This is a genomic window from Streptomyces sp. P17 (assembly GCF_032436805.1).
Classification (GTDB): Bacteria; Actinomycetota; Actinomycetes; order Streptomycetales; family Streptomycetaceae; genus Streptomyces.
The window spans coordinates 1-46,087 of sequence record NZ_JAVRBF010000062.1; the positions used below are offsets into that span (position 1 = coordinate 1).

Genomic DNA, 46,087 nt, shown 5'->3' on the forward strand with positions numbered 1-46,087 from the left:
ATGCCGGGGATCCGAGATCGCGGGTGAGATCGAGGCCGAGCAGCCGGTCGGCGTAGGCATAGGTCTCGAAGCGGGCGCCGTCCGGCAGGTCCGGGTCGGTCTCGACCCGGGCCAGCAGACGCAGTACGCCGGGCACGTCCAGGTCGTCCTCCCAGGCACCGCGCAGTTCCGTGCGCACATCGTCGGGGATGGGCCGCGAGGGGTGCCGCGCCCAGGCGGCGACCGCCTGCCGCCAGCGTACGAGGGTGTCGTGGGCCTCGGTCAGGGCGGCCGTGTCGAGCCGTGCCGGCCGGTCCCGCCGCGGGGTGAGCAGGGCGAGGCGCAGGGCGACGGGGTCGGCGCCCGCGAGCGGCGCGGGCGACACGAGGTGCACGGGCGCGACGGCGACGCGGACGCCGTCCGGTGCCGGACCGTCCTCCGGTACGACATGGATGACCTGCTTCTCACCGAGCCCATGGCCGACCTCACGGCTGTCCTCCAGGGGCCGGATGCCGAGGGCCGCGGCACCGACCCGCAGCTCGGGCTGTTCCCGGTCGCCGTGGAGCACGGCCCAGACCGGGGTGCCGCCGAGTTCGAGCGCGCGCACGAGGAGGTCGGCGACGAGAAGCACGCGCAGAGCGCCGGTGTCGAAGCCCGGCGCATGGGCCTCGACGCGGGTCAGACCACGCCGGGCGGACACGGCGTCGACGGGAACGCCCGTTCGGGCGTCGATGATGCGCAGCACTCCCCGAGCCTAGGCTGGTGCGCGCCCGGGCGCAGCATACGGCGCGGTTTCCGGACAGGGTGTGCCCCTCGTGGGGAATCTCCACGCCCCCTTGGCCGTTGTCCCGGCAACAGGAACGGCATGAGGTCGAGGAGGCCCCCGTTGTACGGCGACGAAGCGACGATCCGCAAGATCCTCACCGAGCTCGGCGACACCTGGGCCGTGGTCGGCCTGTCGTCGAACCGGCGGCGCGCGGCGTACGGCGTCGCGCAGGTGCTCCAGCGCTACGGCAAGCGCGTGGTGCCCGTCCACCCCAAGGCGGAGACGGTGCACGGCGAGCAGGGCTACGCCTCCCTCGCGGACATCCCCTTCGACGTGGACGTCGTCGATGTCTTCGTCAACAGCGAGCTGGCGGGACCGGTGGCCGACGAGGCGGTCGCCAAGGGTGCCGAGGCGGTGTGGTTCCAGCTCGACGTGATCGACGAGGCCGCCTACGACCGGACCCGGGCCGCGGGGCTGGACATGGTCATGGACCGCTGCCCGGCCATCGAGATCCCCCTGCTGCGGTGACGCCCAAGCAGATGGCGTAGACAGGGTCCGCACCCGACGCTCGTCCGTCCGCAAGGAGGAATCGATGCCCGAGCCCCTGTCACCCGCCCGCTGCTGCATGCCGTCGTCCGGGTCCGGCTCGCCACAGCCCGCGATACCGGCCGCCACCCGCACCGCCGCCACGGACGGCACGGTCCTGCTCCCCGGCGGCGAGTTCCTGATGGGCGCCGAGGACTCCGAGGGCTTCCCGGACGACGCCGAGGGACCGGTCCGGCCGGTCCGGCTGAAGCCCTTCCGCATGGACGCCCGCGCGGTGACCAACGACGACTTCGCGGCCTTCGTCGCCGACACCGGGCACATCACCGACGCCGAGCGCCTGGACTGGTCGTACGTCTTCGCCGGGTTTCTGCCCGCCGCCCTGCGCCGCGGCGCCCCGCGGCCCGAGCGGACGCCCTGGTGGTGCGCGGTCGAGGGCGCGGCCTGGGACCGGCCCGAGGGTCCGGGCAGCGATCTCGCCGGGCGCGGGAACCACCCCGTCGTCCATGTGTCCTGGTACGACGCCGCCGCCTACGCGGCCTGGGCGGGCAAGCGACTGCCCACCGAGGCCGAGTGGGAGTACGCGGCCCGCGGCGGCCTGGAGCAGCGGCGCTACCCGTGGGGCGACGAGCTGGACCCGGCCGGCGAGTACCGGTGCAACATCTGGCGCGGCACCTTCCCCACCAAGAACACCGCGGCCGACGGCTACCGCGGCACCGCGCCCGTGGACGCCTTCGAGCCCAACGGCTTCGGGCTCCACAACACCTCGGGCAACGTCTGGGAGTGGTGCGCCGACTGGTGGTCCACCGAGCATCGCGGCGCCGTCGACCCGGCAGGCCCGGCCGAGGGCACCGCCAAGGTGATCCGCGGCGGCTCCTACATGTGCCAGGCCTCCTACTGCAACCGCTACCGCGTGGCCGCCCGCAGCGCCAACACCCCGGACAGCTCAAGTGGCCACGCGGGGTTCCGCTGCGCGCTGGGCGCCACATAATGCTCGGGTGACCACCACCACCCCCAACTCCACTGGTCCAGAACGCTTTCCGGTCGTCATCGTCGGCGCCGGACCTGCCGGGCTCACCCTCGGCAACATCCTCAGGGCCGCCTCGGTCGACTGTCTGGTCCTGGAGATCGAGAACCGCGAGTTCATCGAGCAGCGGCCGAGGGCCGGCGTCCTGGAGGAGTGGGCCGTACGCGGGCTCGAACAGCGCGGTCTCGCGGGCAACTTGCTGGCGCGCGGCCAGGTGCACCACGAGTGCGAGTTCCGGTTCGCCGGGCAGCGCTACCGGTTCGAGTACGCGGAGCTGACGGGGCACCATCACTTCGTCTATCCGCAGCCGTTGCTGGTGACGGATCTGGTGCGGGAGTACGCGGACGTGCGGGGCGGCGCGATCCGCTTCGGCGTGCGGGACGTGGAGCTGCACGACCTGGACTCGGACCGGCCTTCGGTGTCGTACACGGACCCCGAGTCGGGTCAACGGCACACGGTTCACTGCGACTTCGTCGCGGGCTGTGACGGCGCCCGCGGGGTGTCACGCGCCGCGCTGCCGCCGGGCCGCGCCCATGTCTCACGCTACGACTACGGCATCGGCTGGCTGGCGCTGCTCGCGCAGGCGCCGCCGTCCAACGACTGCGTGGTCTTCGGTATGCATCCGCGCGGGTTCGCCGGGCACATGGCCCGCAGCCCCGAGGTGACCCGCTACTACCTGGAGTGCCCGCCGGGCGACGACCCGGAGAACTGGTCCCACGAACGCGTCTGGGCCGAGCTCCAGGAACGGCTCGGGGCGGCCGGCGCACCCCGGCTGACCGAGGGGCCGCTGATCGAGAAGCGCGTGCTGGACATGCACAGTTACGTCGTGGAACCCATGGCGTTCGGCCGGCTCTTCCTTGCCGGGGACGCGGCCCATCTCACCGCGCCGATCGCGGCCAAGGGCATGAACCTCGCCCTGCACGACGCCTTCCTGCTCGGCGACGCGTTCGTCGCCCAGCTCACCAAGGGCGACCGGAGCGGCCTCGACGGCTATTCGCAGTCGTGCCTCGGCCGGGTCTGGGACTACCAGGAGTTCTCGCAGTGGCTGTCGGAGGTGTACCACGGCACCTCCTCGGGCGACCCGCATCGCGCGGGCACCACCCTGGCCCGGCTGCGCCGCCTGTTCGGCTCCCCGTCCGCGGGACTCGCCTTCGCCGAGCAGTACTTGGGCAAGAACGCGGACTACTGAGTCAGTCGTGCGGGGGCCGGTCGCTGAGCCGGTGGTCGGCCACGTTCAGCGCCTCGTCCACCAGCCGCCGCAGATGGCCGTCGCGCAGGGAGTAGATCACCCGGCGGCCTTCTTTGCGCGTGTCCACCAGGCCGGCGAGCCGCAGCCGCGCCAGATGCTGGCTGACGGCGGGCCGGGCCGCCCCGCACACCTCCGTGAGTGTGGTGACGTCCGCCTCTTTCCCGGTCAGCGCGTGCAGCAGCGTCAGCCGGGTGCGGTCGCCGAGCAGGGCGAGGAGTTCGGCGGCGAGGGCGAACTGTTCCTCGCCGGGGGTGCGCGGATGCGCATCATGCGCAGGTGATAGGTGCATGCGTGCGCTCATACGCACATAATGGCGTCGTGGGCCCAGCAAGTCCACCGCCGCCACCGGAAGGGGGACCCGTGAGCCACCCGCACCACCACCGTCACCACCACCCGCTCCGCCACCGCATCGCCCACCTCCTCAAGCCCCACTCCCACGACACCGCCGACAAGCTCGACAACGCCCTGGAGTCCTCGGCCCGCGGAATGCGCGCGCTGTGGGTCTCGCTCGCGGTGCTGGGCGCGACGGCACTCGTCCAGGCGGTCGTGGTGGCGATCTCCGGATCGGTGGCCCTGCTCGGCGACACCGCGCACAACACCGCCGACGCGCTGACCGCCGTACCCCTCGGCATCGCCTTCGTACTCGGCCGCCGCGCGGCGACCCGGCGCTTCACCTACGGCTACGGCCGCGCCGAGGATCTGGCGGGCCTGGTGATCGTGCTGACCATCGCCGCGTCGGCGGCGTTCGCCGCGTGGACGGCGGTCGACCGGCTGCTCGACCCGCGCGACGTCGATCACCTGCCCGCGGTGGCCGCGGCCGGACTGGTGGGCTTCGCGGGGAACGAGTGGGTGGCGCGGTACCGGATCCGGGTCGGCCGCGCCATCGGCTCGGCGGCGCTGATGGCGGACGGTCTGCACGCCCGTACCGACGGATTCACCTCGCTGGCCGTGCTGCTGGGCGCGGGCGGGGCCGCGCTCGGCTGGCAACTGGCCGACCCTATCGTGGGGTTGGCGATCGCCGCGGCGATCGTGCTGGTGCTGCGGGACGCTGCGCGGCAGGTGTTCCGGCGGGTGCTGGACGCCGTGGACCCGGCCCTGGTGGACCGGGCCGAGCGGGCGCTGCGGGAGGTTCCGGGGGTGCGCGGGGTGGGCGAGCTGCGGCTGCGCTGGATCGGGCACCGGCTGCGGGCGGAGGTGGTGGTCGTGGTGGACGGCGAGGCGACGGTGCGGCAGGCCCACGCCATCGCGGTCGACGCCGAGCACGCCCTGCTGCACGCCGTGCCCCGCCTCACCGCGGCCCTGGTCCACGCGGACCCGGCGCCGGTACCCGGCGAGGCGGACCCGCATCTGCCCCTGGCCCACCACACGGCGGCCTGAGCTCAGGCGAGCCCGAGCCCTTCCAGTACGACGGCGCCCGGCAGCTCGGCGAAGGCCTTGCCCGGCACCAGCAGCTTGCCACGCCGGCGTCCGCTGCCGACGAGGACGTACGGCAGGTCGACCACGGCGGAGTCCACCAACACCGGCCAGTCGGCGGGCAGTCCGATCGGGGTGATGCCGCCGTACTCCATGCCGGTCTCGCCCGTCGCGGTGTCCATGGCGGCGAACGACGCCTTGCGGGCGCCGAGTTGACGGCGCACGGCGCCGTTGACGTCGACGCGGGTGGTGGAGAGCACGACACAGGCGGCGAGCGTGGTCTCGCCACCGCGCTTGCCCGCCACCACCACGCAGTTGGCGGACTGTTCGAGGAGCTCCTGGCCGTAGTGCTCGACGAACACGGCGGTGTCGGCCCACTGCGGGTCGGTGTCGACGTAGACGATCTGGTCGGCGGGTACGTTGCCGCTCCACTGGCGTACGGCGTCGGCGACCGGGGCGGTCAGCTCGTCGAGGGCGTCGGGGGCGGGGAGGGCCCGGTCGAAGTGTCCGATGGGTGCGCGCATGGCCGCACGGTAGCAACCGCGCCGGCGCCGCTAGGGGGTGTTTTGAAAGTCCCGCACAGCACCCACGGCGCCCGGCACGCACCCTCGCCGCACCGGCCAAAGACCCAAGTACGTCCAGTACGAGGGCCTTCGTCCGGCACGCCGAGGGCACGCACCGAACACCGCGGGCACCGCACAGGACTTTCAAAACACCCCCTAGGGAACGGGCGGCACGGAGACCGCCATCACCATCCGCATCGGCACCTCGCCGGTATTGCCGTACGTGTGGGGGGTGTTGGCCTCGAAGGAGCCGCTCGCGCCCGCCGGGACGCGGTACTCCACCCCGTCGACGGTGAGCGTCAGCTCGCCCTCCAGGACATGGAGCAGTTCGGCCGTGCCCGTCGGATGCGGGTCGGACGAGCTGCTCTCGCCCGGCATCAGCCGCCACTCCCACAGCTCCAGCGGTCCTGGCGCCTCGGTACCTGCGAGGAGGAGGTTGTAGCTGCCGGAGTCGGTGTGCCACAGCCGTACGGCCTGGTCGGCGGGGACGATACGGACCTGCGGGCCCTGTTCGTATTCGAGCAGGGTGGTGATACTGATACCCAGCGCGTCGCCGATCTTGACGACTGTGCCGAGGCTGGGGTTGGTGCGGGCCTGCTCGATCTGGATGAGCATCCCGCGGCTGACATTGGCCCGAGTCGCGAGCACGTCCAGGGTGAAGCCGCGCACCGCACGCCAGTGCTTGACGTTGCGCGCCAGGGACTGGGTCAGCAGGTCGAGGTCCGACACATTCCGTCCAACGTCTTGGTCCAATATAACGAATAGCAAAGTTCAGTTCATTGCACTACGGTGAGGTGCACCTGATCGTGCACCGAACTGTACTGCGAGGCGACCCGTGACAGCACTCTTCGCCCTGGCCGCCAGCCTGCTCTGGGGCCTGGCCGACTTCGGCGGCGGGCTGCTGACCCGGCGCACCCCGGCGCTCACCGTGGTGGTGATCTCGCAGACCGTCGCCATGGCCGTACTGGGCGCCGTCGTGGTCGCGACCGGCGGCTGGCGTGAGGCCGGGCCGCAGCTCTGGTTCGCGGTCGCCGCGGGTCTGGTCGGGACGGTCACGATTCTCGCCTTCTACAAGGCCCTCGCCCTGGGCCCGATGGGCGTGGTGTCCCCGCTGTGCTCGCTGAGCGTCGCCGTCCCGGTGGGCGTGGGTCTCGCGCTGGGCGAGCGGCCCGGGGCGCTCCAGCTCGCCGGCATCGTGGTGGCGGTCGCCGGCGTGGTGCTTGCCGGCGGGCCGCAGCTCAAGGGCGCCCCCGTGCAGCGCCGGGCCATCGTGCTCACGCTGCTCGCGGCGCTCGGGTTCGGCACGGTGATGGCGCTGATCACCGAAGCGTCGACCACCGTGACGGGCCTCTTCCTCGCCCTGTTCGTGCAGCGCGTCACCAATGTCGTCGTGGGCGGCGCGGCCCTGTACGTGTCCGTACGGCGCGGCTCCCCCGCCCTCCCCGAGGGCGGCTTCCCCTGGCGTGCGCTGCCCGCGCTCGGCTTCGTCGGGCTCGCCGACGTCGCGGCGAACGGCACCTACTCGATCGCGGCCCAGAACGGCCCGGTCACCGTGGCCGCCGTCCTCGCCTCACTGTTCCCGGTGGTGACGGCGCTGGCCGCACGGGGCGTCCTCGACGAACGTCTGCGCGGGATCCAGGCGGCGGGCGCGGGCCTGGCGCTGGCCGGCACCCTGCTGCTGGCCACCGGCTGACTCAGGCCTCGGCCTCCAACTGGGCAAGCCGCGCCGCCGACTCCTCGTCCAGTTCCGCCAGCGCCGCCAACTGCTCCGGGGTCACCCCGTCCGGTATCGGCACCGGCGCGGGCGTCCTGAGCGGCGGCTGCCAGCCGTCGGCGGCCGTCCACCGCCGTACGACACGGGCGGGCGCCCCCGCCACGACGGCGTGGTCGGGAACCACGCCCCGGACCACGGCACCGGCCGCCACGACCACGTTCCGGCCGATCCTCGCGCCCGGCAGGATCACCGCACCGGTCCCCACCCAGCAGCCCGGGCCGATCGACACCGGCTCCATCCGCGGCCACTGCTTGCCGATGGGCTCGTGCGGATCGTCGTAGGAGTGGTTGGTGGAGGTGACGTAGACGTACGGGCCGAAGTAGCAGTCGCTGCCGATGGTGACCGTGGTGTCGGCGATGACATGGCTGCCGCGGCCGAGGACCACACCGTCGCCGATGCGCAGGATCGGTTCGGGGCCGAGGTCGAGGTCGGGCATGAGGCCGGCGGTGAGCGTGACCTGTTCGCCGACGATGCAGTGCGAGCCCAGATGGATCCAGGGCTCGCCGAAGACCGTGCCGAGCGGGAACGCCAGGCGGGTGGCCTCGCCGATCGCGCCGAAGTGGAAGCGGCCGGGGCTGTCCTTCGTCACCGAACCCGTGCGCTGCACCCAGGCCCAGCCCGCGTGCACGGCGCGCTGCGCCAGGCGGCGTCGCCAGGACGAGAACGTGTTCTTACTCTTCGGCACGCGTTCACCGTACTGAGCGTACGGCGCCCGTATCGCATGGAGGGCCTGTGATCTTCGCCCCAACAGGTGGCGTACGGTGCCGTGTATCACGTGATCGGGAGGCGAAGATGATCAAGGGCATCGGTGGCAGGGAGCCGAAGGTCGACGCGGACGTCTTTGTGGCGCCCACGGCTTCGGTGATCGGGGACGTGACCCTGGAGGCGGGGGCGAGTGTCTGGTACGGGGCTGTGCTGCGGGGGGACGTGGAGCGGATCTCGGTCGGGGCGCAGAGCAACGTCCAGGACAACTGCACGCTGCACGCCGATCCTGGGTTTCCGGTGACGGTGGGGGAACGTGTTTCCATCGGGCACAACGCCGTCGTCCATGGGGCGACCGTGGAGGACGACTGCCTCATCGGGATGGGGGCGACTGTGCTGAACGGTGCGGTGATCGGGGCCGGGTCGCTGGTCGCGGCGCAGGCGTTGGTGCCGCAGGGGATGCGGGTGCCGCCCGGGTCCTTGGTGGCCGGGGTGCCGGCGAAGGTCAAGCGGGAGCTCACGGAGGAGGAGAGGGCCGGCGTCTCTCTCAACGGGACCATGTACGCGCAGTTGGCCCAGGCGCACCGGGAAGAGGCCTGAGGGCTACTCCCCGGCGCTGACAAGCTCCGGTTCCGCTGCCTGAGCCTGCGCCTTCTTCGCCTTCTTCTTCAGGACCAGGAACGACGTCAGGCCGATCAGGACCGCCGCCACCAGGCCGAGCCACGAGAAGCGCTTCAGCCAGGCCTCGGCCACCACGCCCACGTAGTAGATGACCGCCGTCGTGCCGCCCGCCCAGAGGATGCCGCCGAGGACGTTTGCGGTGAGGAACTTCCAGTACGGCATGCGCAGGACGCCCGCGAGGGGGCCCGCGAAGATACGGAGGAGGGCGACGAAGCGGCCGAAGAAGACCGCCCACATGCCCCACTTCTGGAAGGAGCGCTCGGCGGTGGCGATGTGCGCCTCGCTGAAGTGCCTCGGGAATTTGGCGCCGAGCCAGGCCAGCAGGGGGCGGCCGCCCTTGCGGCCGATCGCGTAGCCGATGGAGTCGCCGATGATGGCGCCCGCGGTGGCGCAGGCGCCGAGGATCACGGGGTCGATCTCGCCGTGCTGCGAGGCGAGCAGCGCCGAGGAGACCAGGATGATCTCGCCGGGCAGCGGAATGCCCAGGCTCTCCAGGCCGATGACCAGGCCCACCAGCAGATAGATGGCGAGCGGGGGCACTGTTTCGAGCCATTCCTGGACGTCCAACGCCGCTTCCTCTCATGTACTGGCCAGTTCCCGGCGCGCGCTCGTCCGTGAGCGCGCGCCGGGGCAGCCTACCTGCTCACCGTGACGCCGCCGCGTCCCACAGGTCGCACTGGTGGTCCCCGTGCACGGAAGTGCTCGGAGCGTTACCGCCCGCGGAGGCCGTCCGCAGCGAGAGCACCCGCTCCGGGCCGCCTTCCGGCATGGCGGGCTGTCCGTCGGCGCGGGGCACTCCGGTGCGGACGAAGGAGCCCCAGTACTGGACCATCTGCCACGCCAGCGTCTGCTGCTCTGCGTTCAGCGGGGACTTCAGGCCGAAGTGCTTGAAGAGGTACTGCACCTCGTTCACGTGCGTCGCCCCGAAGTCGAAGTCGGTGCCGAGGTCGCGCAGCGAGGCGAAGGGCGGGGAGGTGCGGTCGGCGAACTCGTACGCGTACACCGGGCCGCGTCCGGCCAGCGTGCCGTCGAGCCGGAGCGCGGAACAGGCGAACAGCGTGTCGCCGAGGGCGGTGCCGAAGGCGATCGTCGGGGAGGGGTGGGCGGTGAGGGGGTAGCGGGCGAGCACCTCACCGCCGAAGGCCGCTCGCATCACCGACGGGTACCGCTCGGCCGTCAGCGGGCCGCCCGCCCCGTCGAACCGGCCGAAGGCGAACAGCCGCCCCTCGTCCAGATTGGCGCCGTTCATCACCGGCACCCCGGCCGCGGCACCGGACGCGAAGGCCTCGGCGGGCTGCACGGGCAGGAAGGCGCCGCCGGTCACCGGTCCCCAGTCGAAGCCGCCCTGGGCGGCCAGGATCTCGGCGGACGTCTTGTCGCGCAGACACGCCACCGTCGTACAGCCGAGCTTCTCGGCGAAGGCGGCCCCCTGCGCCACCGCCGTTCCGTGGGTCCGGGCCGCGCAGTCGCCGTAGGCGCCGCTCTGGATGACGCCCGCCCGGAACAGGCCCTTCGCGGTGGGTGAGGCGAGCTGGGTGCAGACCGAGCGGCCGCCCGCGGACTCTCCCGCGATGGTCACGCGGCCCGGATCGCCGCCGAAGCGGCCGATGTTGGCGCGCACCCAGCGCAGTGCGGCCTGCTGGTCGAGCATGCCGAAGTTCCCGGAGACGCCGTCGGCGGCCTCGCTGTCGAGTCCGGCGGTGGCGAGGAAGCCCATCGCTCCGAGGCGGTAGTTCACGGTCACGACAACGGTGCCGGTCTGCCGGGCGAAGGTGTCGGGGACGATGTCCTGTCCGGCCCCCGCGGTGAGCCCGCCGCCGTGGAACCAGACGAGAACGGCGCGCCGGTGGGAGCCCTCAGGTGCATACACGTTGAGGTCGAGGCAGTCCTCGGTGTGGCTGGGCTGCTCGTAACCTGGGTCCCAATTCGCCCCTTGCACACACTTGTTGCCGAAGTCCCGTGCGCCCCGCACCCCTTGCCAGGGGCGAACCGGCCGAGGCTCCTTCCAGCGGAGCTCGCCGACGGGCGCCTCGGCGTACGGGACGCCGAGGAACTGCCGCCCCTCGGCGGTCACTTCGCCGCGTACCAGGCCCGCCTCGGTCCGGACGACCGGCGCCTGGGCGGCCTGCGCCGGCACCGGTGCGAGTACCGCGGCGGCGAGAGCCACCAACGAGATCACGACCCGCCGTATCATCGCCACACCTCCACCTGCGTACGAAGCCGCAGATCCCCCGCGGACGCCCCCACCCACACGCTCCGCCGCCCGGTGCCCAGCACCCAGTCATGACGTTTCGCATCCCACGACGACAACGTCCGCGCCGCGACCCGCACGGTCACCCGGCGCCGCTCCCCCGCAGCCAGTGCGAGCCGTCGATAGCCGCCCAACACCCGTACCGCCTGGTCGAGTTCCAGGTCGGGCGAGCGGCCCACATACACCTGCGGCACCGCGATCCCGGCGCGCCGCCCGGTGTTGCGGACGGTGAAACGCACGTCGAGGCCGTTCCGGGTCCACCGCGCGGAGATGTCCTCGTAGGCGAAGGAGGTGTACGACAGTCCGTGCCCGAACGGGAACAGCGGGCGCCGGCCCCCGGCGTCGTACCAGCGGTATCCGGCGTGGATGCCCTCCGCGTAGACCTCGGTGCCGTCGACGCCCGGGTAGCGGCGCGGGTCCCCGGCGACGGGATGGTGGTCGTCGTCCACGGGGAAGGTCTGGGTGAGCCGGCCGCCGGGGTCGCAGTCGCCGAACAGGACGGCGGCGGTGGCGGCCGCGCCCTCCTGGCCCGGGTAGTACATCTGGAGCACGGCTCCCGTGCGCTCCAGCCAGGGCATCGAGGTCGAGGACGAGGTGTTGAGCACGACGGTCGTGCGCGGGTTCACCGCCGTCACGGCCTCGATGAGCGCCGCCTGGTGACCGGGGAGGCCGATCGTGGTGCGGTCCTGTCCTTCGGTGGCGTCCTCGTAGGCGAACAGGACGACCTGGCGGGCGGCGCGCGCGGCCCGTACCGCCTCGGCGACGTCCTGCGCCCGGGTCGCGCTGGTGATACGGCGCAGCCGGAACCGCTGTCCGGTCTCCCCGCCCTCCGCTGTGATCCGCAGCTGGTGCGCGCCCTTGGCCGGCTTGAGCGTCTTGCGGCGCACGGACATCCCGTCGGCGGCGGTGGTGACGTAACCGCCCATGAAGTACTCGCCCCAGCCCGGCACGAGCGGGAAGAGCTCCTCGCCGTCGAGGACCACCTTCGGCCGGATCGTCGGCGGGCCGGAGTAGTGGATGACGAAGGTCCACTCGTCATCCTCGTCGACGGTGAGCGTGCCGTCGTACGACCAGGTCCGCCCGGCCTCGACCCGCAGGTCCTCGCTGTCCAAGCCGGGGCTGAGCGCCGAGGCGGGGAGGGCCTTGCCGAAGATGTCCTCGCCCAGGGCGTAGGTGACGTCGCCGCCGCGTGCGCGGAGGGCGTCGAGGGGGCTGTCGGCGTGGTCGGGCACGACATGGGCGCTGCCGCCGCCGCTGACGAAGGGCAGGGCGCCGGGCTGGCCGATCACGGCGATGCTGCCGCCGGTCAGGGGGAGGGTGCCGCGTCTGTTGCGCAGCAGGGTGGCGCCCGCCTTGGCGACCTCCAGGGCTACGGCCGCTCCCGCCCGGCTGTCGCGTTCGGGCCTCGGCGGCGCGCTGCCGTCGAGGTGGCCGAAGCGGTCCATCACGGACAGGATCCGGCGTACGGCCCGGTCGACGTACCGCTCGGACACGCTGCCGTCGCGCACGGCCCGCTTCAGCGCCGCGCCGAAGTGGGTGCCGTCCGGCATCTCCAGGTCCAGGCCGGCCGTAAGCGCCTCCCGGGTGCTGTGGGCGGCGAACCAGTCGGTCATCACCAGTCCCTCGAAGCCCCACTGGTCGCGCAGGATGTCGGTGAGCAGGGTCTTGTTCTCGCAGGCGTAGGTGCCGTTGACCTTGTTGTAGGCGCCCATGACCGCACCGGTACCGACGCCGACGGCGGCCTCGAAGCCGCGTAGTTCGACCTCGTGCATCGTCTGCTCGTCGGCCCGCACATCGACGGTCGTGCGGTCCTGCTCCTGGTTGTTCAGGGCGTAGTGCTTGACGGTGGCGACAAGACCCTCGCCCTGGATGCCCTCGATCTCGGCGGCCACCAGATCGGAGGCGAGCAGCGGATCCTCGCTGAAGGTCTCGAAGTTGCGCCCGGCGTACGGGGTGCGGATGAGGTTGACCATCGGGGAGAGCAGGATGTCCTGGCCGAGGGCGCGGCCCTCGTGTCCGATGACCCGGCCGTAGCGGCGGGCCAGTTCCGGGTCGAAGGCGGAGGCCAGCAGGACGGGGGCGGGCAGGGCCGTGGCGTGTGCGGTGACGCGGACGCCGGCCGGGCCGTCGGCCAGCCGCAGGGGCGGGATGCCCAGGCGCCCGACTCCGGGGACATAGCCCGCCTGACCGAGCGGGGCGGGGTCGGTGGCGCCGTGCAGGAGGGAGATCTTCTCGTCGAGGGTGAGTTTGGCGAGGAGGTCCTCGACGCGCGGTCTCCCCTGGGCGTAGGCAGGGACGGGTGGGGTCAGTGCGCCGGTCGCCGCCGCGGCGACGGCGATGGCGCCGCCCACCAGACGCAGGGCGGATCGCCGGGAAACAGTGTCGGACATGGCAGCCGTCACTCCTTCGGTGTGCGGGCACGACGATGTGAACCGCAGATGCACGCGGTGGCGCCCCGGTATGTGTTCGCCTTCTGAACGCACTATGCGCCAGCAGGACTTGACACCCCGTAAGCAACGCCACCGGCGCGTCGGAAACGTAGAACCGACGGTGACTCGTGTCAATGACCTGAACAAAAGCAAGGCCACCCAGGCGGGGTGGCCCCGCGTGCTAGGAGAGAAGATCGGTGACCGCGGAGACCCTGTCCAGCGCCTCGGCCGGCAGGGACGCGGCCCGCTCCACGGCGTTCGGTTCGGGTTCTGTAGGGCTGTCGACCTGGGCGACGCGTGTCTCGTACGGTTCCTGTTCCTCCGTCTCCTTCTTCTTGGGCCCGGCCCCTTCGGCATTCCCGGCCTCGAACTGCCACCGTTGCTCAGCGGACCCGTCCCGTTCCTCGACGGTCACCTTCTTGCCGTCGCCGGGCGCGACCACGCGCTCCTTGTCGCTGCGGAGCAGGAGTTCACCGTGCACGGTGAGGTCGTGGCGCACCTCGCCGGCGTGCACCAGGCAGTCGGCGAGCACGACGGCGCCTTCATCGGCATGGGAGTCCAGGCACAGCATGGGGTCGGCGGCGCTGCGGAGCAGTCCGTCGTTCTGGTACGACCACTGCTGTGATCCGGCGGCCGAGCACCCCGCGAGCACGGTCGCCGCGCCGGGCCGGGGCACTCGGCCCTGGACATCGAGGCAGAGGCCGGTGCCGAGGTTGCGCAGTCGCCCGTGGCCCAGCTCGACGGGCCCGCTCACGGAGGCGGGCGTCGGCGTCCCGGTGACCGCACTCGGCGCGCCCCAGGTGGCGCGCGGGTCGGGGACACCGTTGTCATCGGACCAGCCCCTGCTCACCAGCACGGTCGCGAGCAGGGCGAGGGAGGTCAGACCGACACCGACGACGACCTTGGTGCGGCCGCGGGGCGCGGTCGACTGCCGGTCGGGGAGGGGCCGGTGGCGTCCGCCACGCGCGCGTGCGGGCCGGGCGGTGTGCTCACCGGCGCGGCCGGGGCGCGAGTCCAGATAGCGCCGGGCTCCCCAGCCGAGGACCGTCTCGGCGAGCAGCTCCTCCAGGCCGCCCTCGAAGTGGCTGAGCTGTTCGGCGGCGTGCCGGCAGTAGCGGCACTCCGTCAAGTGCCGCTGGACATCGGGCAGAAGCGACCCGCCCCGGCGGATCGGGACATCGAGGAGACGGTTGTAGAAGCGGCATTCCCGGCTGGGCGCCAGTTCGTGGTGGGCGCGTACACAAGCGGTACGGAACTGCTCGCGCGCCTGCTCCAGCGCGGCCGAGGCGGTAACGGCGTCGACGCCCAGCAGACCGGCCGGTACGGTTATCGGTTCCGCCTCGGCCTCCGTGTGCCACAACAGGCATTGTGAGGCGCCCGGAAGGGCCCGGAATGCGCGTTCGGCGAGCCGTCGCCTTTCGGGAGTCACGGACCTCGCCGCGCGCAGTCCACGAGCGCCGGTCGGTTTGCGGAGTTCCGGCAGTGCGGCGGAAATTCTTTCGTCGGCCGCCCACTCCTTGACCGTGTCCCGTACGGCCATGAGGAGTTGTGGGCGCAACGCTCCGCCCGAGGGTTTGCCGAGCACTCGGTGGAAGGCGTTCGCGGTCACCATCGACGCCGAACTCCCGGCCGTTGCCAGGCAGATCACGGCGTACTCATGGGCGGCCCGCCAGTGCCGCGCCATCAGCAGCGGAACACCGTCGGCACCGGCGCCGGACGGCCCGAGACGGGCGATGAGATCACGGTCGGAGTCTTCGAGGCTCACTCCGGGCCGTGGCGGGTACGGGGGGCGTGGGGGGTAAGGGGAGTGCACTGAACCATTTCCTTCCAAGCCGCTGAACGACCGGTGGATTGGCCGTCCGTCGGAAAGCAGGTGCGTGATTGGTTCATACCTGCACCGCGTGAGATGCGGCACACCCGGTGAGGGGGCGCTCACTTTCGCACAATTGACTCACAAGAAACAAGGAGTTCGAGTGACTCTTGTTCAAGGCGCCGGAAATTCAGAATAGTTACCGTCGGTATCCGCACCGGCATGCGAACCCGCGGTCCGCGCATGCCGCCAAGTTGTGTGCACCGCACGGCGATTGACACACGGAATCTCCAACATTCGGCCTGCCCCCGGAAACAGCGAGGAGGGCCCCGATCGGAGCCCTCCACGAAACCCGCGTACGCGGGGACGTGCTCAGCTGTTGGGACGCAGGGTCCACACCACCGTCATCTCGGTCGTCACCGCGCCGTCCTCGCGCTGGATCGCCACGCTCACCGGGAACTCCGGACGCTTGCCCGCGTCGAGCTCGGCGACGACCTCGCCGATCGGCCGGCCCAGCGTCGCGGTGGCGGTGACCGGGCCGAGGGCGATCTTCTTGAACGCGATGTCCGCGGTGACCGGCAGCGGCACGGCCCGGGGCAGCTGGTCCCCGAAGGCCGCGAGCACGATGGCTCCGCTGGCGGACTCCCCCAGCGTGAACATCGCCCCGGCGTGCGGGCCGCCGACGTGGTTGCGGTACTCGCTCTGGTCCGGCAGGACCAGCACGGCCTTCTCCGGAGTGGTCTCCAGGTACTCCAGCTTCAGCGTCCGAACCATCGGCACCGTGGCGGCGAGCAACTCGCCGATCGACATCTGATCTGCGCTCATGGCGGCATGTTACCCACGAGTAGCCTCTGCTGGCCAGATTCGCGCCATGATCGTCGTATGGATGCGCCCCACGCCATGCCCGGCCGTGCCTCCGCCGGACCGCTCACTGTTTGCTACGTCCCTGACAAGGCCCGGTGACCGAATCGTGTCCCGGGCGCCGCTAGGGTTGCTGCCCATGTGGCCAGGACAGCAGCCGCCCGGGGGCGAGCAGAACCCGCAGCAGCAGAACAATCCGTACCAGCAGCCGGGGTACCAGCAGCCGAATCCGTACCAGCAGCCCGGCTATCAGCAGCCCAATCCCTATGGGCAGCAGCCGCAGTGGGGTGCGCCGACTCCGGCCGGGACCCCGGCGCCGCAGGGCGGTGGCGGCGGCAACCGGACCAAGCTGGTCGCGATCGTGGCGGCCACAGCCGTGGTCGTGGCCGCCGGTGTCACCGGGGCCCTGGTGCTGGGCGGCGACAAGGATGACAAGGCGGACGGCAAGGCGTCAGCGAGCCCGACCGTGAGCAAGTCGGCCGAGCCGAGCACCTCGGAGTCCGGTTCGGAAGACCCGCGCGGCGACGGGGAGCTGGCGCCGACCGTCGAGGGCTGGAAGGTCGTCGTCAACCCGCGCTTCGGCACGATGTTCGACGTGCCCGCCGACTGGGAGATCGACAACGCCGACACCAGCGTCGGCTTCGAGTGGGAGAACAAGGACGGCAAGCTCGACCGCTCGACCGTCACCGCCCCCGCCTACCTCAAGTCCAAGTGGTGCACGGAGGACTCCGACAAGGACGGCCGCACGGAGGACACCGCTCTGGTCACCGCCGGTACCCGCGGTGAGAACGGCGCGAAGGATCTCGACGAGGCCGCGGAGACCCGCGTGCCGTGGTGGATCTTCGGCGGGTACACCCAGCCGGACCGCAAGAGCGTGAAGTTCTCCAAGCCCAAGCCGTACACCACGGCCTCGGGCATCAAGGGCAGCGTCGCCACCGCCCGCTCGGAGAACACCCCGCAGAAGGGCAAGTGCGACAGCGAGGGCAAGGCGATCACCTTCGCGTTCGAGAACGGCGCGGGCGACTTCGTCACCTGGAACCTCTTCGGCGCCAAGGGCGTCAAGGAGGAGATCCCCGAGGCGACGATCCAGAAGATCCTGAGCACCGTGCGCCTCACCGAGAGCATGCCGACCGACACCTAGCCGCAGGTGGCGGGGCCGAACTTGCCCGGGAATGCATTTGGCAAGTCGGCCCCGCCGCGGCGATAGTCGCGAGGTGAAGCCCACCATCCCGCTCCGCCGCCCGGCCTGGGCAGGCCGCAACTACTCCCTGCTGACCGCGTCCGCGGTCGTGACCAACCTCGGCAGTCACGGTGCGCTCATCGCCGCCGCGTTCGCCGTGCTGGAGGCGGGCGGGAACGGCAGCGACGTGGGCTTGGTGGCGGCCGCACGGACACTCCCCCTGGTGCTGTTCCTGCTGATCGGCGGAGCCGTCGCGGACCGGCTGCCCCGGCACCGGGTGATGGTCGCGGCCAACGCCCTGAACTGCCTGTCGCAGGCCGCCTTCGCGGTGCTGGTCCTGACCGGTGAGCCGCGTCTGTGGCAGATGATGCTGCTGACCGCGCTCGGCGGCACCGGCCAGGCGTTCTTCTCCCCCGCGGCCGAGGGCATGCTGATGTCGTCGGTCAGCGGTGAACAGGTGAGCCGCGCGTTCGCGGTCTTCCGGATGGCCATGCAGGGCGCGGCCGTGGGCGGCGCCGCGCTGGGCGGTGCGATGGTCGCCGCGATCGGGCCCGGCTGGGTGCTCGCGGCGGACGCCGTCGCCTTCGCCGTCGCCGGGTCGCTGCGCGCCTTCCTCGACGTCGGCCATATCGCGCCGCGTGCGCCGGGCGGCGGTCTGCTCGCCGACCTGAGGGAGGGCTGGCAGGAGTTCACCGGCCGGCCATGGCTGTGGGCGGTCGTCGTGCAGTTCTCGATCGCGAACGCGGTGGTCGGCGCCGCGGACGCGGTCTACGGCCCCCTCGTCGCCCGGGACCACCTGGGCGGCGCCGGTCCCTGGGGCCTGGCCCTGGGCTTCTTCGGCGCGGGCACGGTCGCCGGCGCCCTGCTGATGACCCGCTGGAAGCCGCGCCGTCTGCTCCTCGCCGGCACCCTGTGCGTCTTCCCCCTGGCCCTGCCCTCCGCCGCCCTCGCGATCCCCACCTCGGCCGGTGTCCTGTGCGCGGTGATGTTCCTCACCGGCGTGACCCTGGAGGTGTTCGGCGTCAGCTGGATGACCGCGCTCCACCAGGAGATACCGGAGGACAAGCTGTCCCGGGTCTCCGCCTACGACTGGTTCGGCTCGGTCGCCCTGGTCCCGCTGACCACCGCTCTGGCGGGTCCGGCGGAGTCGGCGTTCGGGCGGACCTCGGCGCTGTGGGGCTGCGCCGTGCTGGTCGTCGTGGTCACGGCGGCGGTGCTGTGCGTACCGGACGTACGGAATCTGCGCCGCCGTACGAAACAGGTGACCGAGGCCTCCGCGCAGCCGTCAGCCGATGCTGAAAGCACCGTCGGGGGGCTCGGGTGACGGTACGGCGTCCTCGTCCCGCACGGGCCGCGCCCCGCCGATGAACTTCCGCAGACCCGGCCCGTGTTCGACCCGCGCCGGAAAGGCGTCCGAGGCGGTGAGCCGGGTCAGGGCGGCGAGGTCGGCGGGCTGGTGCGAGGCCACCAGCACGGCGTTCCCGAACCGCCGCCCGCGCAGCACCCCCGGTTCGGCGATCAACGCCAGCTCCTCGAACACGGCCGCGAAAGTGGCGAGTTGGGACCGCAGGAACGCGAACGGAGCGGCATCGGCGAGGTTGGCGAGATAGACCCCGGAGCCGCGCAACACGCGCTCGGCCTCACGGGCGTAGGCGAGGGACGTCAGATGCGCGGGAACCCGGGACCCCCCGAAGACATCGGCGACAAGTACGTCCACGGAGTCGGCGGGCGCGGCCTCGATCCAGGCCCGGGCGTCCGCCGAGTGCAGCGCGATCCCCTCGGGGACGGGTAGTTGTTCCACGACGAGTTCCAGCAGCCCCCGATCCGCCTCGACGACGTCCTGCCGTGCCCCTGGCCGGGTGGCGGCCACATACCGGGGCAGCGTGAGCGCACCGCCCCCGAGATGCAGCACGTCCAGCGCCTGCCCCGGATCGCCGACGACATCCAGCACATGCCCGAGCCGCCGCGCGTACTCGAACTCCAGATGGGTCGGCTCGTCGAGATCGACGTACGACTGGGGCGCCCCGTCGACGGTGAGCAGCCAGGCCCGTTCCCGGTCGACGTCGGGCATGAGCTTGGCGGTGCCGTGGTCGACGGCCCGGCTGACGGGGACAGGTTCGGTCACGTCCCCATTGTGCGGCGCGAAGACGCCGGGAAGGGGCGCGGGGAACTGCGCGACCAGCCACGACGGACCGGCAGTCCCCCACGCACCTCAAGCGGCAATCACACTGGTCACGGTCCCCGCGCCAACGGTCCGCCCACCCTCACGGATGGCGAATCCAAGCCCGGGCTCCAAGGGAACCTCACGCCCCAGGTCGACGGTCATGGTCACCGTCTCCCCAGGTCCAGCCACGCCCACCTCACCGAGATCGATGTCCCCGACCACATCCGCCGTACGGATGTAGAACTGCGGCCGATACCCCGTGGACACAGCGGTCGTACGACCACCTTCACGTGCCGACAGCACATGGACCCGCGCCGTGAAGCGGCGACGCGGAACCACACTCCCCGGCGCGGCCACCACATGCCCCCGTCGAACGGCGTCCCGAGGAACCCCTCGCAGCAGCAACGCCACGTTGTCCCCGGCCTGCGCCTCCTCCATCGGCTTGCCGAAGGTCTCGACACCGGTGACGACGGTCTCGACACCGGCCCCGAGCACATCGACCCGGTCACCGACCCGTACCGTGCCCCGCTCGACGGCGCCCGTCACGACGGTCCCCCGACCGGTGATGGTCAGCACGTTCTCGACGGGCAGCAGAAACGGCGCGTCCACATAGCGCTCCGGCATGGGGACGTACGTGTCCACCGCGTCCAGCAGTGCCTCGATGGACGCCGTCCACTTCGGGTCCCCCTCCAGGGCCTTCAGTCCCGAGACCCGTACGACAGGCGCGGTGTCACCTCCGTACCCGTGCGCGGTGAGCAGGTCGCGTACCTCCAGCTCGACCAGTTCCACGAGCTCCTCGTCCGCCGCGTCCACCTTGTTCAGCGCGACGACCACGTGGTCCACGCCCACCTGCCGGGCGAGCAGCACGTGTTCGGCGGTCTGCGGCATGATCCCGTCGAGCGCGGAGACGACGAGGATCGCCCCGTCGAGCTGCGCGGCGCCGGTGACCATGTTCTTGACGTAGTCGGCGTGGCCCGGCATGTCGACGTGGGCGTAGTGCCGGGTGTCGGTCTCGTACTCGACGTGCGCGATGTTGATGGTGATGCCGCGCGCGGCCTCCTCCGGGGCGCGGTCGATGCGGTCGAACGGCACGAAGGTGCCGCTGCCGCGCTCGGCGAGGACCTTGGTGATGGCGGCGGTCAGGGTGGTCTTGCCGTGGTCGACATGGCCCATCGTGCCGATGTTGAGATGCGGTTTGGTGCGGACGTAAGCCGTCTTGGACATGGCGGTACCTCGAAGCGTCGGAAGTGGCGGTGGGACCCCGGGGACTGGCCGACCCTCCCCCTGCGGGGTCCGCCGGACGATCCGGAGAGGGTCAGCTTCGGGCGCCGTCGACTGCGGCCGGGAAGACGAGGACGGCAGCCTTCGGGGCATCCGCGACTGCGGATGCTGCGAGGACGAAGGCGTGCCGGAACATGACGCCGATCATCGTCGACGCGATGTCCGGCGTCGAATGGTTTTCGCCGGTACGGGACCTCAGGCGCCGACGTTCTTGAGTGCCTCCCGCACCGACAGCGGCGCGAAGCGTCCCTCCTCCCGCGCGAGGAAGTGCCGTACGGCGTCCGGGTGGGTCTTGGCGTACTCGCGCAGCGCCCAGCCGATCGCCTTGCGGACGAAGAAGTCGGGGTGGCCGGACTGGCGCAGGCAGTAGGTGAAGAGGCGCTCGGTGTCGGTGCGTTGCTTGTAGCGCAGTTGGTGGAGCAGGGCCGTGCGGACGATCCAGAGGTCGTCGTCCGTGCTCCAGGCGTCCATCTCGGCGGTGAGCTCGGGGTCGGCGGCGACGAGCGCGCCGACGACATGGACGGCGAGCAGGTCGACGGTGTCCCACCAGGCGACGGTGGAGACCAGGTGCCGGGTCACGGGGAGGAAGGCGGAGGAGCAGCGTCCGGCGTGGCGGCGCAGATAGTCCACGGCGAAGTAGTGGTACTCGCGCTCGGGCAGCCGCCAGCAGCGCAGGGCCACGGCCGTGCAGTCGGCCTCGTCGGGCCGGGGTGTCCCCTCGACGACCGTGCGGAACAGGGAGCGGCGCACGGGTGTGGTGAGGCCGAGGAAGGGGGCCACGTCTTTCATGTACGCCCGCATGGGCCCGGCCCGTTCCGGATCGGCCGCGGCGCCGTAGGCGGTGGTGAGCCGTTCCAGCAGGGTGTCGGCGAGAGCGCTGTGGGGGATGTCCAGGGTTCTCGCGCCTGTCACGCTCATGAGACGAACCATACGGCGATCACACATAATTGTCGGTTAGTGTCACCGGATGCTCGATGCCACCACCCGCTCTGGGGGCACGGCCACGGAACTCGCTGTTTCCGTACCCGCACCCACACCCATGGGCTTCGCCGCGCGCTGTACCAGAGCACTGCTCTCGCCGTGGTCGCGGCTCTCTCTGCTGGTCGCCCTGCTCGCCTCGGCCGCGGTCGCCGTGCTGATCTTCGAACCGCAGCGGCTGCTGTCGGACGGCTGGCCACCGCAGGTGAGCGGTGCCGCGGCGACGGTGGTGTTCGCGGTGGCCTACGGGCTGTGCGCGGTCGCGTTCGTGCCACGGCCACTGCTCAGTCTCGGGGCGGGCGCGCTCTTCGGATCCCAGCTGGGCCTCGCCGCCTCCCTCGCGGGGACGGTGCTCGGGGCGGGGCTCGCCTTCGGGCTCGGCCGGCTCCTCGGGCAGGAGGCGTTGCGCCCGCTGCTGCGGGGCCGCTGGCTGAAGGCGGTGGACGGGCAGCTCTCCCGGCACGGCTTCCGCTCGATGCTGGCGGTGCGGCTCTTCCCCGGGGTGCCGTTCTGGGCGGCGAACTACTGCGCCGCCGTCTCCCGCATGGGCTATCTGCCGTTCCTGCTGGCGACGGCGCTCGGCTCGATCCCGAACACCGCCGCCTACGTCGTGGCCGGCGCCCGTGCCTCGGCGCCGACCTCACCGGCCTTCCTGATCGCGCTGGCCTCTATCGCCGTACCCGCTCTCGCGGGCGTGGTGGTGGCCTGGCGCAAGCGCCACCACCTGCGCGCGCGCTGATCCGCTACACCGACTCCAGGATCATCGCGTTGGCGAGGCCGCCCGCCTCGCACATCGTCTCTCGTCCTCGCCCCGATCTGCAGCTGCCGCATCCGGCCGCCCGCACCGGCCCCGTGCACCAGGACCAGGGGCGGACCGGAGCCGTCCCCCACGCGCGCGTGGACGACGTCGACCCCGCTGACCCGCACCGTTGCCATGAATCCAGGCTAGCCATGGGCAGGGGCGGCCGCTCTGTGCGAAACCCCCGTGCCAGGGCCGTCGTCGAGGGGCGCTACGCTGCCCTCGACCACTGTGATCACCGTGCCGGCGTGGCGCGGTGTGCCTGTTCGCGCCTACCGCCATCAGCACTTGGACGTCGTAACTTCATGTCTTGGTTTGAATCCCTCATCCTCGGACTCGTCCAGGGGCTGACCGAATTCCTCCCCGTGTCCTCCAGCGCGCACCTGCGGCTGACCGCGGCGTTCTCCGGCTGGGACGACCCGGGCGCGGCCTTCACCGCGGTCACCCAGATCGGTACGGAAGCGGCCGTGCTGATCTACTTCCGCAAGGACATCGGGCGGATCGTCCTGGCGTGGTCCAAATCGCTGACGAACAAGGCGATGCGCCGCGACCACGACGCCCAGATGGGCTGGCTGGTGATCGTCGGCTCGATCCCGATCGGTGTCCTCGGAGTGACGCTGAAGGACCAGATCGAGGGTCCCTTCCGCGATCTGCGCATCACCGCGACCATGCTGATCGTCGTCGGCATCATCATCGGCATCGCCGACCGCATGGCGGCCCGCGACGAGAGCGGGGGCCGGCACCGTGCGGCCAAGCAGCGCAAGGAACTTCAGGACCTCAACGTCCGTGACGGACTGATCTTCGGCCTCTGCCAGTCCGCGGCACTGATCCCGGGCGTCTCCCGGTCCGGCGCCACCATCAGTGGCGGCCTGTTCATGGGCTACACCCGCGAGTCGGCGGCCCGCTACTCCTTCCTCCTCGCGATCCCCGCGGTCCTCGCCTCCGGTCTGTTCGAACTCAAGGGCGCGATGGAGGGCGGCCATGTCTCCTGGGGCCCGACGGTCTTCGCGACGGTCATCGCCTTCTTGACCGGATATGCCGTCATCGCTTGGTTCATGAAGTTCATCTCGACCAAGAGCTTCATGCCGTTCGTCTGGTACCGGATCGCCCTCGGCATCCTGATCATCGTGCTGGTGGCCACCGGCGCGCTGAGCCCGGATGCAGGCGAGTCCGCGAACTGACAACGTCCCGGAAAGTCCGTGACCCATCACATACGGGATGCGTAGCCGTTCGGTAGCGCAGTGTCAGTTCTTGCCCCTAGGCTTGGCGCCATGGCCCCCGATTCCTTAGCCCATGGTTCCGTGCGCTCTGCCGCCGAGGTGAACGAGCAGATCCGCGCCCTGTGGGTGCGCGCGGGCTGCACCCTGTCGGCGCAAGAGCGTGCGGAGTACGAACTGCTGGTGGTCGAATGGGCGGCCGCGATCCGCAGTGAGGTCATCGAGGCGGCCTAGGGGATGTCGCCGCACGCCTCTTGGCGTCGTTCGCCCCATGCCCAACACTGAGCCGATGACGCAGCGTGTGGAGCTCGCGACCGTGATGGACCGGCTGGCCGTCGACGGTCTGATCACCGAGTACGCGGTGGCGGTCGACGACGGTGACTGGGACGCGTACCACGGGCTCTTCGCCCCCGACGGGCGCGCGGACTACCGTTCGGCGGGCGGCATCGAGGGCGACGCCCGGCAGGTCGCCGACTGGCTCGCCGAGAGCATGCGGCTGTTCGCGATGTGCCAGCACCTCATCGTCAACCGCCGACTCCGCTTCGGGATCCTGGACCAGGACACCGGCGACACCGCCCACGTCCAGGCGGACTACGTCAACCCGATGCGCCTGGCCCACGACGGCGAGGGCTCGGCCGCCCCCGACTTCGTCTGCGGCGGCCGCTACACCTTCGGCCTGACCCGCACGGACGACGGCTGGCGGATCGGCCAGGTCGTCGTACGGGAGAAGTGGCGGCGGCTGCCCGCGACACGATGATCGATCCGGTACGGGCGCTCTGTTCCCGGATCGATCTCAGCGCGCACACTGGAGGGACCACGGGCAGGGAGGCGCGTATGCAGAGGTTCGGCCACTGGCTCGTCACTCCGTGGCGGCGGTCACTCGTCGCCGTGCTGGCCGGGGCCCTGCCCGTGCTCGCCTTCCCGGCCCCCTCGCTGTGGTGGTTCGCCTATGTCGCCCTGGTCCCCTGGATCCTCCTGCTGCGGACCGCCCCGACCGGACGCCGGGCGCTGTACGACGGCTGGTGCGGCGGCCTCGGGTTCATGCTGGCCATGCACCACTGGCTGCTGCCGAACCTGCATGTCTTCATCTTCGTCCTCGCGGCGCTGCTCGGTGCCCTGTGGGCCCCGTGGGGATGGCTGGTGCGCCACTTCCTCGCCGGGACACCAGGACCCGGCCGGATCGCGGCCGCCCTCGCGGTCCTGCCGTCGGGCTGGCTGCTGGTGGAGCTGGTCCGTTCCTGGGAGGGGCTCGGCGGCCCCTGGGGGATGCTCGGCGCCAGCCAGTGGCAGGTGGAGGCGGCGCTGCGGCTCGCCTCGGTCGGCGGGGTCTGGCTGCTCAGCTTCCTGGCGGTGGCGCTCAATGTCGCGGTCGCCACGCTCGTCGCGGTCCGCGGCGCCCGCGTCCCCGCCGTGGCCGGACTGGTCGCCACGGCCACCGTCACCTCAGCGGTCTGGGTATGGTCTCCCCGACCGGACACCGAGGGCCGGACCCGTATCGCCGTGGTCCAGCCGGGCGTCATTCACGGCGACGACAGCGGCGACCGGCGCTTCGCTGCGGAGGAGCGGCTCACCCGCGAACTGATCGGCCAGGACCTGGACCTGATCGTCTGGGGGGAGAGCAGCGTCGGTTTCGACCTGGCGCGCCGCCCCGACCTGGCGACGCGGCTCGCCGCGCTCTCGCGCGAGACCGGCGCCGACATCCTCGTCAACGTCGACGCCCGACGCTCCGACAAGCCCGGCATCTACAAGAGTTCGGTCCTGGTCGGCCCCGACGGCCTGACGGGCGCCCGCTACGACAAGATGCGGCTCGTCCCCTTCGGTGAGTACGTTCCGGCCCGCTCCCTGCTCGGCTGGGCGACCTCGGTCGGCAAGGCTGCCGGCGAGGACCGGGGGCGCGGCTCCGAACAGGTCGTGATGACAGTCGGCAACAGCCTCCGCGTAGGCCCCATGATCTGCTTCGAGTCGGCGTTCCCCGACATGAGCCGCCATCTCGCCGAGGACGGCGCCGAGGTGCTCGTCGCCCAGTCGGCGACATCGACGTTCCAGCAGAGCTGGGCCCCCGAACAGCACGCCTCACTGGCCGCCCTGCGCGCCGCCGAGACGGGCCGCCCGATGGTGCACTCGACGCTGACGGGCGTGTCCGCCGTGTACGACGCGAGCGGACAGCGCGTCGGCTCCTGGCTCGCCACGAGCGTGAAGACGGCCCAGGTGTACGACGTCCCGCTCTCTGACGGCACCACGCCCTACGTACGGTTCGGCGACTGGCCCATGAAGGCGGCGCTGCTGATCCTCGCCGCCTGGTGCGCCGCGAAGGGCGTACGGACCCTCAGGGTCAGGCGGCCCGCTCCTGGACCGCGCGTACCACCCGCTCGCACAACTCATGAGTCGCCAACGCGTCCCGGGCACTGAGCACCTTGCCCGCGCGCACCGCGTCCAGGAACGCCAGCACCGCCTGCTCGATCCCGCGCTGCCGGGCCACGGGCACCCAGTCGCCGCGCCGGCGCACGGTCGGCTGCCCCTTGTGGTCGATCACCTCGGCGAGGTTGAGCACCTGACGCTTGGTGTCCTGCCCGGACACCTCCAGGATCTCCTCGGCCGAGCCGCTGAGCCGGTTCATCACCCCGAGAGCGGTGAACCCGTCGCCGGCAAGCTGCAGCACGACATGGTGCAGCAGACCGCCCTCGGTCCGGGCCCGCACGGTCACGTCGTCCACCGGCCCCGGCACCAGGAACCGCAGCGTGTCCACGACATGGATGAAGTCGTCCAGGATCATCGTGCGCGGCTCCTCCGGGAGCCCGATCCGGTTCTTCTGCATGAGGATCAGCTCGCGCGGATGGTCGGCGCACTGCGCGTACCCGGGGGCGTAGCGCCGGTTGAAGCCGACGGCGAGGCTCGTCCCGTGCCGCTCAGCGAGCTCCACGAGCCGCTCGGACTCGGCGAGTTCGTACGCCAGCGGCTTGTCGACGTACGTCGGCACGCCCGCCTTGAGCAGCCGGGTCACGATCTCCGGGTGGACGACGGTGGGCGCGTGCACGAAGGCCGCGTCGAGGCCCTGGGCGAGCAGGGAGTCGAGGTCGGTGTGGCGCTGCTCCGCCGGGAGGTGGAGGGTGTCGGCGACCCGGTGGAGGGTGGCGGGCGTGCGGGTCTGCAGATGCAGTTCGACACCGACCTGGTGGCCGAGCACGGGCAGGTAGGCCTTCTGCGCGATATCGCCGAGTCCGATGCAGCCGACCTTCACTGGTGCTCCCTACGGTGTGCCTGGGTGTGACACGACGGAAGCATACGGCGGCTGCTGTGGCCGCCAGTCGGCGATGCCGTCGAAGCTGCGCAGGAAGAGCGCGGGTCCGGCCTTGGACACAGCGGCGATCAGGGTGTTGCGTACGGCGATCCCGGCACGGTTGGTCATCACGTTGAGCCGGGCCACCCTGACGGACTGGCGCGCGATGCCCGTCGTGCGCGGCACCCGCGCCGCGGTGTACGCCGGGAGATCACCGGCATGGTGGGCCAGCACGATCGCGTCCTCGATCGCCTGGTTGCCGCCCTGGCCCAGCATCGGCGGCATGGCGTGCGCCGCGTCGCCGATCAGGGCCACCCGGCCGTGGTGGAAGGCGGGCAGCGGCTCGGCGAGGTGGTGGACGTCATGTCTGAGGACGTCCTCGGGGCGGGCTGCGGCGAGGATCTCGGGGATCGGGCGGTGCCAGTCGCCGTAGCGGCGCAGCAGTGCGGCCCGCTCGTCGTCGGGGGCGCGCTCCCCGGCGGGCGCCAGGGCTGCCGCGTACGCGTACACGCGGCCGTCCTTGAGCGGATGCGAGCCCCAGATACGGCCCCGGCCCCACGTCTCGTGCGAGGCGAACTCCACGCCGGGGACGGGGATCACGACCCGCCAGGTGGTGAACCCGGAGTTCCCGGCTCCGGGGTGGTCCGGGAACAGCGCCTTGCGTACGGCGGAGTTCCCGGCTCCGGGGTGGTCCGGGAACAGCGCCTTGCGTACGGCGGAGTACCCGGCTCCGGGGTGGTCCGGGAACAGCGCCTTGCGTACGGCGGAGTGATGCCGTCGGCGGCCACGACCAGCTCGGCCTCCAACTCACCGTCCGGGGTGTTCACGCGGGCCAGGCGGTCGGCGGTGCCGGGATCGGTGCCGGGGTCGGCGACGGTCGCGGTGACGCCCGTGCGGACGGTGCCCGGCGGGAGGGCCGCTGCCAGGCTGGTGATGAGGGTGGCCCGGTGGAGCAGGACCAGGGGGCCGCCGAAGCGTTCCGCCACGGCGGCGGCGTCGGTGCGCGAGAGCCACCGTCCGGACGGGGTGCGCAGTCCCCCGTCGCCCTGCCAGGCGGCCAGGTCGCGGACGCAGGCGCTGCTGGAGCCGGCGGTACGACGGCTCGCCGAGCGCGAGGCGCGCGTACTGGCCCTTGAGGAGATGCCGGATCCGCGTGGCGGCCGGGACTCCCTGGTGGACGGACTCGCCCTGGCGACGCACCGCTCCCTGACCCACAACCGCGAACTGACCCTCGCCCGCTACGAACTGGCACTGGAGGCCACCCGACGCCCCGAACTGCGCGCCTACTTCGACGCGACGGGCGCCCGCTTCCGCCAACAGCTCGGCGCCTTGGTGACCGCGCTGGGATCGACCGACCCGGGCCGGCATGTGCTGTCGCTGGTGGCGTGGGCGGACGGGCTGATGTTCTCCTGCGTGGCCGGTTCCTTCAACGCCGAGGCGCCGAGCCTGGACGAGGTGCGGGCCGGACTGCGCGAGTTGCTCGACGGGATGTTCGGACCGCCGTAAAACCGCTGGTCGCTCAGGGCGGGTTGGGCAAGGATGCGCCCATGACCACTGAACGCCTCGAACCCTCCCTCACCGCCGACGAGCGCTCCATGCTGGACGGCTGGCTCGACTACCACCGGCAGACCCTCGCGTGGAAGTGCGAGGGCCTGACCGACGCCCAGCTCAGGACCGCCTCCGTGGAGCCGTCGGAGCTGACCCTGATGGGGCTGGTGCGGCACATGGCGGAGGTGGAGCGGTACTGGTTCCACGAGGTCCTCCTCGACGAGGATCTCGGAGTGCTGTACTCCTCCGAGGAGGACCGGGACGGCGACTTCCACTTCTCCGACTCGGACAGCTGGGAAGAGGCGCACACCACCTGGCAGGCCGAGATGGACAGGGCTCGGCGCAACACCGCGGGGCTCGGCCTGAACGACCTCTCCAAGGGCACGAGCCGGCCCGGTGAGCGCTTCAACCTGCGCTGGATCTACACGCACATGATCGAGGAGTACGCCCGCCACAACGGCCATGCCGACCTGGTGCGCGAGCGCATCTACGGGTCCACCGGCGACTGAGGTCACCCTCGGCGGGCACGCGGCCTCCGTACGAGGGCGGAGATCACCCCTGCGGGGCATCCTGCGCTTGTCCGCTGTCCCGAAGAGGTCCCGAACCAGCAGAGTTGCCCGGGTGCATCGAACGACGACCACCACAGCGCTCCTGGTCAGCGTGGCTGTCTCGGCCCTCGCGGGCTGTGTGACGGTCCAGCGCCCGCCCGTGTCGGGGCCGGTCCGGGCCCCCGCCCAGCCGTCCGCGCCCCAGCAGGACGGCCGGGCGGAGCCGCAGATCGTGCAGGCGCCGGCCCAGGAGGCGCTGGAACTCATCGGCCCACCCCGCCGCACTGAGCACAAGCCACCAGCGACCCAGCGGCCCACTCAGTCGGCCCCCGCACCGGCGGCCCCGCCCGCGCCGCCCCCGACCCCCCGCAGCCACCCGCGCCCGGCGCACCCGCGCCCAGAAGAACGCCCCGCTCCCCCGCGCTCCCGGGTCGAGATCCCGGACGTCACGGAGTCGGTGCGCAAGAACACGGATGTGTGCGCCCTGGGCAAGAAGTACGGCGGCTGGCGCAAGGACAGCCCGGAGGCGAGAATCTGCGAGCGGACGTACGGGCGTTGACCGTCAGGGCCGCTGTCTCGGCGGCCCCCAGCCACTGGAGGAGTCCCCCTCCCCCAGCCGCAGCTCCAGCCGGCTGATCGCCGCCCGCACCCCGTCCCCGTAACTGTCCTCGGCGAGCGCGTCGGCCGCCGTACGAGCCCGGCGCAGATGCGTCCGCGCCGCCTCCGAGCGACCCAGCTTCACATAGTCCGCGGCCAGGTTCAGATGCAGGGACGGATACAGCGCCCGCACCGCGAGCGCCCCCTCGTGTTCGGCGAGGCGGTCGCCGGTCAGTTCCTCCGCCGCGGTCAACGCCCTGAGGTCCCAGGCGAGTTCGTCGCCCGGTTCGTCCTGGGTGTCGGCCAGGTAGTGGGCCAGGGTGCAGCGGTGCAGCGGGTCGCCGTCCTCGCCGATCTCGGCCCACAGATCGAGAAAGCGGTGCCGGGCCTCCTCGCGGTCCCCCGCGTGATGCAACATGACGACCTGCCCGATCCGTGTCATCACGGCATCCGGCGCCGTCCGCTCCTGTCGCTCCGCCACCGCGTCCTCCACACCCTCACCAGCCCTGGTCGCCCCCGACGCTAACCGCAGGCACTGACAATCCCGGCGAGGCGGGGCCGTCCCGAGGGAGCGGCCCCGCACCAGGTCAGCCCAGGTTCGGCAGGCGCCAGTCGATCGGCTCGTGGCCCTGCGCCGCGACCGCCTCGTTGATCTGCGTGAACGGACGGGAGCCGAAGAACTTCTTGGCCGACAGCGGCGAGGGGTGCGCGCCCTTGACCACCGCATGCCGGGACTCGTCGATCAGCGGGAGCTTCTTCTGCGCGTAGTTGCCCCACAGCACGAACACCGCCGGGTCGGGCCGGCCGGCCACCGCGCGGATCACGGCGTCGGTGAACTTCTCCCAGCCCTTGCCCTTGTGGGAGTTGGCCTCACCGGCGCGGACCGTGAGAACCGCGTTGAGCAGCAGGACGCCCTGCTGGGCCCACGGCATCAGATAGCCGTTGTCCGGGACCTCCAGGCCCAGCTCCTGCTCCATCTCCTTGTAGATGTTGCGCAGCGAGGGCGGGGTCTTCACCCCGGGCCGGACCGAGAAGCACAGGCCGTGGCCCTGCCCCTCGCCGTGGTACGGGTCCTGACCGAGGATCAGGACCTTCACCCCGTCGAAGGGCGTCGCGTCCAGCGCGGCGAAGACCTCCTCGCGCGGAGGGTAGACGGGACCCTTCGCTCGCTCGTCCTCGACGAACTCCGTCAGCTCCTTGAAGTAGGGCTGCTGCAGTTCGTCGCCCAGAACCCCGCGCCAGGACTCGGGCAGCATGGCGATGTCGGTCACGTCAACTTCCTTCGGTGTGCGGTCACTACGACGTGCGTCGCTTCCTGACCACAGAACCTACCGGCGACCACTGACAACGCGCCCCGAGGACGGGCCTACCAGCTGGTCTTGCGGTACAGGGAGCCCATCGTCATGATCGTCGACGGGTCCAGCGCCCGCTCCGCTCCGGAGATGTCGTTGTTGGCCGCCACGTACTGCCTCCCCTGCCACAGGGGGATCAGCCGGGCGTCCTTGACGAGGATCTTCTGCGCCTCCTCGAACTCCTTCTCCACCTTGGCGCGGTCGCTCTCCCGGCGGGAGCGGGGCAGCAGCTCGCCGGTGATCTCAGGGGCCGGGTAGGGCGTACCGAGGGCGTTCTGGTCGCCGACGAAGGGGGCGATGAAGTTGTCGGCGTCGGGGAAGTCGGGGGACCAACCGCGGCCGAACACCGGGTACTCGCCCTTCTGGTAGCCCGTGACGTACGTCTTCCAGGGGCGGCTCTTGAGGGTGATCTCGAACAGCCCGGAGGCTTCCAGCTGCCTCTTGATCTCCTCGAACTCCGCCTTGGTCTCGGAGCCGTAGCGGTCGGTCGTGTACCAGAGCTGGAGCGGAACCGGCTCGGTGATGCCGTCCTCGGAGAGGATCTGCCGGGCCTTGGAGGTGCTGGGCTGGCCGTAGTCGTCGAAGAAGCCGGTGGTGTGGCCGGTCAGGCCCTTGGGAACCATGGAGTACAGCGGCTCCACGGTGTCCTTGTAGACCTTGTTGGCGATGGCCGGACGGTCCAGGACCTGGGCGAGGGCCTTGCGGACGGCGGGCTTGGCGGCCCAGGGGTCCTTGGGGTTGAAGACCAGGTAGCTGATCTGGGTGCTGGCGCTCTCGACGACCTGGAAGTCCTTCTTCGCCTCGTACGTCTGGAGCTTGATGATGTCGTCGGCCGCGATGCCGCGGAACGCGACGTCGAGCTCGCTCTGGCGCAGCGCGCCGATCATCTCGCCCGAGTCCTGGAAGTAGCGGATGGTGACGGCGCTGTTCTTGCGCTCCGCGTATCCGTCGTAGCTGTCGTTGCGGACCAGCTCGGCCTGCTTGCCGTCCTCGTACGCCTGGAGCGTGTAGGGCCCGGATCCGACGACCTGGCCGTCCTCGCGCAGTTTGTCGGCCGGGTAGCTGTCCGGGTCGACGATCGACATGGCGGGGGTGGCGAGCACGAACGGGAAGGTGGCGTCCGGCTTGTTGAGATGGAAGACGATCTCTCGGTCGCCCAGCGCCTGGACCCGGTCGAGGCTGCCCAGCAGACCGGTGGGACCGCCGTTGACGTTGATGTCCCGGATCCGGTCGATCGAGTACTTGACGGCCTGCGCGTCCAGGGTGCTGCCGTCGGAGAACTCCAGGCCCTCGCGCAGCTCGCAGCGGTAGGCCGTGTTGGTGTTGTCGGTGAACGCGCACTTCTCGGCCGCGTCCGGCTCGGGCACGGTCGCCCCGGCGGGGTAACTGAGCAGCGTCTGGTAGATGTTGCGGAACAGTTCCCAGGAGCTGTCCCACGACGCGGCGGGATCCAGCGTGCTCGGCGCACTGGTGGTGCCCACGACGATCGGCCCCCCCTCCTCCGAGGAGTCCGAGGAGAGGATTCCGCATCCTGTCATCAGGGACGATATGGACGCGATGGCCGCCACCTGCCGCAGGCATCGGTTCCGGTTGAACACGCGCACGCTCCTCGATCTGCCATACCAAGGGTCGGCAGACCATACCGCAGAGATTGGCCGATTGAACCGGTGTCTCACGAGGGTTCTTGATCGATAAACCTTTGACTACGTTGTCAACGGTCTGCGAGTGCATGCGGTTTGGACGTGAGGACCGGCTCTGTCCGGATTCGGGCCCGTGCCCCCGCCGGGAGACACGGGCCCGACGTGTGTCAGCCGACGCCGGCGTTCAGGAAGATGCCGCCGTCGACGACGAGCGTCTGACCGGTGACCCAGTCGGACTGCTCGGAGGTGAGGAAGGCGGCGGCGCCCCCGATGTCGGAGGGCATACCGAGCCGGGCCAGCGGGTAGGCAGCGGCCGCCTCCGCCTCCCGGCCCTCGTACAGCGCCTCGGCGAACTTGGTCTTCACCACGGCCGGGGCGATGGCGTTGACCCGCACCTTGGGTGCGAACTCGTGCGCGAGCTGCTGGGTCAGGTTGATCATCGCGGCCTTGCTGACGCCGTAGGCGGCGATGAAGGGCGAGGGCGCGATGCCCGCGACGGAGGCGATGTTGACGATCGCGCCGCCGTTGTCCTTCTGCCAGGCGTGCCAGGTCTTCTGCGCGAAGCCGAGCGCCGAGATCACATTGGTCTCGAACACCTTGCGGGCGACGTTCAGGTCCAGGTCGGCGATCGGCCCGAACACCGGGTTCGTACCGGCGTTGTTGACCAGGAAGTCGACGCGGCCGAAGGCGTCCATCGTGCGCTCCACGGCGAGGGCCTGGTGGGCCTCGTCATGGGCCTTGCCGGCGATGTAGACGGCGCGGTCGGAGCCGAGCCGCTCGACGGCCTCCTTGAGGGCGTCCTCGCCCCTGCCGGTGATGGCCACACGGTCGCCGCGCGCGACGAGCGCCTCGGCGACGCCGAATCCGATACCGCGGCTGCCGCCCGTGATCAGGGCGACCTTGCCGGAGAGTTCCACCGATGTCATGTTCTGATCCCCTAGTCGAGCGGTCCGCCGGCCACGTACAGCACCTGGCCGGAGACAAAGCCGGCGTCCTCGCCCGTGAAGAAGGCGATGGCGCCCGCGACGTCCTCGGGGTAGCCGACGCGCTGGACCGGGATCTGGGTGGCGGCCGCGGCCTTGAAGTCCTCGAAGCCCATGCCCACGCGCTCGGCGGTGGCCGCCGTCATGTCGGTGGCGATGAAGCCGGGGGCGACGGCGTTGGCGGTGACACCGAACTTGCCGAGCTCGATGGCGAGGGTCTTGGTGAAGCCCTGCATACCCGCCTTGGCGGCGGAGTAGTTGACCTGGCCGCGGTTGCCGAGCGCGGAGGACGAGGAGAGGTTGACGATCCGGCCGAACTTCGCGTCCACCATGTGCTTCTGGCAGGCCTTCGACATCAGGAAGGCGCCGCGCAGATGCACGTTCATGACGGTGTCCCAGTCGGAGACGCTCATCTTGAACAGCAGGTTGTCGCGCAGCACGCCCGCGTTGTTCACGAGGATCACCGGCGCGCCGAGCTCCTCGGCGATACGCGCGACGGCCGCCTCGACCTGCGCCTCGTCGGAAACATCGCAGCCGACCGCGAGGGCCTTGCCGCCCGCCGCGGTGATCTTCTCCACGGTGTCCTTGCAGGCCGCCTCGTCGAGGTCGACGACGGCGACCGCGCGGCCCTCGGCGGCCAGGCGTACGGCGGTGGCGGCGCCGATACCGCGCGCTGCGCCGGTGACTACGGCGACCCGCTGGTCAGTGGTGGACATGGCTGCTTCTCCTCGCCCTTGGGGGTGCGGCTCCACGGCCGGCTCATCGGTGAGCGACCGCTTAGTACCTTCAGCAGACGTGACGCTAGAAGCCCTGACACGCGGTGTCAACGGCACCCCGCCACGTGTGATCCATTACCTGGTCCCCGCAGCCGCCATCCTCCCGCGCTCCTCGGGCCGGGGCACCCGATCGGCCCCTCTCCACGCGTCCCCGTGCGAGGCCGGACCTAGCGTCGACCAAGGGCCACGCCGTGGCCGGAAAGGAGGCGCACCATGCGCCGTCACACCGCTGCCGCCGGCACGCTGATCGCCATAGCCGCGATCGTGCCGCTGGCCGACATCGCCCACGCACAGGACCTGGACTGTCGCAACTTCACCTTCCAGGAGGACGCACAGGCCGAGTACAACCGCGACCCCAGTGATCCGCACGGACTCGACGAGGACCAGGGGCCGGACGACGGCATCGCCTGTGAGGTGCTGCCCCGGCGCGGCACCGCCGCCAGTACCGTCAGGCCCGCCACCCCCACCCCCGCCGCCACTGCCGCCCCCACCGCCACCGCCAGCCCGACGCTCGGTGTCCGCGGTGGCCTGGGCGGCGCCGCCGACTCCGGTTTCAGCGGGTGGGAGACCGCGGCCGGGATCGCCTTCGTCACCGGCGGTGCCGTCGCGGCCGGCTACGTGGTGAAGCGCCGCCGCGCCTGAGTCACCGTACGAGCAGGTCCAGGAGCCGTTCCGGCTCTGCCGCCGGGTCGGTGGTGAGGCCGGTGTGGACCGGGCCGGGCTGGACGATCGTGGAGCGGGGGGCGATGAGCCAGCGGAAGCGGCGGCCCGCGTCGTCCGATCCCGCCTGACCTGCGGCTTCGCCGCCGGAGCAGATGCGTTCCACCGCACCGAGCGCCGCCCGTACACCGGCCAGATCGACCTCCGGGTCCAGGGCCAGCAGGCGGGTCTCGTCGAGGTGGGTGCGCGCGCCGACGTACCCCTTGGCGCGGCAGTAGACCAGCACCCCGGCGTTGATGCACTCGCCGCGCTCGACGCGCGGCACGACGCGCAGGACGGCGTACTCGAAGACCTCGCGGTCGCTCGGGCCCCCCTTGATGAAGTGGCGGTCGTCGCTCACTTGGTGCCCTCGATTCGCTCGTGGATGACGGCGGCCCGGGCCAGCAGCGGGCGCGTGTAGGCCCGCCTGAGGTCGTCCGGGGTGTCGAAGCCGGGTTCGCCGGCCAGCCATGCGTCGGGGATCTCGGCGGTGACCTCGGCGAGCAGGTCCTCGGTGACAAGGGGCGCCAACTCGGCGGCGGCCGTGGCCACATCGGGGCCGAAGGGGGCGAGGGCGTGGTCGGAGGCGTCGTAGGACCGGGCCGCGGAGGCCTCGGCGCCGGGCCAGTTGTGCTGCCAGATCATGGTGGCGCCGTGGTCGATGAGCCACAGGTCGCCGTGCCACATCAGCAGGTTGGGGTTGCGCCAGGAGCGGTCGACGTTGTTGACCAGGGCGTCGAACCAGACGATCCGCCCGGCCTCCTCGGGGCTCACCGGGAAGGCGAGCGGGTCGAAGCCGAGCGCGCCGGACAGGAAGTCCATGCCCAGGTTGGTGCCGCCGCTGGCCCTGAGCAGCTCCTGCACCTGCTGTTCGGGTTCCCCGAGCCCGATCACCGGGTCGAGTCCCATCGTCACGAGCCGGGGCATCCGGAACCCCAGCCGGCGCGCGAGCTCCCCGCACACCACCTCGGCGACCAGCGTCTTGCGGCCCTGCCCCGCGCCGCGGAACTTCATGACGTACGTCCCGAGGTCGTCGGCCTCGACGAGTCCCGGCAGCGAGCCCCCCTCACGCAGCGGCGTGATGAACCGGGTCGCGATGACTTCCTTGAGCATCGCCCCAGGTTACTGGCGCTCTGAACGGCGGACGCGCGCCGCCCGTACCTGTGGGCGCAAGGCGTACCTCCGTGGAAGGGAAGACCGGCATGACCAGCGAACCGCTCCACCCCGTCGCGGCCCCGAGCCGCCGTACCGTCGTGGCGGCGGTCGGCGCCGTGGGCCTCACCTTCGCGCTGAACGCGTGCGGGTCGGAGGACGAGGATTCAGCCGGGGCGTCCGGGTCCGCCGGGACCGTTGTCGCGCAGACCTCGGACATCCCCGAGGGCGGCGGAAAGATCCTCGACGACCACAAGGTGGTCGTCACCCAGCCGACGGCGGGAACCTTCAAGGCATTCTCGTACGAGTGCACCCATCAGGGGTGCCCGGTGACGGGTGTCTCCGACGGCGCCATCACCTGCCCCTGTCACAACAGCCGGTTCTCCATCGAGGACGGCAGTGTGCAGAAGGGGCCCGCCACCAAGCCGCTGCCCGCGCGGGAGGTCTCCGTGGACGGGGAGTCGATCACGCTGGCCTGACCCGGAGGGCGGCCAGCAGGTCGGCCGTGGTGGTCAGCGTGGCGACCAGCGCGAGGGTGTGGCGGATCATGGCGGGGGTGTACTCGGAGGGCACCCCGGCTATCGCGTCGGTGGGCACCACGGCGGTGTAGCCGCGGTTGACGGCGTCGAACACGGCGTTGGGGATCGCCACATTGGCCGAGACCCCGGTCACCACCAGGGTGCGGCAGCCCAGATTGCGCAGCAGGGCGTCGACGTCGGTGCCCTGGATCGGCGACAGGCCGTGCAGCCGCCGTACGACGAAGTCCTCCTCGGTGACCTCGATCGGGGCGGCGACACGGACCGCGGTGGTGCCGGACAACTGCTGGACGGGGAGCCGTTCGGCGGCGCGGAACAGACGGGCGTTGCGGTTCGCGCCGCGGCCGTCGGGGCGGCGCTCGGCGATCGCGTGGATCACCTGGATCCCGCAGGCGTGGGCGCCGGCCACCAACCGGGCCACATTGGCGAGGACACCGGAGGAGCGGGCCTCCTTGGCGAGTTCGGGCAGGGCGCTGGCCGGTCCGACCACCCCCTGCTGGCACTCGACGGTGAGCAGCACGGTGGTGGCGGGATCGAGCAGTTCGCGAAGCTGGTCGTACGACGGCACGGTTCCCCCTTGTCGCAGGCGGTCCGGAGCGGGCGAGAGTAGCCACCATTGCGCGTGGACGGAAGACGACCCATTCTTTTCTGACGTGATGTCAGAGGATCTCCTCTGGCACGACGTGGGAGAAGAGGGGGACGCATGACCGTCACTCAGCGCCGGGGCCGGAAGATCATGATGACACCGGGTGAGCTGGACGAGTTCCTGGCCACTCAGCGCACCTGCCGGGTGGCCACGGTGTCGGCGGACGGCGCACCGCATGTGAGCACCCTGTGGTTCGCCTGGGACGGCACGTCACTGTGGCTCTACTCGGTGGTGCGCAGCAGGCGTTGGACCCAGCTGCGGCGCGACCAGCGGGTGGCCGTCGTGGTCGACACGGGCGAGGAGTACGACGAGCTGCGCGGCGTCGAGCTGTCCGGGACCGTGGAGTTCGTGGGCGAGATCCCGCGCACCGGGGAGCTGTGCGCCGAACTCGACGTGCCGGAGACGCTGTTCGCGCGCAAGAACTTCGGTCTGGAGGAGATGCCGCACGACGGCCGGCACGCGTGGATGCGGCTGACCCCGGAGAAGATTGTGTCCTGGGACTTCAGAAAGCTGGGGTCGCGCTGAGCGGCCCTCGCGCGCTCGGCCACGGTTCGGCGGCCCACCAAGGGGCGCGGGACCGTATCGATATGCGACTCCGCCGCGGGACGCGACCGGCCACGACGGCGCCGCGGACGATCAGCGACATGCCCCGGCACTTCCCGCGGAGCGCTTGGCCCCGACCCGCTCTCCCGCCGCCCGCAGCGCCTTGACCGCCGCCCGGATCGACGGACGGCGGTCGGCGTCCGCGCGCCAGATGACGTACACATGCCGTCGCACGCGCTGCTTGAGCGGCACGGTGACGACTCCGGGAGGCATCGGGTTACGGCCGAGCAGGGGGACGACGCACACACCGAGCCCCGCGGCGACCAGACCGAGCTGGGTGTGGGTCTCGGCCGCGCGGTGGCCGACGATCGGCTCGATGCCCTTGGAGCGCAGGGTGAACATCAGCCACTCGTGGCAGAACTCGCCCTGCCCCCAGGTGATCCACTCGTCCTCGGCGAACTCGGCGAGGTCCACTTCGTCGCGGCCCGCGAACCGGTGGTCGACCGGCATCGCCACATCGGCGGGGTCGTCCAGGATCGGCGCCTTGACCAGGCCGTCCGGCAGCGGCATCGGCTTGTTGTACCAGTCGAGCACCACGGCCAGGTCGAGATCGCCGCGCACCACCCCGGCGACGCCCTGCTCCGGCTCCAGTTCGCAGGAGCGCAGCCGCAGCGCGGGGTGCTCGGCGCGCAGGTCGGCGAGGGCGGCCGGGAAGAGTCCGCGCGCGGCGGTCGGGAACGCCGACAGTCTGAGCTCCCCCGCGACCTGACCGCGCTGCGCCTCCAGGTCGGACTGGGCCAGCTCGACCTGCGACAGGATCCGGGCCGCGTGCTCCGCGAGCAGCCGCCCGGCGTCGGTGAGCCGGACCCCTCGTCCGTTCTTGGCGAGCAGCTGCTGGCCGACCTCCCGCTCCAGCTTGGACATCTGCTGGGAGACGGCGGACGTGGTGATGTGCAGCCCTTCGGCGGCGCCGCTGACCGAGCCGTGCCGGGCGAGGGCGTCGAGGGTGCGCAGGCGCTCCAGGTTCAACATGTAAGCAATGCTACGAGATAGGACTGACAAAATATCGCTTGTGCTACGAGATCATGGTGCCGCACCCTGATCCCATGACCCGCTCTCGTTCGCTGCTCGACTGGCGGCTGCGCTTCGCCGTCCTCTCCCTGATCTGGGGCTTCAGCTTTCTGCTCATCAAGGTGGGCACCGAGGGGTACGCGCCCTTCCAGGTCACGCTCGGCCGGCTGCTGTTCGGTACGGCGGTGCTCGCGGTGGCGATGGCGGCACGGCGGGAGCGGCTCCCGCGCGGGGTGCGCACCTGGGGGCATCTGACGGTCGCCGCGCTCCTGCTGAACGCGCTGCCCTTCTCCCTGTTCGCCTACGCGGAGCTGACGATCCCGTCGACGCTCGCGGGCATCTGCAACGCCACTTCACCGCTGTGGGGCATGGCGCTTTCCCTGGTCGCCCTCTCCGAGGACCGGCCGACCCGGTTGCGGGTCGCGGGTCTCGGTGTGGGCTTCCTCGGTGTCCTGACGGTCCTCGGCGCCTGGCAGGGCTTCACGGGCATGGACGCGCGGGGTACCGGCATGGCCCTGCTGGCGTCCCTGTGCTATCCGATCGGCTGGATCTACGTCCGCCGCACCCTGGCCGGCTCCACCTCCTCGAACCTGTCCCTGACCGGCGCCCAGCTCCTCCTCGCCACCCTCCAACTGGCCGTCGTCACCCCGCTGTTCACCACGTCCCCGACCGACTTCCCGCTGCTCCCCCTGCTCGCGGTCGCGGCCCTCGGCGCCCTCGGCACCGGTGTCGCGGTCCTCCTCCAGTACGGCCTGGTCGCCGAGGTCGGCCCGACGACGGCCCAAATGGTCACCTACTTCATCCCCGTCATCGCGACGGCGGCCGGCGTGGTCGTGCTCGGTGAGTCGCTGACCTGGTCGACGCCGGTGGGCGCGGTGATCGTGCTGGTGGGGGCGGCACTCACGCAGATACGTCCACGCGCGCGTGGCGCCGTCCCGGCCGACGGCGACCGCACCGCGCGGGAGCCCGCGCGGGCCGCGTCCTAGGAGACCACTGAGAAATCTTGAAAACCCGCCCGACTTGCACCGGATTACCCCGATCGACTTTTGCGGGCGAACCTGGGCGATCGGGGCGGCCCAAGCAAGATCTTCAGGACACTTCTAGGCCCTGTCGGAGTCGCGCGGCAGCCGGGAATGTGACGGCACGGCCTGGACACCGCTGCGTCCCGGGGCCGGTCGTACGGCCGAGGCGATGGCGTCGGCCAGGGTCCGCGTCTCCTCCTCCGCCAGTGTCGAGACCGTGATGCGCAGCCCGGGCAGGTGCTCAACAGATGCGCCCCGCACGCGGGGCCGCCTCCGGCCCACGGCGACCGCACCGCGCGCGCCGCGTCCTAGACACCGCTGCGGCCCGGAGCCGGTCGTACGGCCGAGGCGATGGCGTCCGCCAGGGTCCGCGTCTCCTCCTCCGCCAGTGTCGAGACCGTGATGCGCAGCCCGGGGCTGGTGTTCATGCGGAAGCGGGCACCCGGGGCGACGGCCCAGCCGGCGTGCAGGAGGCGGGAGACGGCGCCGGTCTCGTCGGGGACGGGGACCCAGACGTTCATGCCGGTGCGGCCCTGGGCGGCGATGCCCCGGTCGGCGAGCGCGCCGATGAGCAGGTCACGGCGTCTGCCGTACGCCGCCGCCACCGCCTTCGGGTCGACCGAACCGCCGGACCACAGACGGACCACGGCCCGCTGGACGACCAGGCTGACCCAGCCGGGCCCGAGGCGCTGCCGACCACGCACCCGATCGAGAGTCACGGCGTCGCCGGTGAGCACCGCGAGACGAAGATCGGGGCCGTAGGCCTTGGCGGCGGAGCGGGTGAAGGCCCAGTGGCGGGTGGTGCCGGCGAGGGGGTGCAGCGGGACGTCGACAATGGCGTGCCCGTGGTCGTCCTCGATCAGCAGCGTGTCCGGGTACTCCCGCAGCACCGAACGCAGGGCACGCGCGCGCGTGGCGCTCACCGCGGCGCCGGTCGGGTTCTGCGCCCGGTCGGTGACGATCAGGGCGCGAGCCCCGGCGGCGAGCGCGCGGCGTACGTCGTCGCAGAGCGGCCCCTCGTCGTCGACGCCCACGGGTGCGATGCGCAGCCCGAGCGCCGGGACCAGGTCGAGGACGCTGCCCCAGCCCGGGTCCTCGACGGCGACGGTGTCCCCCGGCTTCAGATGCGCGGCGAGGACGCGCTCGATGGCGTCCAGCGAGCCGGAGGTGACGACGAGGGGACCGTCCGGGACCCCGTCCCGGTCCAGCTCGGCGCGTGAGATCCGGGCCAGATCCGGATCCATGGGGTCGTCGCCGTAGAGGACCGGCGTCCGGTCCCCCTGTTCCGCCGCTGCCGCGAACGCCGGGGCGAGCGGGGGCAGCAGCGCCGGGTCCGGATTGCCGTTCGCCAGGTCCCGGACTCCGGCCGGGACCTCCTCCCGGGCGTACTCGCGCGCGGTGGTGGCCGGCTTGGGCCGCACGCGGCTGCCCCGGCGCCCGGCGGTCTCGATGACCCCGCGCTCCCGCAGGGTCCGGTACGCGGCCGCGACCGTATTGGGATTCACGCCCAGCTCGACCGCCAACTCCCGCATGGGAGGCAGCAGTTGTCCCGGCTCCAGCTCCCCGGAGCCGACCGCCGCCTCGATACCGGCCGCAATCTCTGCTGCGCGTCGGCCCGTGATCCGATATTCTCCTAGCACAAACCACATTATGTACTAGTGCAATGGAGATCGCAATGCAGGGGACCCAGCCGCCGACGTCGCAGCCGACCGCCTACACGCCGACCGACCGTACGGTCCCCACCCGCTCCCCCCAGCGGGCGTCGTACGACAGGGAGCTGGTGCACTCGATACTCGACGAGGCCTATGTCTGCCATCTGGGCTTCGTCCGGGACGGCGCGCCGGTGGTACTGCCGACGCTGTTCGGGCGGGTCGGCGACCGGCTCTACGTCCACGGCTCGACCGGCTCGCGTCCCCTGCGGATGACGGCCGAGGCCGACCCGGGGCTGCCGGTGTGCCTGACGGTCACGCACGTGGACGCGCTGATCCTGGCCCGCTCGGCCTTCCATCACTCGATGAACTACCGGTCCGTGGTGGTGCACGGGCTCGCCCACCAGGTGACCGACCCCGAGGAGAAGCGGATCGCGCTGGACACGCTGGTCGACCATGTCGTGCCGGGCCGCTCGGCGGACTCCAGGCCCGCCAACAAGAAGGAACTGGCCGCCACCTCCGTCATCCGCCTCGACCTGAACGAGGTCTCCGCGAAGCTCCGCACCGGCGGCGTCAACGACGAGCCCGAGGACCTCGCCCTCCCGCACTGGGCCGGAGTGGTCCCGCTGCGCAAGGGCTACGAGACGCCGATCGACGACCCGGACTTGGCACCGGGAACGGAGATCCCGGCGTACCTCAAGTGACCTGAACGGCTTCGAGGGGCCGAGCGGGCGCCTGGAACGCGAGCGCCAAGCGCCCCTGGCGAAGTCAGCCACGGTTCGACGGCGCCCCAAGGGGCGCGGGGAACTGCGCGACCAGCCACGACGGCGCCACAGCCGAACGACGACACGGCACGGCACGGCAATTCCGGCGGAGCGCTCAGGTCGCCGTTCCCCGGGCCGACAGCTCCCGCTCCGCCCCGCCGGAGGCGACCGGCTCCGCGGAACCCTTGCTCGGCGCCGAGGACTGGGCGATGAAGGCGCCGAGCAGGACAACCGCGCCGCCGATGATCTGCGGGGCGGAGAGGTGCTCGCCGAGCAGGACCCAGGCCAGCACGGTCGCGATGACCGCTTCGAGGCAGGCGACCACGCCCGCGACCTGCGGCGAGAGCCGGCGCACCGAGACCACGCCGGTGACGTAGGCGACGACCGTGGCGATCAGGACGATCCAGGACAGCAGCAGAGCGGCCGCGACCGGGGTGCCGTTCATGTCGGCGCTGTCCGCGAGGACGGCCCAGTCCATGGACCAGGGCCGGGCCACGACGGTCAGCACGGCGGCGCCGATGAGCAGGCCGTAGGCGATGACGCCGAGCGGGTCCGGCGCCTCGTCGGCCGAGTCGCTGCCCTGGTCGGACAGGACGAAGTAGCCGACCTGGCAGCAGGCCGCGCCGAGCGCGAGGAGCAGGCCGAGGGCGTCGAAGCCGAGCCCGGCCCAGACCTCGACGACACAGGCGAGTCCGCCCACCGCGAGAACCACGCCGAGTGCGGCGGCCCGGGTCACGGGGCGCCGCTGCACGAACCGCACCCAGCCCAGCACCAGCGCGGGCGCGAGGTACTCGACGAGCAGCGCCACCCCGACCGGGATACGGGAGATGGAGGCGAAGTAGAAGGCCTGGACGCCGGCCACGCCGAGCAGTCCGAACCCGGCGAGCAGCGCGGGGCGGCGGCGCAGCAGCGCGCGATGGCGCACGGCGAGCGGCAGCATCACCAGCGCCGCACCGGCCACCCTCAGCCACACCACATGCAGCGGATCCAGGCCCGCCTCGATCAGCGGCTTGGCCGCGACACCGGATCCCCCGAAGGCGAGCGCGGAGGCAAGGGCGAGACCGAGCCCCATCCCCCTGCCGTGACTGCCCTGACTGCTCTGAGACGTACGCACCGGCACATGATGACAGGCGATGACATGAGCGTCACCCCCGATGACACCTGTCTCAACGGCTGGACGGGGAAAGGGGTGGCTGACGAACGGGGTGGATGACGAACGAGGTGGTCGGCGGACGAGGTGGTCGGCGGACGAGGTGGTCGGCGTCAGCCTTCTCCGACGTAACTCTCGGGCCGGCTGTCGATCCGGGCGTAGACCTCACCGGCGTCGATCCCCGCGCGGCCGAGCACCTCGACGGCCCGCGCCTCCTTGTCGACGACGATCGCGGCGAGCAGGTCGACGCCACGGGCGGGTTCGTCGCCGCGGCGGGCGGCGCGGGCGCGGGCGAACTCCAGCGCGCCCGCGGCCAGCGGGGAGAAGCCGTCGGCCTCGGTCACCACGGGTACGGCCCCGGAGTCCTCGACACTGCCCTGCCAGCGCAGGCCGTAGCCGATGCTGCGCTGGACGAGATAGCCGAGCAGCCGGGCGATCTGGGGGGCGCCGTCGAAGACGTCCCGCACCTCGGGGTCGTACTCCAGCAGGGAGTGCAGCAGATGGGCGGTGTCGACCTGGCGGTCCGCGTCCCGCACCGCGCGTCGACGGGCACCGGAGATCACCGCTGCCAGTTCGGCGCTGAGCCTGGCATCGTTGTCCGGGCGCCCTCCGGCCCGGTCGGGGTCCGGTTGGCGGGGGATACGGGGTTGCACACCCTTACCCCATCAGGCTCCGCCGGGCGGGTCATCCCCGGAGGGATGCATCTTCGCGTCCCACGGAGAGTGGACCCGGCGGTACGGAATCTCCTCCTTGGGGATGAGATCACGCCGTTCTTCCCCGTGGGCGCGCGCCGCCTTGAGTCGCGCCCCGCGCGCAACCACGGCGCGTCCTCGTACGTCCAACAGGTGCATGGAGAGCAGGTGCTGGCTGGTGGCGTTGCCGGCCGTCGACGGCAGACAGTACGTCTACCGGGTGTACGCCCCGGAGGACGCGCTGCCCGCCGACCTGTTCTGGGACGCCTGGCACTGTCACGACGAGAGCACCTTCCCGCGCGCGTGGGACCTGTTCGACGCGGCGGTGATACGGCTGGTCGCCTGAGCCTCGTCCCGGCGGTCTCCACACTTTCTGACGGTTCATCATTATTGAATGTTCCAGGCCCTGCGGCTACGTTCCGCGACACCGTAGCCCGAGACGAAGGGGTGGTCGCATGGCCGAAGTCAGCGCGGAGGCACGGATCGGGGCACCGGCCGACAAGGTGTGGGCCAAGCTCACGGACTGGCCCGCGTACGGCGAGTGGAACGCGACCCACACCAGCTTCCCGCAGGGCGGTCCGACAGCCCTCGAAGTGGGCGGGACCTTCCAGGAGAACATGAAGCTGATGGGCTTCCCGGCCGAGGTCGAGTGGACGATCGAGGAGTTGGAGCCGGCCCGCGTGCTGGCCCTGCGCGGCAAGGGTCCGATGGCCGTGAGCGTCGCCACCCGCTACACGCTGACGCCGGACGGGGACGCGACGACGGTGCGGATCGACGGGGAGTTCACCGGCGCCGCGGTGTCGCTGATGGCGGGCCGCCTCAAGGACTCGGGGACGGCCGCCCTCAACGAGTCGCTGCGCAAGCTGGCCGGTCTGGTGACCTGACGGCCGTACACGAAAAGGCGCCCCGCGGATCGCTCCGCGGGGCGCCCTTCTCTCGCGGCGGGGAGGCCGTCAGTCCTCGTCGGCGAGGATCAGATACAGCTTCTTGCGCGCATCGTTGATCACGGAGATCGCCTTCTCGCGCTGCTCCTTGCTGCCGGTCTTCCAGACCTGGCCGAACGCCTCCATCAGACCGAAGCCGGCCTGCCGGATGTCGTTCACGACCTCCCAGTCGACACCTCGGGAGGCCTCCTCCCAGGGCGCCTCGGGGCCCTCGTCGGCGGCCGTACGGCCCGCCTCGGTGAGAGAGAACAGCTTCTTGCCGCCCTCGCTCTCACTGGTGATCAGGCCCTCGTCCTCCAGCAGCTGGAGGGTGGGATACACCGAGCCGGGGCTGGGCTTCCACGCCCCGCCGCTGCGCTCGGCGATCTCCTGGATCATCTCGTAGCCGTGCATCGGCCGGTCCTTGAGCAGGGCCAGGATCGAGGCGCGTACATCGCCGCGCCGCGCCCTCCCCCTGGGACCGCCGCGACCCCTGGGCCCCCAGTGCCCCGGACCGAAGCCCGGGCCACCGAAGCCGGGACCGCCCGGGCCGAAGGGCCCGAAGGCGGCCCGCCCACCCTCGAATCCACCTCGGCCGGCACCACCGTGTCCACGTTCGAATCCATGGGAACGCATGGGAATCACTCCATTCCATCGTTGATCTGTCGCGATGTCTCAACGATATATCGGAATAGTTCGCATGACAACCCTCGGTCGGTCCAGTAACTGTCCCGTCTCACTCAATCGAGTCGTTTTCTCAGCGAACCCGCGAGTCGGTCGTGTCCCTTGACGTGGTGTAGGCGATCATTCGTCGGTGGCGGGCAGCAGGGTGTTCTTGTCCGGATAGAGGCT

53 protein-coding genes are annotated in these 46,087 nt (G+C 71.3%); 23 read left to right on the top strand and 30 right to left on the bottom strand.

All coding sequences use genetic code 11. The features are described 5' to 3' along the window. Nucleotides 1-724, bottom strand: a 724-nt coding sequence (locus tag RMT89_RS31990; RefSeq protein WP_315887232.1) for a hypothetical protein, incomplete at its 3' end; no start/stop codon positions are given. Between the two features lie 141 nt (nucleotides 725-865). On the opposite strand from RMT89_RS31990, the gene RMT89_RS31995 reads away from it, so the two are divergent. The 3 genes from RMT89_RS31995 to RMT89_RS32005 all read left to right on the top strand — a co-directional run bounded on the left by RMT89_RS31995 (nucleotide 866) and on the right by RMT89_RS32005 (nucleotide 3,504). Beyond that, nucleotides 866-1,273 carry a CoA-binding protein gene (locus RMT89_RS31995; protein ID WP_315887233.1) on the top strand — a complete coding sequence of 136 codons (408 nt, stop codon included), beginning with the start codon at nucleotides 866-868 and terminating at the stop codon, nucleotides 1,271-1,273. A 64-nt stretch (nucleotides 1,274-1,337) separates the two neighbouring features. Next, complete coding sequence (locus RMT89_RS32000; RefSeq protein ID WP_315887234.1) at nucleotides 1,338-2,279, top strand: formylglycine-generating enzyme family protein; 942 nt, start codon at nucleotides 1,338-1,340, stop codon at nucleotides 2,277-2,279. A 7-nt stretch (nucleotides 2,280-2,286) separates the two neighbouring features. Continuing rightward, nucleotides 2,287-3,504 (top strand): 4-hydroxybenzoate 3-monooxygenase, encoded by a 1,218-nt coding sequence (locus RMT89_RS32005; protein ID WP_315887235.1) that lies wholly within the window; start codon nucleotides 2,287-2,289, stop codon nucleotides 3,502-3,504. Between the two features lies 1 nt (nucleotide 3,505). Here RMT89_RS32005 and RMT89_RS32010 read toward each other — a convergent pair whose 3' ends face one another. Then, nucleotides 3,506-3,865 (bottom strand): metalloregulator ArsR/SmtB family transcription factor, encoded by a 360-nt coding sequence (locus RMT89_RS32010; RefSeq protein WP_315887236.1) that lies wholly within the window; start codon nucleotides 3,863-3,865, stop codon nucleotides 3,506-3,508. A gap of 59 nt (nucleotides 3,866-3,924) precedes the next feature. Here RMT89_RS32010 and RMT89_RS32015 point away from each other — a divergent pair, with 59 nt between their 5' ends. Then, a complete protein-coding gene (locus RMT89_RS32015; protein ID WP_315887237.1) occupies nucleotides 3,925-4,941 on the top strand; it encodes a cation diffusion facilitator family transporter in 1,017 nt (338 codons plus the stop codon). 2 nt (nucleotides 4,942-4,943) lie between these two features. Here the strand turns inward: RMT89_RS32015 and RMT89_RS32020 are convergent, their stop codons facing one another. Together RMT89_RS32020 and RMT89_RS32025 are read right to left on the bottom strand one after the other, a co-directional pair. Continuing rightward, nucleotides 4,944-5,501 carry a YbaK/EbsC family protein gene (locus RMT89_RS32020; RefSeq protein ID WP_315887238.1) on the bottom strand — a complete coding sequence of 186 codons (558 nt, stop codon included), beginning with the start codon at nucleotides 5,499-5,501 and terminating at the stop codon, nucleotides 4,944-4,946. 195 nt (nucleotides 5,502-5,696) lie between these two features. After that, nucleotides 5,697-6,269 (bottom strand): XRE family transcriptional regulator, encoded by a 573-nt coding sequence (locus RMT89_RS32025; protein WP_315887239.1) that lies wholly within the window; start codon nucleotides 6,267-6,269, stop codon nucleotides 5,697-5,699. 106 nt (nucleotides 6,270-6,375) lie between these two features. Between RMT89_RS32025 and RMT89_RS32030 the strand changes: the two genes are divergently transcribed. Further along, complete coding sequence (locus RMT89_RS32030; protein ID WP_315887240.1) at nucleotides 6,376-7,233, top strand: EamA family transporter; 858 nt, start codon at nucleotides 6,376-6,378, stop codon at nucleotides 7,231-7,233. A 1-nt stretch (nucleotide 7,234) separates the two neighbouring features. On the opposite strand, the gene RMT89_RS32035 is transcribed toward RMT89_RS32030, so the two are convergent. Beyond that, nucleotides 7,235-7,999, bottom strand: a complete 765-nt coding sequence (locus tag RMT89_RS32035; RefSeq protein ID WP_315887241.1) for an acyltransferase — start codon at nucleotides 7,997-7,999, stop codon at nucleotides 7,235-7,237. Between the two features lie 107 nt (nucleotides 8,000-8,106). On the opposite strand from RMT89_RS32035, the gene RMT89_RS32040 reads away from it, so the two are divergent. After that, complete coding sequence (locus tag RMT89_RS32040) at nucleotides 8,107-8,616, top strand: gamma carbonic anhydrase family protein (RefSeq protein ID WP_315887242.1); 510 nt, start codon at nucleotides 8,107-8,109, stop codon at nucleotides 8,614-8,616. A gap of 3 nt (nucleotides 8,617-8,619) precedes the next feature. On the opposite strand, the gene RMT89_RS32045 is transcribed toward RMT89_RS32040, so the two are convergent. The 5 genes from RMT89_RS32045 to RMT89_RS32065 form a co-directional block, all read right to left on the bottom strand. Continuing rightward, nucleotides 8,620-9,264 (bottom strand): DedA family protein, encoded by a 645-nt coding sequence (locus tag RMT89_RS32045; protein WP_315887243.1) that lies wholly within the window; start codon nucleotides 9,262-9,264, stop codon nucleotides 8,620-8,622. A gap of 76 nt (nucleotides 9,265-9,340) precedes the next feature. After that, entirely contained in the window at nucleotides 9,341-10,891 is a 1,551-nt protein-coding gene (locus tag RMT89_RS32050; protein WP_315887280.1) for a carboxylesterase family protein, read from the bottom strand. Further along, nucleotides 10,888-13,338: a glycoside hydrolase family 3 N-terminal domain-containing protein gene (locus RMT89_RS32055; RefSeq protein ID WP_315887244.1), complete on the bottom strand. Its 2,451-nt coding sequence runs from the start codon at nucleotides 13,336-13,338 to the stop codon at nucleotides 10,888-10,890. Before RMT89_RS32055 ends, RMT89_RS32050 begins: the two co-directional genes overlap by 4 nt. Before the next feature lie 220 nt (nucleotides 13,339-13,558). Then, nucleotides 13,559-15,142: an RICIN domain-containing protein gene (locus RMT89_RS32060; RefSeq protein WP_399498503.1), complete on the bottom strand. Its 1,584-nt coding sequence runs from the start codon at nucleotides 15,140-15,142 to the stop codon at nucleotides 13,559-13,561. Between the two features lie 417 nt (nucleotides 15,143-15,559). Next, entirely contained in the window at nucleotides 15,560-15,997 is a 438-nt protein-coding gene (locus RMT89_RS32065) for a DUF4442 domain-containing protein (protein WP_315887282.1), read from the bottom strand. A gap of 190 nt (nucleotides 15,998-16,187) precedes the next feature. On the opposite strand from RMT89_RS32065, the gene RMT89_RS32070 reads away from it, so the two are divergent. Continuing rightward, nucleotides 16,188-17,189: a hypothetical protein gene (locus RMT89_RS32070; RefSeq protein WP_315887245.1), complete on the top strand. Its 1,002-nt coding sequence runs from the start codon at nucleotides 16,188-16,190 to the stop codon at nucleotides 17,187-17,189. A 37-nt stretch (nucleotides 17,190-17,226) separates the two neighbouring features. Continuing rightward, a complete protein-coding gene (locus RMT89_RS32075; RefSeq protein ID WP_315887246.1) occupies nucleotides 17,227-18,552 on the top strand; it encodes an MFS transporter in 1,326 nt (441 codons plus the stop codon). Here the strand turns inward: RMT89_RS32075 and RMT89_RS32080 are convergent. The 3 genes from RMT89_RS32080 to RMT89_RS32090 all read right to left on the bottom strand — a co-directional run bounded on the left by RMT89_RS32080 (nucleotide 18,514) and on the right by RMT89_RS32090 (nucleotide 21,591). After that, the gene (locus tag RMT89_RS32080; protein WP_315887247.1) at nucleotides 18,514-19,353 is read right to left on the bottom strand and encodes a fused MFS/spermidine synthase; all 840 of its coding nucleotides are present in this window, start codon (nucleotides 19,351-19,353) and stop codon (nucleotides 18,514-18,516) included. The two genes, RMT89_RS32075 and RMT89_RS32080, sit on opposite strands and share 39 nt — an antisense overlap. 87 nt (nucleotides 19,354-19,440) lie before the next feature. Continuing rightward, complete coding sequence (gene tuf, locus RMT89_RS32085) at nucleotides 19,441-20,616, bottom strand: elongation factor Tu (protein WP_315887248.1); 1,176 nt, start codon at nucleotides 20,614-20,616, stop codon at nucleotides 19,441-19,443. A 252-nt stretch (nucleotides 20,617-20,868) separates the two neighbouring features. Then, complete coding sequence (locus RMT89_RS32090; RefSeq protein ID WP_315887249.1) at nucleotides 20,869-21,591, bottom strand: DNA alkylation repair protein; 723 nt, start codon at nucleotides 21,589-21,591, stop codon at nucleotides 20,869-20,871. Between the two features lie 49 nt (nucleotides 21,592-21,640). On the opposite strand from RMT89_RS32090, the gene RMT89_RS32095 reads away from it, so the two are divergent. The 5 genes from RMT89_RS32095 (at nucleotide 21,641) to lnt (ending at nucleotide 26,076) form a co-directional block, all read left to right on the top strand. Next, nucleotides 21,641-22,390 carry a TVP38/TMEM64 family protein gene (locus RMT89_RS32095; protein WP_315887250.1) on the top strand — a complete coding sequence of 250 codons (750 nt, stop codon included), beginning with the start codon at nucleotides 21,641-21,643 and terminating at the stop codon, nucleotides 22,388-22,390. 365 nt (nucleotides 22,391-22,755) lie between these two features. Further along, nucleotides 22,756-23,631: an undecaprenyl-diphosphate phosphatase gene (locus RMT89_RS32100; protein WP_315887251.1), complete on the top strand. Its 876-nt coding sequence runs from the start codon at nucleotides 22,756-22,758 to the stop codon at nucleotides 23,629-23,631. A gap of 90 nt (nucleotides 23,632-23,721) precedes the next feature. Then, nucleotides 23,722-23,901, top strand: coding sequence for a hypothetical protein (locus RMT89_RS32105; protein WP_315887252.1), 180 nt, complete (start codon nucleotides 23,722-23,724; stop codon nucleotides 23,899-23,901). A gap of 55 nt (nucleotides 23,902-23,956) precedes the next feature. Further along, a complete protein-coding gene (locus tag RMT89_RS32110) occupies nucleotides 23,957-24,424 on the top strand; it encodes a nuclear transport factor 2 family protein (RefSeq protein ID WP_315887253.1) in 468 nt (155 codons plus the stop codon). Between the two features lie 77 nt (nucleotides 24,425-24,501). Beyond that, the gene (lnt, locus tag RMT89_RS32115; RefSeq protein ID WP_315887254.1) at nucleotides 24,502-26,076 is read left to right on the top strand and encodes an apolipoprotein N-acyltransferase; all 1,575 of its coding nucleotides are present in this window, start codon (nucleotides 24,502-24,504) and stop codon (nucleotides 26,074-26,076) included. Here lnt and RMT89_RS32120 read toward each other — a convergent pair. The 3 genes from RMT89_RS32120 to RMT89_RS46105 are packed head-to-tail and all read right to left on the bottom strand — an operon-like array spanning nucleotide 26,000 to nucleotide 27,930. After that, on the bottom strand, nucleotides 26,000-26,905 hold the full coding sequence (locus RMT89_RS32120) for a Gfo/Idh/MocA family oxidoreductase (RefSeq protein ID WP_315887255.1): 906 nt from the start codon (nucleotides 26,903-26,905) through the stop codon (nucleotides 26,000-26,002). The genes lnt and RMT89_RS32120 overlap by 77 nt on opposite strands. Before the next feature lie 9 nt (nucleotides 26,906-26,914). Then, nucleotides 26,915-27,544: an FAD-dependent monooxygenase gene (locus RMT89_RS46100; RefSeq protein WP_399498504.1), complete on the bottom strand. Its 630-nt coding sequence runs from the start codon at nucleotides 27,542-27,544 to the stop codon at nucleotides 26,915-26,917. Next, the gene (locus tag RMT89_RS46105) at nucleotides 27,541-27,930 is read right to left on the bottom strand and encodes a hypothetical protein (RefSeq protein WP_399498505.1); all 390 of its coding nucleotides are present in this window, start codon (nucleotides 27,928-27,930) and stop codon (nucleotides 27,541-27,543) included. Before RMT89_RS46105 ends, RMT89_RS46100 begins: the two co-directional genes overlap by 4 nt. Here RMT89_RS46105 and RMT89_RS32130 point away from each other — a divergent pair. The 3 genes from RMT89_RS32130 to RMT89_RS32140 all read left to right on the top strand — a co-directional run bounded on the left by RMT89_RS32130 (nucleotide 27,878) and on the right by RMT89_RS32140 (nucleotide 29,599). After that, nucleotides 27,878-28,450 carry a TetR/AcrR family transcriptional regulator gene (locus tag RMT89_RS32130; RefSeq protein ID WP_399498506.1) on the top strand — a complete coding sequence of 191 codons (573 nt, stop codon included), beginning with the start codon at nucleotides 27,878-27,880 and terminating at the stop codon, nucleotides 28,448-28,450. The two genes, RMT89_RS46105 and RMT89_RS32130, sit on opposite strands and share 53 nt — an antisense overlap. Before the next feature lie 41 nt (nucleotides 28,451-28,491). Further along, nucleotides 28,492-29,001, top strand: a complete 510-nt coding sequence (locus tag RMT89_RS32135; protein ID WP_315887257.1) for a DinB family protein — start codon at nucleotides 28,492-28,494, stop codon at nucleotides 28,999-29,001. Between the two features lie 112 nt (nucleotides 29,002-29,113). After that, nucleotides 29,114-29,599: a hypothetical protein gene (locus RMT89_RS32140; RefSeq protein WP_315887258.1), complete on the top strand. Its 486-nt coding sequence runs from the start codon at nucleotides 29,114-29,116 to the stop codon at nucleotides 29,597-29,599. A 3-nt stretch (nucleotides 29,600-29,602) separates the two neighbouring features. On the opposite strand, the gene RMT89_RS32145 is transcribed toward RMT89_RS32140, so the two are convergent. The 5 genes from RMT89_RS32145 to fabG all read right to left on the bottom strand — a co-directional run bounded on the left by RMT89_RS32145 (nucleotide 29,603) and on the right by fabG (nucleotide 34,328). Beyond that, complete coding sequence (locus RMT89_RS32145; protein ID WP_315887259.1) at nucleotides 29,603-30,118, bottom strand: hypothetical protein; 516 nt, start codon at nucleotides 30,116-30,118, stop codon at nucleotides 29,603-29,605. Between the two features lie 106 nt (nucleotides 30,119-30,224). Next, entirely contained in the window at nucleotides 30,225-30,908 is a 684-nt protein-coding gene (gene ung / locus RMT89_RS32150; RefSeq protein ID WP_315887260.1) for a uracil-DNA glycosylase, read from the bottom strand. Between the two features lie 95 nt (nucleotides 30,909-31,003). Further along, nucleotides 31,004-32,587, bottom strand: a complete 1,584-nt coding sequence (locus RMT89_RS32155; protein WP_315887261.1) for an ABC transporter substrate-binding protein — start codon at nucleotides 32,585-32,587, stop codon at nucleotides 31,004-31,006. A 209-nt stretch (nucleotides 32,588-32,796) separates the two neighbouring features. Beyond that, the gene (locus RMT89_RS32160) at nucleotides 32,797-33,555 is read right to left on the bottom strand and encodes an SDR family oxidoreductase (protein WP_315887262.1); all 759 of its coding nucleotides are present in this window, start codon (nucleotides 33,553-33,555) and stop codon (nucleotides 32,797-32,799) included. An 11-nt stretch (nucleotides 33,556-33,566) separates the two neighbouring features. Continuing rightward, on the bottom strand, nucleotides 33,567-34,328 hold the full coding sequence (gene fabG, locus RMT89_RS32165) for a 3-oxoacyl-ACP reductase FabG (protein ID WP_315887263.1): 762 nt from the start codon (nucleotides 34,326-34,328) through the stop codon (nucleotides 33,567-33,569). Nucleotides 34,329-34,601: 273 nt separating this feature from the next. Between fabG and RMT89_RS32170 the strand changes: the two genes are divergently transcribed. After that, a complete protein-coding gene (locus RMT89_RS32170) occupies nucleotides 34,602-35,030 on the top strand; it encodes an excalibur calcium-binding protein (RefSeq protein WP_315887264.1) in 429 nt (142 codons plus the stop codon). Between the two features lies 1 nt (nucleotide 35,031). On the opposite strand, the gene RMT89_RS32175 is transcribed toward RMT89_RS32170, so the two are convergent. Next, nucleotides 35,032-35,448, bottom strand: a complete 417-nt coding sequence (locus RMT89_RS32175; RefSeq protein ID WP_315887265.1) for a DUF3037 domain-containing protein — start codon at nucleotides 35,446-35,448, stop codon at nucleotides 35,032-35,034. Next, nucleotides 35,445-36,200 carry a HipA family kinase gene (locus RMT89_RS32180; RefSeq protein ID WP_315887266.1) on the bottom strand — a complete coding sequence of 252 codons (756 nt, stop codon included), beginning with the start codon at nucleotides 36,198-36,200 and terminating at the stop codon, nucleotides 35,445-35,447. The genes RMT89_RS32175 and RMT89_RS32180 overlap by 4 nt, the downstream gene beginning before the upstream one ends. 89 nt (nucleotides 36,201-36,289) lie before the next feature. On the opposite strand from RMT89_RS32180, the gene RMT89_RS32185 reads away from it, so the two are divergent. Continuing rightward, nucleotides 36,290-36,718 carry a Rieske (2Fe-2S) protein gene (locus RMT89_RS32185; protein WP_315887267.1) on the top strand — a complete coding sequence of 143 codons (429 nt, stop codon included), beginning with the start codon at nucleotides 36,290-36,292 and terminating at the stop codon, nucleotides 36,716-36,718. Here the strand turns inward: RMT89_RS32185 and RMT89_RS32190 are convergent. Further along, nucleotides 36,705-37,343, bottom strand: coding sequence for a cysteine hydrolase (locus RMT89_RS32190; RefSeq protein ID WP_315887268.1), 639 nt, complete (start codon nucleotides 37,341-37,343; stop codon nucleotides 36,705-36,707). The genes RMT89_RS32185 and RMT89_RS32190 overlap by 14 nt on opposite strands. A 135-nt stretch (nucleotides 37,344-37,478) precedes the next feature. Between RMT89_RS32190 and RMT89_RS32195 the strand changes: the two genes are divergently transcribed. After that, the gene (locus RMT89_RS32195) at nucleotides 37,479-37,946 is read left to right on the top strand and encodes a pyridoxamine 5'-phosphate oxidase family protein (RefSeq protein ID WP_315887269.1); all 468 of its coding nucleotides are present in this window, start codon (nucleotides 37,479-37,481) and stop codon (nucleotides 37,944-37,946) included. A gap of 111 nt (nucleotides 37,947-38,057) precedes the next feature. Here the strand turns inward: RMT89_RS32195 and RMT89_RS32200 are convergent, their stop codons facing one another. Next, nucleotides 38,058-38,996 (bottom strand): LysR family transcriptional regulator, encoded by a 939-nt coding sequence (locus RMT89_RS32200; RefSeq protein WP_315887270.1) that lies wholly within the window; start codon nucleotides 38,994-38,996, stop codon nucleotides 38,058-38,060. Nucleotides 38,997-39,070: 74 nt separating this feature from the next. On the opposite strand from RMT89_RS32200, the gene RMT89_RS32205 reads away from it, so the two are divergent. Then, nucleotides 39,071-40,021, top strand: a complete 951-nt coding sequence (locus RMT89_RS32205) for a DMT family transporter (protein ID WP_315887271.1) — start codon at nucleotides 39,071-39,073, stop codon at nucleotides 40,019-40,021. 114 nt (nucleotides 40,022-40,135) lie between these two features. Here RMT89_RS32205 and RMT89_RS32210 read toward each other — a convergent pair whose 3' ends face one another. Beyond that, nucleotides 40,136-40,318, bottom strand: a complete 183-nt coding sequence (locus RMT89_RS32210) for a hypothetical protein (RefSeq protein WP_315887272.1) — start codon at nucleotides 40,316-40,318, stop codon at nucleotides 40,136-40,138. A 47-nt stretch (nucleotides 40,319-40,365) separates the two neighbouring features. Further along, nucleotides 40,366-41,697, bottom strand: a complete 1,332-nt coding sequence (locus RMT89_RS32215) for an aminotransferase class I/II-fold pyridoxal phosphate-dependent enzyme (RefSeq protein WP_315887273.1) — start codon at nucleotides 41,695-41,697, stop codon at nucleotides 40,366-40,368. Nucleotides 41,698-41,732: 35 nt separating this feature from the next. On the opposite strand from RMT89_RS32215, the gene RMT89_RS32220 reads away from it, so the two are divergent. Beyond that, the gene (locus RMT89_RS32220) at nucleotides 41,733-42,410 is read left to right on the top strand and encodes a pyridoxamine 5'-phosphate oxidase family protein (RefSeq protein WP_315887274.1); all 678 of its coding nucleotides are present in this window, start codon (nucleotides 41,733-41,735) and stop codon (nucleotides 42,408-42,410) included. Nucleotides 42,411-42,585: 175 nt separating this feature from the next. Here RMT89_RS32220 and RMT89_RS32225 read toward each other — a convergent pair whose 3' ends face one another. Both RMT89_RS32225 and RMT89_RS32230 read right to left on the bottom strand, forming a co-directional pair. Beyond that, nucleotides 42,586-43,590, bottom strand: a complete 1,005-nt coding sequence (locus RMT89_RS32225; protein ID WP_315887275.1) for an EamA family transporter — start codon at nucleotides 43,588-43,590, stop codon at nucleotides 42,586-42,588. Between the two features lie 143 nt (nucleotides 43,591-43,733). After that, a complete protein-coding gene (locus RMT89_RS32230; RefSeq protein ID WP_315887276.1) occupies nucleotides 43,734-44,273 on the bottom strand; it encodes a Clp protease N-terminal domain-containing protein in 540 nt (179 codons plus the stop codon). Between the two features lie 196 nt (nucleotides 44,274-44,469). Between RMT89_RS32230 and RMT89_RS32235 the strand changes: the two genes are divergently transcribed. Further along, the gene (locus RMT89_RS32235; protein WP_315887277.1) at nucleotides 44,470-44,658 is read left to right on the top strand and encodes a hypothetical protein; all 189 of its coding nucleotides are present in this window, start codon (nucleotides 44,470-44,472) and stop codon (nucleotides 44,656-44,658) included. Nucleotides 44,659-44,767: 109 nt separating this feature from the next. Beyond that, complete coding sequence (locus tag RMT89_RS32240; protein ID WP_315887278.1) at nucleotides 44,768-45,196, top strand: SRPBCC family protein; 429 nt, start codon at nucleotides 44,768-44,770, stop codon at nucleotides 45,194-45,196. A 69-nt stretch (nucleotides 45,197-45,265) separates the two neighbouring features. Here RMT89_RS32240 and RMT89_RS32245 read toward each other — a convergent pair whose 3' ends face one another. Then, the gene (locus RMT89_RS32245; protein ID WP_315887279.1) at nucleotides 45,266-45,871 is read right to left on the bottom strand and encodes a PadR family transcriptional regulator; all 606 of its coding nucleotides are present in this window, start codon (nucleotides 45,869-45,871) and stop codon (nucleotides 45,266-45,268) included. Nucleotides 45,872-46,087: the final 216 nt, after the last annotated feature.

Excerpts from the sequence above, each read along its gene's own strand:
- RMT89_RS32180 (WP_315887266.1), bottom strand. The coding sequence starts at position 36,200 with ATGCTCAAGGAAGTCATCGCGACCCGGTTCATCACGCCGCTGCGTGAG.
- RMT89_RS32240 (WP_315887278.1), top strand. The coding sequence starts at position 44,768 with ATGGCCGAAGTCAGCGCGGAGGCACGGATCGGGGCACCGGCCGACAAG.
- RMT89_RS32065 (WP_315887282.1), bottom strand. The coding sequence starts at position 15,997 with ATGTCGATCGGCGAGTTGCTCGCCGCCACGGTGCCGATGGTTCGGACG.
- RMT89_RS32205 (WP_315887271.1), top strand. The coding sequence starts at position 39,071 with ATGACCCGCTCTCGTTCGCTGCTCGACTGGCGGCTGCGCTTCGCCGTC.
- RMT89_RS32185 (WP_315887267.1), top strand. The coding sequence starts at position 36,290 with ATGACCAGCGAACCGCTCCACCCCGTCGCGGCCCCGAGCCGCCGTACC.
- RMT89_RS32195 (WP_315887269.1), top strand. The coding sequence starts at position 37,479 with ATGACCGTCACTCAGCGCCGGGGCCGGAAGATCATGATGACACCGGGT.
- RMT89_RS32245 (WP_315887279.1), bottom strand. The coding sequence starts at position 45,871 with ATGCGTTCCCATGGATTCGAACGTGGACACGGTGGTGCCGGCCGAGGT.
- RMT89_RS32095 (WP_315887250.1), top strand. The coding sequence starts at position 21,641 with ATGCTCGATGCCACCACCCGCTCTGGGGGCACGGCCACGGAACTCGCT.
- RMT89_RS32090 (WP_315887249.1), bottom strand. The coding sequence starts at position 21,591 with ATGAGCGTGACAGGCGCGAGAACCCTGGACATCCCCCACAGCGCTCTC.
- RMT89_RS32010 (WP_315887236.1), bottom strand. The coding sequence starts at position 3,865 with ATGAGCGCACGCATGCACCTATCACCTGCGCATGATGCGCATCCGCGC.
- RMT89_RS32235 (WP_315887277.1), top strand. The coding sequence starts at position 44,470 with ATGGAGAGCAGGTGCTGGCTGGTGGCGTTGCCGGCCGTCGACGGCAGA.
- RMT89_RS32130 (WP_399498506.1), top strand. The coding sequence starts at position 27,878 with ATGAGGGTGGCCCGGTGGAGCAGGACCAGGGGGCCGCCGAAGCGTTCC.
- lnt (WP_315887254.1), top strand. The coding sequence starts at position 24,502 with ATGCAGAGGTTCGGCCACTGGCTCGTCACTCCGTGGCGGCGGTCACTC.
- RMT89_RS32220 (WP_315887274.1), top strand. The coding sequence starts at position 41,733 with ATGCAGGGGACCCAGCCGCCGACGTCGCAGCCGACCGCCTACACGCCG.
- RMT89_RS32200 (WP_315887270.1), bottom strand. The coding sequence starts at position 38,996 with ATGTTGAACCTGGAGCGCCTGCGCACCCTCGACGCCCTCGCCCGGCAC.
- RMT89_RS32020 (WP_315887238.1), bottom strand. The coding sequence starts at position 5,501 with ATGCGCGCACCCATCGGACACTTCGACCGGGCCCTCCCCGCCCCCGAC.
- RMT89_RS32170 (WP_315887264.1), top strand. The coding sequence starts at position 34,602 with ATGCGCCGTCACACCGCTGCCGCCGGCACGCTGATCGCCATAGCCGCG.
- RMT89_RS32160 (WP_315887262.1), bottom strand. The coding sequence starts at position 33,555 with ATGACATCGGTGGAACTCTCCGGCAAGGTCGCCCTGATCACGGGCGGC.
- RMT89_RS32110 (WP_315887253.1), top strand. The coding sequence starts at position 23,957 with ATGACGCAGCGTGTGGAGCTCGCGACCGTGATGGACCGGCTGGCCGTC.
- RMT89_RS32055 (WP_315887244.1), bottom strand. The coding sequence starts at position 13,338 with ATGTCCGACACTGTTTCCCGGCGATCCGCCCTGCGTCTGGTGGGCGGC.
- RMT89_RS32105 (WP_315887252.1), top strand. The coding sequence starts at position 23,722 with ATGGCCCCCGATTCCTTAGCCCATGGTTCCGTGCGCTCTGCCGCCGAG.
- fabG (WP_315887263.1), bottom strand. The coding sequence starts at position 34,328 with ATGTCCACCACTGACCAGCGGGTCGCCGTAGTCACCGGCGCAGCGCGC.
- RMT89_RS32050 (WP_315887280.1), bottom strand. The coding sequence starts at position 10,891 with ATGATACGGCGGGTCGTGATCTCGTTGGTGGCTCTCGCCGCCGCGGTA.
- RMT89_RS32135 (WP_315887257.1), top strand. The coding sequence starts at position 28,492 with ATGACCACTGAACGCCTCGAACCCTCCCTCACCGCCGACGAGCGCTCC.
- RMT89_RS32000 (WP_315887234.1), top strand. The coding sequence starts at position 1,338 with ATGCCCGAGCCCCTGTCACCCGCCCGCTGCTGCATGCCGTCGTCCGGG.
- RMT89_RS32040 (WP_315887242.1), top strand. The coding sequence starts at position 8,107 with ATGATCAAGGGCATCGGTGGCAGGGAGCCGAAGGTCGACGCGGACGTC.
- tuf (WP_315887248.1), bottom strand. The coding sequence starts at position 20,616 with ATGTCCAAGACGGCTTACGTCCGCACCAAACCGCATCTCAACATCGGC.
- RMT89_RS32070 (WP_315887245.1), top strand. The coding sequence starts at position 16,188 with ATGTGGCCAGGACAGCAGCCGCCCGGGGGCGAGCAGAACCCGCAGCAG.
- RMT89_RS32100 (WP_315887251.1), top strand. The coding sequence starts at position 22,756 with ATGTCTTGGTTTGAATCCCTCATCCTCGGACTCGTCCAGGGGCTGACC.